The organism is Candidatus Poriferisodalis sp., assembly GCF_965221945.1.
In the GTDB taxonomy this organism is placed as follows: domain Bacteria; phylum Actinomycetota; class Acidimicrobiia; order Acidimicrobiales; family Poriferisodalaceae; genus Poriferisodalis.
Genome location: NZ_OZ244925.1, coordinates 1,028,241 through 1,084,176, shown reverse-complemented (window position 1 = coordinate 1,084,176; position 55,936 = coordinate 1,028,241). Strand labels below are relative to the sequence as shown.

The following is a 55,936-nucleotide window of genomic DNA, read 5'->3' as shown; positions in this document are numbered from 1 at the left end:
TACCTCGTTGGCGGTGAGGTTGATGATCTCCGCCAGGCGGTCGGTGGCAAGCGGGAACAGCGCCACCGAGTCGGCACCTCCCGCCCACAGCGCCTGGATCTTGGCGGCGCACTCGGCCGGTGTGCCGGCCACGGTCAAGTCGGCAACCCACTGATCGGGCATGCCATCTCGCACTGCTCTGTAGCCGCCCTTCTCGATCAGGATCTGAAGCTCGTCGGAGATCCCGTACACGTCGGTGAGGGCATTGGGTCCGTGCTGGCGGTAGAAGGCGAGCGAGGCCCGGGCGGAATCTCGTGCTGCTTGGCCGTCTTCGTCCACGGCATACAGCGCGAACACCGTGATCGGGTGGGAGTCGGTACGGCCTGCGAACTCGCGACCCTCGTCGATGCGTTCGGTTGCCCATTCCACGTACCGCAGGCTCGAGCAGACCGACAGCACAGTGCCATCGGCGATCTCGCCGCTCAAGCGAAGCATGTTCGGGCCGGATACGCCGAGTCGCACGGGCATCGGCGGGCCCGTTTCGGGATAGGTGAGCTTGATGTTGTTGAACTCGAAGACTTCGCCCCGATGATCGAGCGTCTCGCCAGCAAGCAGGGTCTTGACCGCCGTCACGCATTCCCGCACTGCTGTCAACGGCGACCGGGGATGCAGGCCCATCTGGCGAACCCACACCGGAACACCCAGTCCCACGCCTGCCACCAGCCGCTGCGGGGATGAGCGGCTCAGCGTTGCCAGCTCCATTGCCAGCACTGATGGGTGGCGCGCCACCGCCGACACGACACCGAGGCCCACCTTGATCTCATTCGTGGCACCGAGCACTACCGAAGCACCTGAGATGCCGCCGGTGAAGAAGTAGTCCTCAGCGAGCCAGATCTCGTCGAAGCCGCTCGACTCGGCCTGCGCTGCTGCAGCTGCGATGGCCTCGGGTGCTATCGCGCTGCCCAGGATGAGCCCGATCGATCCCTGGTTGCTCACGTGCCCGCTCCTCCGTCCGATGAGCAGGGGACCACCGCCAAGTCCCCCACAGCCTTCACCCGGATCCGAATCGCGTGCGACGGCAGGTACGTGAGCGGGATCTCGTCCACGTCGGTGATCTCGACCGTGGCCGCGTCGGCACCTGTGTCGACCGCACGCTGTGCGGTGACCGACCGGGCTTCGGCCATCGCCTCGTCGCGGGTCATGGCCGCCATCGAATAGACCCGGTCGGTCTCTGCGCCGACTTGGGCGATGGCTGCGCCGATCGCGCTGGCGACCGAGAAGTGGTCCGGCCGGATCGTGTCCGATGCACCGGCCAAACCGTCGCGCACCAACACTCCCCCACCACCGACCACCACAACGGGCACCGGGTCGGCCGAGGTCTTCATCTGCTCGACCGCAGTGGCCAGCATGTCCTGCATGCGTTCGACCGCACCGCTCACGACCTCAGCATCGAGGGCCCCCACCGAGGAAGGATCGCCGATATCAGCCATGCCGGCAGCAGTTGCGATGTCAGTGGCAGTCAACTCGTCGCCGCCGAACACCAACGCCCGCTCAGTGAGCTCATAGCCGACGCTGTCGGGACCCACTGTCACACTGTCGTCTCGGCCGTTGCCTGGCCGCACGAGGCTCCCCCCGCCCAGTCCCATCGACAGCACATCGGGCATCCGGAAGTTCGTGCGTACTCCTGCCACCGAGACTGCCGTCGAAGCTTCACGCGGGAAGCCGTGTACCAGCACGCCGATGTCGGAGGTGGTGCCGCCTACGTCCACGACGACACCGTCGCGGATGCCGCTCAGGAAGGCTGCACCGCGCATTGAGTTCGTGGGACCCGAGGCAAACGTGGCCACGGGGTATCGCCGGGCAAAGTCGGCGCTCATCAGCGTGCCGTCGTTCTGGCTGACGTGCAGCGGGCAATCGAGGCCGAGCTGGACCAGCGCCGCGGTCAGCCCCGCCACGGTGCGTTCGGCCAGCGGGCGCAGGCACGCATTCACAATCGCCGCGTTCTCGCGTTCGAGCAGTCCGAGCCGTCCGATCTCGCTCGACAGGCTGATGTCGAGCCCCGGCACTTCGTCGAGCAGGACCTCTTGCGCTTCGGCTTCGAAACTGGCGTCAACCGGCGAGAACACCGACGCCACGGCCACCGATCCCACGCCCTTCGAGGCGATGTCTCGCGCCGCGGTGCGCAGCTCTTCGTGGTCGATCGGGCTGATCAAACGGCCGTCAAATTCGTGGCCGCCATGGCAGAGATAGACGTGGTCGCCCAGCACGGCACGCAGCCGATGTGGCCAGTCGATGAAGGGCGGCAATCCCTTGGTGGCGGGCAGCCCAAGGCGCACCACCGCCGTTGGCACGAGCCGGCGTCCCTCCACCAGTGCGTTCGTGAAGTGCGTCGTGCCGATCATCACGGCGCCGATGGCGTCCGGAGACAGGCCATGGGAACCGAGCAGCGTCCGGACAGCCGTCACGATGCCGTCGGTGACCTCGGGAGTCGTCGTTGCCTTGGCCCAGCCCACCACGTCATTGCCCGACATGGCGACGGCATCAGTGTTGGTGCCGCCGACGTCGACGCCGATCCGCAGCGTCCCTGACGGCGAGGCCTGTTGCGCGCTCACCGTGCTCGCTCCAAGGCATCGAGCACGGCCTCCGGGGTGATGGGCAACGTGTCGATCGGTGCGCCGATGGCGTCCGCGACGGCATTGGCAACAGCAGCCGCCACCGGAACCACGGGCGGCTCGGCTGCGCCCTTCGCGCCGTAGGGACCTGCAGGGTCTGCGTGTTCCATCACGATCATCTCCACCTTCGGGACATCTGCGGCCAGCGGCAGGCCATGTTCCTTGAACGTACGCTGGACGTAACGGCCGTGATCGAGATCGACGCGCTCGCTCAGTGCAAAGCCCAAGCCCTGTGCGACGCCGCCTTGGATCTGACCCGCAATGGCGTCAGGGTGAATCGCTCGCCCGACCTCCTGGCACACCACGTAGCGCTCCACCGTGACTCGCCCGGTGACTGGGTCAACGCTGATCTCAGCTTGGTGCAGGTGATAGGTGGGCGTCGGCCACCCCTTGATCAACATGCCGGTGGCGCACATGGGATCGTGCGGTGGCGTCGGCGTGACATACGAAGCGCCTGCCGCTATCGGTCCCTGCGTCCATGTGGCTGCTTGGGCGACCTGGCCGAGTGTGAGGCTCGCGGCAGGAACACCGGCAACCGTCACGACACCATCTGTGATCACCAGGTCCTCGGGAGCCGCCTCGAGCATCTGCGACGCCCGGTCGAGCACCTGGCGCCGGACTTCCGCAGAGGCGTCGGCGATAGCGCGGCCGACCACGTGGGTGGTGCGACTGCCCTGCGATCCGGAGTCGTAGCCCGTGGCGTCGGTGTCGGGCATCGTGACCAGCACCTGATCGGCTGCTAGTCCCAATGACTCGGCCGCAATTTGCCGCAGCGCAGTCGCGACTGCCCCCGAGCCGTTCTCGGTCGCCGAGGTGATGACCGTGGCGGTGCCGTCCTCATTCAGTTTCACCGTGGCGTGGCCTGGCATCGGATTGGTCAGCCAGATCGCTGCCGCCATGCCGACACCGCGCAGCAAGCCGTCACCCCCACCGCGCTGTTCTGCATTGCGCGACACGATGTCGCGCTGTTCTGCATTGCGCGACACGATGTCGCGCTGTTCTGCATTGCGCGACACGATGTCGCGCCAGGGCGCCAGTTCGTCGACTCGTTCGAAGGCCTCGTGCAGTATCGACACCTGTTCGAGCGGCTGCCCATTGCGCATCAAGTGGCCGTCCTGCGCCAGCGACGAGAGCCGGAACTCCCGGCGGTCAAGGCCGAGTGCATCCGCAATGGCCTCCATGTGGCGTTCGTTTGCGAACACCAGCCAAGGTCCGTTTACTCCCCGGTAGGCGCCGGTGGGCGCCGTGTTCGTGTACACGTTTCGGGTCTGGATTCGGGCAGTACCCACTCGGTAAATCGAGCCGAAGACGAACATCGGGATGGCCGACAGCGACGGGCCGTTGTTGGCGTACGCGCCGCTGTCGGACACGATCTCGACCTCTGTGGCCAGGATCGTGCCGTCTCGCCGCACCGCGGAGCGAACCGACACCAGCGCATTGGCGCGGCAGGGAGCCACCAGCCGCTCTTCGAGTGCGCTGTGCTGCATGCGGATGGGGCGGCGGTAGCGCTGGGCCAGCAGTGCTGCGAACGCTTCCAGGCTGACATCGAGCTTGGCGCCGAAACCGCCCCCGATGTGATGGCCGATTACCCGGACCGCTGAGGGCGTCACGCCGAGCATCTGAGCGACTCGGTCTCGCAGCCGGAACGGATACTGGTGGGAGACCTCGATGGTGTAGCGACCCGATTCGAACGTGGCCAGCGCCATCTTGGGCTCCAGATGCGCCTGGTATTGCCGGGGCGTGCGATAGGTGCCCTCCACCACCAGGTCTGCCACCACGAACGCCGCATCGAGATCGCCAGGGTCGTGGATCACTTCGGCCACCACGTTGCCGTCGCGTCCGATGTCGACGCCGCCGGCCACGGCGTAGCGATTCCACGCGGAGTGGACCAAGCGAGCACCTGGCGCGAGGGCCTGTTCGGGCGTGGAAATCGGCTCGATCGGCTTGATGTCAGGGACCACGGCGCTTGCGCCGGCCTCGGCTGCGGTTCGGTTGTCCGCGACCACTATGGCAATCGGCTCGCCTTCGTACGCCACGTAGTCGGCAGCCAGGAAGGGACAATCGGACACGATCACGCCAGTGCGCCAATCCGGCACGTCCACCGCGGTCAGCACTTCCAGCACACCGTCGATCTCCAACGCCGGGCCTGCGTCGATGGCACGGATCTGGCCGGCGGCCACGGGCGATCGGGCGAGCGCAGCCCACAGCATCCCCGGCCGCACGAGGTCGGCGCCGAAGACAGCTTCGCCGCGCAGCTTTGCGTCGGCGTCGCTGCGGGGCGGGCTGACGCCGAGCGCGCTCACGATGACACCGCCGTCGCAGCATCGAGCGCTGCATCCACGATCTGCTGGTAGCCCGTGCAGCGGCAGATATTGCCCGCCAGGGCCCGGCGAACCTCATCCTCGGTGGGCTGGGGCACCTCGGCGAGCAGGGCCGTGAGGACGATCAGCACGCCGGGCGTGCAGTAGCCGCACTGCACTGCCGCGTGGTTCACGAATGCTTGCTGCAGCGACGTCAGTTCGCCCGCCCCGGCAAGTCCTTCAACTGTGTGAACGGTGCGTCCGTGGGTCGAGCCAGCGGCCAATATGCACGACGCTGCCGGACCGCCGTCCACGAGCACCGTGCAGGCGCCGCACTCGCCCTCGACACAGGCTTCCTTCGAACCGGTGAGCCCGAAACGATCTCGAAGCATGCCGAGCAATGTCTCGCCCGCACCGACTTCAAGCAGGTGCGCTCGGCCGTTCACCGTGAGCCGGATGGCGACGGGCTGCTCAGACGGACCGGCGGCCGTCATTCCCCCGCTCCGAGGATCTCGTCGACGCAGTGCTGTGCGAGACGGTTCAGCAGACCGGGGAGCACACGTCGCCGGTACTGGGCAATCTCGGTTCGCTCCGGTGCAGCCGCGTGGGCCAGCTCTTCGCCAGCCTCGTCGAAAGCGACCGGGCCACCGTCGATCTGTGTGCCCAGCATGGCCGTCTCCGCCGCCCGCGCCCGATGCGGAGACTGACTGCCCCCGCACACCGCGACCCTGGCATCGCTCACCGTGCCGTTCGGCGCTGCCGACAGCCGCAGCGCCAAGCCCACGACAGCGCGATCCATGGCACTGCGACGACCCACCTTCAAGTAACCCTCAGCGCAGCGCTCGCCGAGCGGTTCAATCTCGACGGAACGCAACAACTCGGTGGGCCGCAGAACCGTTCCGCCAGTTCCATCGAGAAACTCTTCAAGCCCAAGGCGTCGGCGCCTCGACTTGGACACCAACGCCAGCTGGGCATCGGAGATCAATAGCGCAGGCAGCGTGTCGGCGGTCGGTGCGGCGCCGCACACATTGCCGCCCAGCGTGGCCACCGTCTGGGTCTGCCAAGCGCCCACGGCAGCGGCGGCCTGGGCCAGCGCCGGATGCTCCAGCGCAATGAGCGAAGAGGTGGCGAGCCTGCGCAATGTGACCAGTGACCCGATGCTCGTCACACCGCCGACCTCGGACATGCAGCGCAACCCATCGATGCCACCGATGTCGATCAAGGTCGCCGGTGCCCGTTCGCCGCGCAGGTATTGCGGCATCACGTCGGTCCCGCCCGCCAGGACACAGCCCTCGTTGCCCCACCGGCTCAGCTCGTCAACCGCCTCTGCGACGCTGCTGACCCTGCAGAACCGCACAGCAGAACCTCCTCAGCGCCCTCAGACAGGGTGCCCCTCAATCGGGGCGATGGTAACCCCGGTCCCGAGTCACGGTTCGCCGAATGCCTCAGCGTCCTCCCAAGCGTCTTCGCTGTCGAGGTAGTCGCTGGCTGCGCCGAACAGGTGAGTGATCACGGTCTTGTGGCCGGGATTGGCCACCACGAAATGCATGTGGCCTGGACGCCAGTTGTGCCGGCCGTTCTCGAACAGCAGATCCCCGCCGGGTCGTCGCCGGGGATCTGAGACGGCACCGGGCGGATGCCCCTGATCTCGTAGCGGCCGTCGCTGCCCGTGGTGAAGATGCCGCGCATGTTCATGGCCGTCTGATCACCGTCCTGTACGTCGTAGAACCCGTTCGACGCCGTCTCCCACACGTCGAGCGTTGCGCCTTCGATCGGATTGCCGTCGAGCCCGAGCACGTGGCCGACAAACGTGATCTCGTGGTCGTTCTCCATGGAATCCACGATGATCGAGTCGCCCATCTCGCGGTGCGGCGCCCCTCGACGTGGAACGGGCCGAACACCGTCGGCTCGGTCGAGCCCTCGGCCGCCACGTGATCGATCATCTCGACGAGCATCGACATGCGGGGCTGCTTTCTGTCATGACGCCTCCTGCGCTCTTGGCACTTTCTCGACGTCCACTTCACAGGATCGCCGTTGGCCGAGTTGGCCAGCGCGGGGATGCTCAGCAACCAAGAGCGAACGCGAGCGCATTGCACACTGAACGCATCGTGTCCTCGCTGAGCTCGCCCGCAAGCGTGGTGAGCGATGAGCGTCGAATGGTGTGCAGACCGTCGCAGTTGACCACGGAGTCGTCCGTGAGATTGGACGCTGTCTCGCCGACAGGCACCTCAACGGCAAGACCACGAATTGTCGAAGTGATCTCGGCGACGGTGACCAGTTCACGCACATCTATGACCTCGGAACGGGTGAGGACCAACACTGGGCGCCGCTTGTTGCCGACTTCGGCCCACCACAGCTCGCCTCGGTTCACTCGTTGCCCCAGGTCTCGGCCTCATCCCAGAAGGCGTCGGGTTCTTCGGGCATCCGTTGATAGGCAGCGCGGTCGGATTCAGCCAGCGCTCGTTTCACCGCGGCAGCAACTCCTTGGCGTGCAGCGGCGGAAACGTTGACCTGCAAGCGCTGAGCCTGTTCGGCGAGATCCTGCCCGAGAGTGAACGTCGCGCGTGTTGTCGCCATCACATTACGCTAGCAAGTTATGCCAGCATGTATGTGCAGCACCCGGCTGGTCTGCTCAGCGCCCCACACGCTCCCGTGCGGCCGATGCTGAGGACCCGCGTGTTCGCCCCTGGCTCAGTCGGCAGCAACCGGTGGCGTCGTCTCGCTCATCCTGTCCCACACCACCTGGTCCGGAAGGCTCATCACCATGTCGTAGTGATCGGTGGGCATCAACCGGGGCATGCCCGTAGCCGAAGAGGGCTGTGGGACGGGTCCGGCCGGTTGGGTGTATTCGGCGGGGTACTTCAGCGCCTCGAGCTCAGCGTTAGAGATCTCGCACAGCCCCAGAACCTCAGGGTCCACCCACTGCTCGACCGGAATGGCGGACCCGCAGGCCACTTCGAGCGCCAGCCCTTCGGGGCCGGCGAAGTAGATCGACTGGATGAAGCCGTGGTCGATCGGGCCAAGAACTTGGACACCGCGGTCACGGATGCGATCCCGCAGCGCCATGAGGTCCTCGAACGTGTCGACGTTGAAAGCCACATGCTGCATGGTGCCGGCAGTGACGGGCTCGCCGGGGCCTCCCGGATGGGTGACGCCCAACTCGATGTCCTTGGCGTTGTCCGGATGCTGGACGAACGCCACATAGCTGTCGGGCGCCAGTTCCACGAAGCCGTGATAGGTGCCGTCCACGCCGTGCATCCAGTACAGGGCCTTGAGCGGCAGCCCGAGCACGTCGCACCAAAACTCGAGCTGGCCCTTCATGTCGCGGGTGGACAGGGCTAGGTGGTTCACACCGTTGGGATGCAATGCAGTCATTCGAGCCGCCCCTCCTGCTGTCAGTCCAGCGGTACCGCCGACGCGGGGCACCGCGGCAGGCACAACACGTCGGCACGCGGCGCAGCCCGCGCCTGCACTGCCGACTATATGGCCCGGCGCACCTCGCCGACCGCCCTGAGTGAGCTCAGGAAGTCGCCAGTGGGGCAATCACGTGCTCGGCGAACAGGTCGAAGGAGCGGTCCACTTCGTAAGCGCAAAGATCGCCCCAGGCGAACACGCCCACGAAGTAGTCGGTGCCAGCCTCCTCGGCGAATCGTTCGCAATGCTCACGGATGGTCTGGGGTGAACCGACGACGACGGCCTCGAAGTGCTTGGCCTTGTCGTAGTCGCCGCCGAGCGTGGGGTCATTCGGCGGGATCATCTCGTAGCGGCGGAACAGCCGGGTGAGGTGCTCGGTGAACGCGACCCACGTCCTGCGCCCGATCTCGTCGGCTTGGGCATCGGTAGGAGCCACAACCAGTCGGCGGAGCCCCCCGATCATCGGCGGGTGGTGCCTGCCGACGCCGTCATCGCCCAGGAGCTCGTGGTAACGGGCCGTGCTCGCGGCCACGGCAGCGAGCGGCCCAGCAGCCATCGTGCGCACGCGCATTTCGGCGGCTGTCTCAAGCTGGCCCGGGCGCCACAGCGGCGGGTAGGGCTTCTGGTATGGCTCGAAGGTGATCGGCATATCGGCGAACGAATGGAACTGCCCTTCGAAGCTGAAGTTCCCTGTCGTCTGCATGGCAGCCAGGATCAGATCCAGCGACTCGTCGGTCTTGGCGATGGCATCGTCAGGGTCGAGGCCCCACAACAGGTGCTCGGGCACGCTGATGCCTTTGCCGAAGCCGATCTCAAGGCGGCCTTCAGAGAGCTGGTCGAGCATGCACAGCTCTTCGGCGAGCCGGATCGGGTGATAGAAGGGCAACAGGTGCACCAGCGAGCAGATGCGGATGCGGCTGGTGCGCTCAATCGCGGCGGCCAAGAAGACATTGATGCTGGGCGCGGCGTCGAGCGGGATGAGGTGGTGCTCGGACTTGTGCCACCCCCACACCCCGGCCTCCTCGGCCCTCACCAGCAGGTCAAGTCGGTGCCGGTAGAGCTCGTGCGCGGGCACGTCGCCAGGTTGCTCCAGCTGGTCGAAGATGCCGAACCGCATGAGCGGCGAGAGTACTTGTGCGCCGGCCCGTCGACCGCAGCGGACGCGAGATTCAGCGAGGTCACAGAGCTCATGGCCGCACGCCGCACCGTCGGCCGGGGTGGCCCGGAGCTAGGTCAGATGATGGCGCTCTCGACGAACGGACGGTTCTCGACGATGCGCTGATACCCGAGCGGCGTGAGGTCCAGCGTCCGGTACTCGCCATAGGCGATCCATTCAGAGACGGCACGGCCGATCGCCGGGGATTGCTGCATGCCGTGACCGGAGAAGCCGTTGGCGAAGATGAAGTTGCCGATCTCGTGGTGGGGTCCGACCACGACGTTGTGATCGAGCGTGTTGTAGGCGTAGTGGCCAGCCCACTGGCTGGTGATCTTGAGGCGTTCGAACGCCGGGACCCGGTGGACCAGCACCGGCCATACCTTGTCTTCGAAGATGTCGTGGTCCATGGAGAAGTCGTCGTAGTCGACTACTGGATCGACATCGGGTGTGCAACCGCACATGTACGCGTCGCCGTCGCTGCGCATGTGAATGCCGGTTGGGTCGATGGTGAGCGGCAGGGAGCCGTCGAGCGGCTCAGCAGCCTCGAAGACGAACGTGTAGCGCTTGCGCGGCTCGACCGGCAGAGTTGCGCCGGCCATCGCGGCCACCTCGACCGCACGCGGGCCCGCTGCGTTGACCAGCGTCCCGCACTTGACGGTCTCACCTGAACTCAGCACCGCGGCGTTGACCCGGCCCTGCCCGATGACCACGTCAGCGACCTCGCCCGTCAAGTACTCGACGCCGTTCTGGCGGGCCTTGCGTCTCCACCAGTCGAACATCGTGCCCGAGTCGAAGTAGCCCTCGTCGATCAGGTTGTGGCTGCCGCAGACGATGTCGTCGACGTTGTAGAAGGGGTAGTCGGCCCTAATCTCGGCGGGACTCATGATCCGGGTGCCGGCGCCGAGTCCGGACTGGATGGCCTGGTTGCGCCGCAGGGTGGCCGCGAACTCTTCGTCACTCGCGAGGTACATGTAGCCGAAGTGATGCACGAACAGGTCGGGGACTTCGGGGTCGCCGCCGAGATGTTCCCGGAAGTGCCGCACGAAGTCGGCGCCGAAGCGCGAGATCTGCACGTTCAGCGGGTTGGAGAACTGCTGGCGCATGCAGCTGTTGGTGAGCGATGTCGAGGCCTGCGAGTAGGTCGGGTCACGCTCGACCACCAGCACGCTGCCGTCAAAGTCGTCGTTGGCCGACAGCGCCCAGGCAATGGACGAGCCAATGACGGCACCGCCGACGATCACGACGTCGTAGGCGTCCCGCAAGGGCGCATCGTGGGCAGTTGGCATTCGTTACGGTCCTGTGGTGAGCGGGGACGAATCGGCGCTGTCAGATGATGGCAGCACGGGACACCCGCGCGACATCACCGGACACTGCTGCGGGGCATTTGGGGACGATCGGGGGCTGGCACATGAGATTGCAAGGCAGGGTGGCGCTGATCACCGGAACCGGCAGCGGGATCGGGCGTGCCACGGCCCTGCGCTTCGCCGCTGAGGGAGCGCGCATCGTTGGCGTCGACATTGCCCCTTCGAACGAAGAGACGGTGGACGCGGTCCGCGCGGCGGGCGGTGAGGCAATCGCGGTACGTGCTGATGTCGCTGTCGAATCGGACGTGGCAGCTGCGTTCGGACGCGCCGAAGCCGAATACGGCGGGATCGACGTGGCATTCAACAACGCCGGGATCATGCTGGATGCCGACACCGACGCCATCGCGACCGCCGACGAGACCATCGACCGAACGTTCGGCGTCAACGTGAAGGGCGTGCTGTACGGCTGCAGGTACGCCGTCGAGGCGATGCGGCGACGCGGTGGCGGCTCCATCATCAACACCGCTTCGTTTGTTGCGTCGGTCGGCGCAGCGACCCCACAGATCGCCTACACGGCATCCAAAGGCGCCGTGCTGTCGTTGACCCGGGAGCTCGCCGTGGTGCATGCCCGGGAGAACATCCGCGTCAATGCGCTGTCGCCGGGACCGCTGCGCACCGAGATGCTCATGTCGTTCCTCGACACACCCGAGAAACGTCACCGGCGGCTGGTCCATGTGCCGATGGGCCGCTTCGGCGAGGCCGACGAGATGGCGTCCGCGGCGCTGTTCCTGGCGTCCGACGACTCTTCCTACATGACCGGCGCGAACCTGCAGGTCGACGGTGGCCTGACCGCCGCCTACGTCACCCCCGAATAGTGCCCCTGACGGTTGAGGCGCCATTCGCCTCTTTCGGACAGTTCAGCTAGCAGCACTAGTGTCCGGGCGCAGGAGCGGCGGGAGCCGACGACTGCCGCACGATCGAGGCCTTGGGGGGCGGGATGCTGGGTCCGTATCGCGTGCTGGATCTCACCGACGAGCGCTGCTGGTTCGCCGGCAATCTGCTGGCCCAGCTCGGCGCCGATGTGGTGCTGGTGGAGCCCCCGGGCGGATGGCCACGCGGCTACGCCCACGATGCGTACAACCGCGGCAAGCGCTCTGTTGTCGCGGCCACCGCCGACGAGGTGGCAGCGCTGACGGCCAGCGCCGATGTCGTGCTGCACAACGACGCCACGCCCTTCGAGCTTGACCTCGCTGCCCTGCGAGACGCCAACGACCAGCTCATCACCGTCCATATCACCCCATGGGGCGAAACCGGGCCGAAAGCCGACTGGAAAGCAACCGACCTCACCCTGTTCGCATCAAGCGGCCAGCTCGCGGTGACCGGCGACAGCGACCGTCCTCCTGTGCGCATCAGCATCCCCCAAGCGTGGCTCCACGCCGGCGCCCAAGCAGCGGTCGCTGCGCTGGTGGCGCTCGAGCATCGGGCCCGCACCGGACACGGTCAGCACGTCGACCTGTCCACGCAGCAAGCAGTCTGCGAGACGGCACTGTCCGCTATCTTCTACGCCCCCGCAGGCCTGGAGGAGGTGCGGCGGGAGGCGGGCGGGGTCCGCTTCGGCTCGCTCATGCTCCGCACGATCTATGCGTGCATAGACGGCTACGTGATCGTCACCGTCGCCTTCGGTCCGATGATCGGGCCGATGGTGAGGCGATTCCTGACGTGGATGAACGAAGAGGGCTTCTGCGACGACGAGACCCCCAACAAGGACTGGGTGAACTTCGCGCTGCACCTGCAGTCCGGCGAGGAAACGATCAACGTCATCGAGGGGGTGATGGACGACATTGCCCGCTTCTGCATGACCAAGACGAAAGCCGAGATGATCGAGCGGGGCCTGCGCGACTCGCTGCTCATCTGCCCGGTCAACACACTCCAGGACGTGCTCGACAGCCCGCAGCTCGCCGCTCGCAACTTCTGGGACGATGTCGACGGCACCAGGCTTCCGGGGCGTTTCGTTCTGGCAGAGGGCACCCCCCTGTCGCCCCTCGGTCCGGCGCCCGAGGCGGGCGCACACACCACCGAAGTGCTGACCGGCCCCAGTGCGGGTTTGCCGTCAGTGACGGAGCCGCTGCCCGCGGGTGCCCGCTCGGACAAGCCACTGGCCGGTCTGAAGGTCGCGGACCTGGCCTGGGTTGCCGCCGCTCCCCTGGCAACGAAAATCCTGGCGCATTGGGGCGCGACGGTGGTGCGGGTCGAAACGCAGAACCGGCCGTGCCTGCTGCGCGGCGCCCTCGGCCATCGAGACGACGTGCCGGATCAGGAGAACGCCATCGCCTGGCATTCCACGAACGCCAACAAGATGACGATCTCGCTCGACCTGTCCAAGCCAGAGGCCCGCGAGGTCGTGCGCGATCTCGTCGCATGGGCCGATGTTGTCGTCGAGTCATTCACACCCGGCACGATGGCCGCCTGGGGACTCAGCTACGACGACCTGCGCGAGGTCAACCCCGAGCTGGTCATGGTGTCGAGCTGCGTGATGGGCCAGAGCGGGCCGCATCGGGAATTCGCCGGCTTCGGCAACATGGCTGCTTCGGTAGCTGGCTTCTTCGACATCACCGGCTGGGCCGACCGCGGCCCCGCCGGGCCGTATCTGGCCTACACCGACTACTGCTCGCCCAGGTTCACCGTGTGTGCGCTGCTTGCCGCGCTGGACCACCGCCGGCGCACAGGTGAGGGCCAGCATCTGGACTTCTCCCAGATGGAGGCAGCGGTGCACCTGCTGGCGCCCGCCATCGCCGAGATGCAGGCCACCGGTGTGCGGCGCACCCGCCGGGGCAACGAGGACGACCGCATGGTCCCCCACGGCGTGTACCCCGCTGCTGGCGACGACGAGTGGATAGCCATCGCGACCGAAGACGACGAACAGTGGCGGTCTCTAGCGATCGAGATGCGACGGGAAGACCTCGCCGATCTCGACGAGCCTGCCCGCCGGGCCCGCCAGGACGAGCTCGAGGCGATCATCTCCGCCTTCACCGCACGGCAGAACGGACCCGGCCTCATGCATCGCCTGCAGGCGCACGGCGTCCCCGCTCACTACGTCCAAAATTCGGGAGCCTGCATCGACGACCCGCAGCTCGCCCACCGCGGCCATTTCCAATGGGCGCCACATCAGTACGCCCGCCGCACCATCGTCGACGCGGTGCCGTACACGCTGTCGGCAGCGCACAACGGATTCGACTGGGCCGGTCCCACCTACGGCGAGCACGCATTTGAGATCCTTAGCGACCTGCTCGGCTACGACACCGATCGCATCGCCGACCTGGCCGTCGCCGAGGCGCTGGAGTAGATCGTTGGGCCGGCGGTTTCGCTGGGCGCAACGCGCCACCCTCGCGACGTCGCGGCGAGCCGGCGCTTCAGCTTGTTGACGCTATGAAGTCGACCAGCACAGCGGCCAGCTCGGGGCCGCGGTCTTCCTGAAGGAAGTGCGAAGCGCCCTCGATGGTGGTGTGGGCTTGACCCTGTGCGCCGGGAATTCGCGCCCGGAACGGCCTGTCGGCGCCTTGGGTGACGGGGTCACTGTCACTGAAACAACACAGGAAGGGCTTCGTGAACTGCTCGAGCACGCCCCAGGCCTCGCGGTTGGCGGACGCTTCAGGATCGTCGGGCGAAGTGCAGACGAAGGACGGCCAGATGCGAGCGCCGGCCTTGTAGGAATCGTCGGGAAACGGCGCGTTGTAGGCGTCGACAACCTCGGGAGCAAGGTCGGTCAGGCACCCGCCGTTCACAATGTCGCCGATCGGGAACACGGGCGATTCCTGCGAGAACTTCTGCCAGGCCATGAAGGCATCACTGGGGCTGCGGTCCCCCGTCGGCAATCCGGTGTTGGAGATCGCCACACGCGCGAAGCGGTCGGGCTGGGCGGTCACCAAGCGCAAGCCGATCAGACCGCCCCAGTCCTGGCCGAAGAACGTGATATCGCCGAGGTCAAGAATGTCGAAGACCAGGCTCGACATCCAATCGACGTGGCGGGCGTAGCTGTAGTCGGTCATTTCGGCAGGCTTGTCGCTGCGGCCGAAGCCGACCTGGTCGGGAACGACGACCCGATGGCCGGCGTCGGCGAGCGGTCGGATCATGTGCCGGTAGAGGTACGCCCACGAGGGCTCTCCGTGCAGCAGCAGCACGGGCGCTGCATCTGGGGGTCCTTCGTCCAAGTAGTGCACTCGGAGCGTGCCGCCGTCGCCGTCTCCGATCTCCGCATAGCGGGGTTCGAAGTCGTAGTCAGCCAGCCCGTCGAATCGTTCGTCGGGTGTGCGCAGGATGTGCATCGGTTCAGTCTCCACTATCGATTTCGGTCGGGGTCTCGAAGCGTTCGGTGAGCAGCCGCATCATCTCGCGCGCCACCATCAGCGGTGCGAGGGACCTCGATCGCCGGAGCATCTTGACATCATCTCGTTCACTCGACACTCTTCGATCAGCTCAGTGCCCATTTCTGTGCCGACAATCGACAGCATCCCGATGGGGGAGACAAACTGATCCACATGGCCGCATCGATGCCGTTGCCTCCGACCGGTCAGGAACCAAGCCAGCTACGCCTCGAGGTGACGCTCGGCGACATCACAGCGGAACGGGTCGATGCGATCGTCAACGCCGCCAACGAGACGCTGTTGGGCGGAGGCGGTGTGGACGGCGCCATTCACCGGGCAGCGGGACCAGAGCTGCTCGCACACTGCCGCACGCTCGGAGGCTGCCCTACCGGTCAGGCCAAGATCACGCCCGGTTTCCGGCTGACGGCCCGCTGGGTGATTCACACCGTGGGGCCGATCTGGCGTGGCAGCGCTCACGGCGAGGCCGAACTGCTGACTTCGTGCTACCGGGAATCGCTCGTCCGGGCGGACGAGGTCGGTGCCCACACAATCGCCTTCCCCGCGATTTCCACCGGCGTGTATGGCTACCCCGTCGCGCCAGCCACGCAGATTGCCGTCGACACTGTCCGAGCCACACCGACCCAGGTCGAACTTGTCCGCTTCGTCTGCTTCAACGACGAGGCCCTCAACGCCTACCAAACCGTCCTCGGCCCGGTCCCATGAAGGCACAGCTGTCCCACGCAATAGCTGTCATGGTTCTCGCTGCGTCCCTCGTCGCCTCGGGATGCGGCACGACGGATGCAACGTCGGAGGCCGCCAACGGCACTCAGGCCGATTCGACCGCGAGCGCCGACGCTCCCGTCGACGGGGCGGCGGTGTACCAGCAGTACTGCGCAGAGTGCCACGGGGTCGACCTCCGAGGTACGGACAAAGGCCCGTCGCAGTTGTCCATCATCTACGAACCCGGCCACCACAGCGACTACGCCTTCCGCTCAGCCATCACCGAAGGCGCGCCCGAGCACCACTGGTGGTTCGGTGACATGCCGCCAGTCGAAGGCATTTCCGATGACGAGATCGAAGCGGTCATCTCGTTCGTCCGCGCTGAACAAGAACGCCTCGGCTTCGAGGAATAGCCCGTTGCGCCTACGCCGTGGCTGCGTCGATCTGCTCGCGGGTCAGCTCGATACCAAAGCCAGGCGCGTCGCTGGGCTTGAGCCAGCCATCGTCGGGCAGTGACATGCCGGGGGTGGAACGCCAAGCATTCATCAGCGACTCGCCCGGCTGGCAGCCGACATACATCTCTGCCCAACGATTCTGGGGCAGCGCGTGGCAGAGGTGCTGGCCGTAGCTGTCATTGCAGCCCCCGTGCAGGGCCAGCTCGATGCCCGACGAGGCAGCGATGGCCGCTATCCGAAGCACGGCCGTGGCACCACCCACCCATTGAATGTCCGGCTGCAGTACGTCCACGAGGCGCTCTTGGGCGGCATACGCGAAGGCCCGGTCGGTCAGCCAGCGCTCTCCCGCAGCCAGCATCTGGGTGGGCAATCGTCGGCGCACGTCTGCGTATCCGGGCCAGTCGTCGGGCTGTGCGAAGTCTTCGATCCAGGTCAGTCGGTACGGGGCCAGTGCCTCACCAAGACGCACGGTGTAGGACGCATCGAGCGACGACCAGCAGTCGAGCATGAGGTCGGCGTCAGGACCGAGTTGCGAGCGTGCGTTGGCGACCAGACGCTCCGTCTCGGTGATGCCAGCAGTGCCTGATCCGGGCCCGACCGATCCGGCCAGTTTGAACGCGTCGAATCCCCGCTTGCGCGAGTCGTCGAGGTCGTTGCCAGTCGCGTAGCAGCGTGTGCGATCCCTCGCCGGACCGCCGATGAGCTCGTAGACAGGCCGGCCGAGAACCTTGCCCTTGAGGTCCCACAGTGCGAGGTCGACCGCGCTGAGGGCGTATGCAGCCAGTCCTGCCGCCCCGAAGGCGCTGTTGGCACTCCGGCTCATCATGTTCCACAGACGCTCGACGGCCGGCACGCTCTCGCCGACGATCATCGGGCCGTAGAAATCGTTGATGATCGGCACCACCGGTCCCCCATGACAGGTCATGCCCACGCCGAAACTGCCGTCCGATGCCGTGACCACGCACAGAACCTCGTCCCAGCGCGGCTCGAATCGTTCGGCCTGGCCGACGAAGCTGCGGTCGCTCGACAGCGGGTGCATCATGCCCGTCGAATCCCACGACACAGTAGGCGGCGCCGTCCGTCCGAGCACCTCAGGCCGCCGCAGCGGCGCCGCCGTCACCTCGACGATCGTCGGCGTCATCATCGCAGCGTAGGGCCTTCAACAGGAGTGCCCTAGGAGGCTGAGCCGGCAGGCGGCGAAGCCGTGACCCGAGCGGCCCGTGAGCGCAGCGAACAAGAGCGGAAGACAACAGCTCCGACAATCAAGTGATTGCCTATCCGCGCGGCCTCTAACGTTTGCGTCGGTGTGCTGCGCGCCGCCCATCAGCATCGGCAACACTGCACTCGCTCTCGCCAGTTGAGGAACGACTTCGATGACATCTGCAACTGGACTGGTCCTGACCGGGCCGCGATCGTTCGAGCAGCGCAGCTTCGAGCTGCCAGACATCGGCGGCAACGACGGCCTGCTGCGCATCGAGGCATGCGGGCTGTGCGGCACCGACCACGAGCAGTACACCGGACACATCACCAACCCGCATGCGTTCATCCCTGGCCACGAGGTGATCGGCGTGGTGGAGGAACTGGGCGACCAGGCCGCCGAGCGCTGGGGTGTGAACGCGGGCCAGCGGATCGCCCTCGAGGTGTTCCTGTCCTGCCGGGAATGCAAGCAGTGCCGGTCCGGCCTTTACCGGCGCTGCGAACGCAACGGCCTGGCGACGATGATCGGATTCACCGACGCCGACACTCCCCCGGGCTTGGGCGGCGGCTACGCCTCGCACCTGTACCTCGGCCCCGACTCGATGCTCATGGCGGTGCCCGACGAGCTCGACCCGGTCACCGCCACGCTGTTCAACCCGCTCGGTGCCGGCATCCGCTGGGCAGTTGAGATCCCCGAAACTCAGCCCGGTGATGTTGTTGCAATCCTCGGCCCCGGAGTGCGCGGCCTGTGCGCTGCCGCCGCCGTGAAGGAAGCCGGCGCTGGGTTCGTCATGATCACTGGACTCGGAGCACGAGATGCGGAAAGGCTCGCCTTGGCCCCCGCCTTCGGCGCGGACCTTGCCATAGATGTCTCCGAGACTGACCCGAACCGCGCACTGCGCGAGGCGATCGGCCGCAAAGCCGATGTCGTCGTTGACGTGACGGCGAAGGCTCCGGCAGCATTCGCTCAAGCCATCCAGATCGCCCGCCCGGGCGGCACGATCGTGCTGGCTGGCACACGCGGCACTCCCGAGACGCCGGGCTTTGACGCGGACCACATCGTCTACAAGGAACTGCGGATCATCGGCGCGCTCGGCGTCGATGTCACGGCGTACCGCCAAGCGCTCGACCTGCTGGTCTCGGGGCGCTACCCCTTCGAGGATCTGCCCCGCCAAGTAGCCGGATTCGACGACCTCGAACCCCTGATCCAGCTGCTCGCCGGCGAGCAACCCGGCACGCCGCCCGTTCACGGCGTCTTCGCGCCGTGAACCATCAGATACGGCACGGCGTGTTTGCACCTGAACCTTCTGAGAGCATGAGCGGATAGGCACAGACGCCATAGCTGCGGAGGCGGCAGGGGACTCTGCGAGGTTGGAACCTGCCGGATTCCCGGAGCTGAGGGCCCTGCCGCCTTCGCAGCGGGCGCACCTATCCGCGCGACCCATTACCTAGGAGTCACACGATGAGCCGACCGGTCTTCGAGACATTCAACTCCGAGTGGGCCGACAAGGTCTTGGGCCGTGTCTCCCGCTCAGGTATCGACGGCTACCTGGGCATCAAGGCAGTGGAGTTCGAGGCCGGGCGGCTCGTGTGCGAGATGCCGATCACCGACGAACTGATCACCGCGATGGGCACCATGCACGGCGGTTGCCTCTCGGCCATGTGCGATCACGTGCTCGGCGTGGTCATGTACCCCGTCATGCCTCCGGGCTACTGGGCTGCGACGACCGAATTCAAGATCAACCTGCTCGCACCGGTCACTGGCGGCACCTGCGTGGCCACCGCCGAAATCATCTCGATGAGCAAGCGACTCGCTGTCGTGCGTGTCGAGATCACCAACGGTGCGCGGATGGTCGCCGTCGCTCAGGGCACCACCACGATCGTCGCGCCGAAGACTTCCGGCTGACCGCAATCGGCGGCGCTCCGCTGCGAACTACCGCCTACTGACGGGCCATCTCGGCTCGGGCCGTGGCCGCAACGTCGGCCTCGGTCCTTGCCGAAAGGTTTATCTCCACATCGTGCAGAGTCCCCGCAAACGGAAACGAGCCGTCGTAGTGCTCTGACACTGTTGACCCGTGGTCGTGGCCGATGCTGGAACCGACCGACGAGATCATCCACATGATGTACGGCAGCTCAGCGGTGCCAGCCGGCTGGCCGTCAACCGCCAGTTCGATGACTCCACCCGCCCTGTCTGTACGTCGGAGCCGCATCGACAGCTCGCAGTCGCCTTCGGGCACCTCGATGGTCGACTCCACGACGGTGCGATCAGCGAACGCGTTGTAGTCCACAACGAGGCGTTCGTTCTGGACGAAGACCGACACGCCGGCACCTGCGGTGCCCGTCGCCCAGATGACGCCCTCGTCGCCCGCACCCCGACTCACCCGGGCTGTGAGGTCGAACAAATTGCCACCGGCAGACGGGGACGCCCCCATGGGGATCCGGGACAGCGGCGGCCGGTACACATAGCGCCGGCTCGGCGGGTGCGGCGAGTTCTCCCGCAACCGTGCCCCGAACAGCAACATGCCGCTGCGGTCGTCAAGCGGCAGCACGCCGTTGCGCTCGGCCTCGGACCACCACAAGCCGATCAGCTCTTCGAGACGCTCGGGTTGGTCGGCCGCAAGGTCGTTGCATTCGGAGGGATCCGCCCCGAGATCGAACAGCTCCCACGGCTCGGTGTCGAAGTCATCGTCCGGGAGGTGACGCACCACGGCCTTCCACCAGATGCCGTTCCCGAACGCGACCAGGGCACGCGACCCGGAATTCTCGAAGTACTGCAACGTGTTCGTGGCCTGGGCATCAGGGTCCGCCAATACCGACGCGAACGAGTTGCCGGTGACCGGGAGCTGGACCAATCCTCGGTACGTCTCGGGCGGCGTGACACCGAGGAGCTCGTAGAGCGTGGGGGTCACGTCGGACACATTGACGAATTGGCTCCGCTTCGTCCCTCGCTGATCGGCGGCGATGCCGGCTGGCCAGTGCACCACCATCGGCACGTGCACCCCGCCCTCGTGGGTGTTCTGCTTGTACCAGCGGAACGGCGAGTTGCCGCATTGGGCCCAGCCCCACGGGTAGTTGGTGTGGCTGTTGGGCCCACCGATGTCGTCGAGCCGCTCGACGACCTCGTCGATCGACTCAGCCAGTCCGTTGAAGAACTTGAATTCGTGCATCACGCCGGTCGGTCCGCCCTCCTGGGACGCACCGTTGTCGGCCATCACGATGAAGATCGTGTTGTCGAACTGGCCGAGATGTTCGAGCCCGGCGACGAAGCGCCCGATCTGGTCGTCGGTGTGATCCAGAAACGCGGCGAAGGCCTCTTGCAGCCGGCAGGCCAGCTTCTGCTCGTTCGCTGACAGCGCGTCCCACGGCTTCACGCCCGGGTTCAGTGGCGCCAGCACGGTGTGCGGCGGGATGACGCCCATCTTGATCTGCCGGTCGTACCAGCGCTGGCGCACCACATCCCAACCCTCGTCGTAGCGGCCCCGGTACTTCGCGAGGTATTCCGGCGGTGCTTGGTGCGGAGCGTGCGTGGCACCGAAGGGCACGTAGGCGAAGAACGGCCGGTCGGGACGCACACCCTTGCTGTTGCTGATCATCTGCAGCATCTGATCGACGAGGTCTTCGCTGAGGTGGTACCCGTCCTCGGGTCTTGCGGGCGGGTCGATCGGGTGATTGTCAGTGACAAGTTCGGGGAAGAACTGATCGGTCTCGCCTTCGAGGAATCCGTAGAAGCGATCGAAGCCCCGGCCGAGGGGCCACTGGTCGAACGGGCCGGCGGCGGAGCTGTTCTCGGTCGGCGCGAGATGCCACTTGCCCGTGCAGAACGTGGCGTAACCCTCGTCCCTGAGCACTTCGGCGATGGTCGCCGCGTGGTTGGTGATATGGCCGAGCTGGTGGGGAAAGCCGGTCTGGAAGTTCGACACCGACCGCATGCCGACGGCGTGCTGGGCCCGTCCCGTCAGCAGCGATGCCCGGGTCGGCGAGCACAGCGGCGCGACGTGGAAGTTGGTGAACTGGAGCCTGTTCGCGGCGAGCGCATCGATGTGGGGTGTGTCGATGTCAGACCCAAAGCAGCCGAACTGGGCGAAACCGGTGTCGTCGAGCAGCACGAACACCACGTTCGGCGCGCCGGGAGGCGCATGAGGATGTTCCTCAAACCACGGCTCGGACTCGGCAACGGTTCGGCCGATTCGGCCCTGGAATGACGGGTGTGCACTTCCCACTGCCATGGTCAGCCTTTCGTGAGCGAAGTCACCGGGACGCTACGCCACTTCGTCGAGGCGGACGCCGACGATCTCCAACCGAGCCGCCGAGGCAGTCGAAGGCGAGGCACCACAACAATCGGGAGCGGAAACGCACATCGGTTGACGGTCTGGGCACGTCTGCGCCCGTCGCGATCGCTACACCGGCAAGATGTCGACGTCGAGTCGGGCGGCTTCTGCGAGCGCATCGATGTCGGCAGGATCCGAAGTCACGATCTGGTCGCCGGGGCGGCAAAGCGCGACGAGCGCCGCGTCGATGGCGTCGACCAGGCCAGTCCGTGCCAGTAGAACACCGGCCCGGCGGCCGAGGTCATTGTCGAGAGGAACGACAAGGGTGCCGAGCAAGGCCATTGCCAAACGGGCCTGCCGTCCCGATCCGCCTCGCCACACCTGCGCCACGATGCCGCCATGGGTCAGCGGGGCGCTGCCCTTCAGGTGTGCATCGTCCACCCGTCGCCAAAGGGTCCGATCGTTGCGCTCCAAGGCGACGAGTGCGCCCGCGTCAAGCACCAAGCTCACGCTGCGCCCTTCGACGAATGCCATCGGCGCGGACCTGCTCGGCAGCAATCTTGTCGAGACGGCGTTGTTCTTCGAGTTCCTCCGAATTGATCTTGCCGAATTCGGCCTCGTAGTCCGCAATCGCCTCATCGAGAGCCTTGTGGCGACGTCGATGCTCGTTCTTGTCCGCCATTGCCTCGTTCACCCAGGCGCTCACCGACGAGGCGTCGCCGTCGTTCACTGCACCGCTCGCAGCCTCGATGAGGTCCTCATCGACGGTGACCGCAATGCGACGCTTCGTCATACCTTTATCTTATTTCCGGTGCACGCTCCCTCGTACCACTGGGGCGCTCCGGCGCCGATCACGCAGCGCTCGGCTCCCGGCCCAGCAGGCGCCTGAGGCGTTTGACGGCTGGGGTCCAGATCCACTCTGGCTGTGTGACTTGGTGGTGATTCTCGCCGGGCAGTTCCATGGGGTCGTAGTAGTTCTTGTCGGAGTTCTTGCGCATGTCCGTCGTCCGCTTGAGCACTTGCATGTGTGCGTAGGCGGTTCCCTTGTGGGTCCAGCCCTGCCGGTTGTAGTTCCAGTTGTCCGGTGCCAAGCGTTGCGCTGCTTCAAAGTGCCGCAGTGCACGCTCACTGTCGCCTTCCGCTTCGAAGTGCAGCGCGAGCTTGAACGTCGGCTCCGCCAGCAACGTGTGGTCGTCAATCGGCTTGCGGCGAGCAGCGAGCTCCTCGCTTGACCAAACGAACTCGCTGTCCGCCCCCCGCTCGATCCAGTCGCGAGTCGCAGAGGCAAACGCGTCGCTGCCGATGCGGACCTTTCCGAGTCCGAACTTGATCGTGGCCTCGGCCGGGTACACCCCTTCGTTGCTGCGAACGATGCGCCCTTCCTCGTCGATCCATGCGGCCGACGGCACGTTGACCCATCCGAACAACGAGCTGATCCGGTGCGTCGAGTCGACAATGCACCGATACGTCGGCGAGGCCCGGTCGAGCCACTTGCCGGCTGCCTCCTCGCCTCGTGAGTCTTGGGCCACACCGATCAGCTCGAATCGGTCGGGGCCGATCGAGGTGTAGAGCGCCTGCCAGACCGGCAGGCTGATCCGACAACCTCACCAGGAGGCCCAGGTGAACAGCACCACCTTGCGACCTCGCAGGTCGGACAGTTGCAGTGTTTCGCCGTTGCGCTCGGTCATCTCGAAGTCGGGAGCGAACCCCGACTCCAGCCCCATCCGCCGGACTTCGGGCACTGCGCTGAAGCTCCACACGTCGCCGTCGCGTACATGCTTCTGGCCGATCTTGTCGGCAAAGGCCGAATAGCAGAACCACACCCAGTCGTCGGCGTCAGCGATCCAGGCTTCACGCTCGGGTTCGAACAGCGGCACGCACAGCTCGCCGAGGCAAACACCCTCAGGTTTCAGCTGCCAGCCGGTGGCTGCATTGAGCTGGTCGATCCGCACCCACAGCAGCGACGTGTCGTCGGTGCGCTGGGCAATATCGCTCATCTTGTCGTTGGCGAGGATGATCACGTTTGCCCTTGCTGCGGTCGAGGGGCTGAGCTGCCCGAGCCCACACCTACAGCATTGCAGCGCCGAGCCCGACAGGGTGCACGCCGGGCTGTGCTGCGACGGCGGGCCGGGCTGCAAGAACCAGCTACGGCAGCGCGCCACCTGGAGCTAACCCGAGCAGCGCCTGGCCGTACCGCTCATAGCTGACGGCCGACACCATGAGGTGGGACTGGATTGTGTACACGTCCCGAAGAACGCTCTGCATCTCATTGCCGTTCATCACCGCGCTGCCGCCCGTGAAGCGAAACAGCTCGCCCACCAGGTCCACGGCCTCATCGGTGCACCACACCGCTGCCACTTGAGCCTCGGTCACGAGTGCAGGGTCCGGAGGCCCGTCGACCGCAGAGTCGAACATGCGCTCGAGCACCTCCGCCATCCCGGCCGCGCACGCATTCATCCGGATCGTGCCCTGGCCGAGCGCTCGCTGGAACACAGCACGATCGGCAAGACTGACCCCGCCGACGTAGCCCCGCTTCTTCTCGATGGCGGCCTCGCTCATGGTCCGCAGCGCCAAGCGGCCAAGGGCGTACGCGAAGCTACCGTGCTCGTTCACGACGTACCCGGGCAGCCCGAGCCGGTGCAGCGCCCCTCCCCGCAGCAGCTCGGCCCCCAGCAGATCCATCGCAAAGCGATCGGGAACGAACACGTCGTCCAGCTCGTAGTCACAGCTGCCCGTGCCGCGCATGCCCAAGGTGTGCCAGTTGTCGTGCAGGATGACGTCGCTGGTCGGCACCAGCGCCCTGATCAGCGGCGGCCCGTCGCTGAACACCGGCACCATCACCCAGTCGGCGTGCTCGACCCCGCTGCCCCAGGCCCACCGGCCCGACACCCGGTAGCCGCCGTCGACCCTCTGCGCCATCCCGCCGGGCCGCAGCGCGCCTGCCATGAAGGGGAAGCCGTTGGCGAGCACCTCGTCGACGGCCTCGTCGGGTAGCTGGGCCAAGGAGGCACCCGACGCCGCGGCGGTGATGAACATGCACCACGCAGCCGCCGGGTCGATCATGACGACGGCTTCGATCACATCCATCTGGGTGACCGGGTGAGCCTCTGCGCCGCCCACTTCGCGGGGCGTCTTCAGCATGAACAGGCCGGATTCACGCAACGCTTCGACCGATGTCGTCGACAGCCGCCGAGCCTGCTCGGACTCGTCTCGGCCCGCGGCCAGCGCTCCGGCAACCCCCGAGACCGCTAACAGCAGGTACTCCCGGTTGGCCTCCCGGTCAGGCGGAAATCGGTTCTCGTAGGTACTCATCGCCTGCTCAGAGCGCATCGACGATGTGCTGCACCTTGCTCAAGTCCCGCGACAGCAGTGACGCGCGTATCTCTTCGGGCTGGTCTGCGAACTTGGGGTCGCACTGGGGACCGTTCAGGTTGTGGACGCCGGATTCCTCGACGGTTGGGCCCCACTGGTTGCCGCCGTTGTGGCCCATCTGCCCCGGATCGGTCATGTCGATCGTGTTGGGCCCGAAGCTGGCATCCACCCGGTCGCCGTCGCACATGTGCTCGTGGACATGCCCGTACGGGTCATGCCAGTAGTCGTAGATCTGCGAGCCGTACACATGACGGCCCACACCCCACGCGAGCGAGTAGGGCGCACCCTCGGCCGCACGCTCCCGAAAATGCATGTGCCCCCGGAAGACGTCATCCATGCTGAACACCTCGAACGCGGCGTGGCTGAACTGGGCTGCGGGGGTGCCATCCATCAACGGCAGCACGAGGATGCTGTGGTGATCGGTCTCGGCCGCACCCCGGTCCATGCGCATGAACTGGAACATCACGTCGGAGCCTGTCGCCTTGATCAGCTCCACCAGCGGCGGTGGGAAATGCTCCTCTGCGCCAGGCGGGATGATCATCCGGGCCGGATCGCTCACCAGCATTCCGAATGTGTCCGACAGGAACTTCATAAAGGCCTGGTGGGCTCCCGGAGGCACGGCAGCAACCACATGGCCGAGCCGGTACACCTCGGGCGAGCCGGGATCCTTCTGAATCGGGTAGCGATTGCCTCCCACATCCTGTTCGACACCCACTCGTTCATCCACGCCGGCGTGGTTGTAGGTATGCCGGCCGCGCCGGGACGCGAGCGGTTCGGCCTGCTGGCCGTGCACCGCCTCGAGCACGAACCCGGTGATCGGTTCGACGAAATGAACGCGCTTGCCGCCGCCGAGCTGGCCCTCGGCGCCGCCGATGTCGTGCACCGGTGAGCAGCCAGGCACTGCACCGGCCAGCGCATGCAGGTCATCCTCAGTGTCCACCCCGAATGCGAAGCCGATGAACTTCGCTGGGCCTCGATGGACGACGTGCAGAAATGGCATCGGCTCGAGGCCACGGGAGATCAGCGCGTCGTCGTCGCGGTGAGCCACGACGAGCCCGAAATCGGTCACAAACGTCTCCATGGCGTCGAGATCGGGAGCCGAGAATCGGATGTACGCGACATCGGCTGCCTTCACAATCGGTGCCGCTGTCTCGGGCAGTGTGGCGGTGTCAGCCATGTCGTCTCCTCGCGGGCGCAAGTACGGTAACCCAGCGGCCGAGCCCCGTCCCTTGCGATCGCGACATGGCATCGGGCCGCACAACTGGGGAAGGTGATCTCGATGGATCTGGGTTTGGCCGGTCGCTCAGCGATCCTGATGGCGTCTAGCCGGGGACTGGGTCGAGCATGTGCTCACAGCGTGGCCCGCGAAGGCGTGAACGTCGTCGTCAACGGCCGCACAGCGGACGATGTGCATGCGACTGCGGACGACATCGCCTCGACCCACGGCGTGCGTGCGCGGGCGGTTGTGGGCGACGCCACCGAGGCCGATGTCCAGGATCAACTGCTGGTCGCATGCGGGGATCCCGACATCGTGCTGCTCAACGGCGGCGGTCCCCCGCTCACCGGCTTCCGCGACATCGAGCCCGAACAATGGCAGGACGCGGCGCAGCGTCTGCTGATCTCGCCGCTGATCTTCGTGCGCCGGGTGGTGCCGGGCATGCAGGAGCGGGGCTTCGGCCGCATCGTCACCATCACGTCCGCAATGGTGAAAGCGCCCAACCCTGCGCTGAGCCTGTCAGCGGGCCCTCGGCTCGGCCTGACCGCGGTGCTCAAGGCGCTGTCCAAGGAAGTCGTCAGGGACAACGTGACGATCAATCAGCTGCTGCCCGAGCGCTTCGACACCGAGCGTCAGCTGTACATGGCAAACGTGCAGATGTCTCGCCGGGGCATCTCTTACGAAGAGGCACGCGCCGAGCAGGAAGCGACGATCAACGCCGGGCGGCTGGGGCGGCCCGAGGAATTCGGCGACGCCTTCGCCTTCATGTGCTCGGCCCAAGCCGGCTACATCAGCGGCCAGAGCCTGCAGCTCGACGGCGGGAGCTACGGCGGCGTCTTCTGAACCGGCGCCCACCGCAGACGACGGCGGCCGGCGATCAGATGAGCGGCGTGGCCGGGTCCAAGCCGAGCGGCGGGTGGCGATCAGACCCGAGTTTGACGGGTGTTTTGCGTTTTGGCAGGTCAGTGGGGGCGCGCGGGTTGGTGTTTCCACTACATCGGTTCTGGGGAGGGGGTACGCGTTAGTGGATGCGGGCTTTGTCCCAGGTGCGTGTGGGGGTGTGGGTGGCGGCGAGGATCTGGTTTTGGAGGGGGCTGCGGCGGGTGGTGAGGGTGATGTGCTTGTCGTGGGCGGTGAGGCGGACTTGGCGTATGCGGTCGAGTTCTCGCAGGGCTCGGGCGGCGGTGAGGTGCTGGTCGGGCTGGTCGGGGTCGGCGATGTGGGCTGTTTGGAGGTCGCGTGAGATGAGGGTCTCGGCCAAAGCGGCGTAGACGCACACGGCGATGTGGCCGCGGACGCGTTTTTCGGTCCAGTGCCGTATGGGGCGCAGCCGCAGGAAGTCCTTGAGGGTCCGGAACCGGTCTTCGACGTCGGCGAGCTGACGGTAGGCGGCGACGACGCGTGCGGTGGGGGCCTGTTGGGCGTCAAGGCTGGTGGTGAGCACGTAGCGGCCGGCGAGGAGTCTCTCGTAGGCGTGAGCGTGTTCGTCGTAGTGGTAGACGAACCGGCCGGGCGCGATCTCGAGGTCGAACAGGGCGGCGACGCCGCTGGGCCCCAGGACGCGCTGCGCGGCGCGTCCGATCAGGGCGGGGTCTGCGAGCCGTCCGGCCCGGACTCTGTGTTCGAGGGCGACCAGGCCGGCTTCGGCGCGGGCGACGAGCTCGGCTGTGCGCCGCGTGTCGCGTCGGGCGCGGGCGTCGGACTCCACGACTATGGCTCGGGTGCCGTCGGCGAGGACGGCCTCGGCGGCGCGGCACCGACAGGCGGCCACGTCGGTCCAGGCGGTGTCGGCGCCGATGGTCTCGAGGGCTTCGCGGCAGGCCTTGTCGCGGTGCAGGCGGGTGGCGAGCACGTGGTCGCAGCCGGCGTCGGCGACCGCGGCGACGTTGCCCGCCGAGACCAGGCCCCGGTCCGCGACCACGCAGATCCTCCCGACCGCGAACCGCTCGGTGAGGTCGGCGAGCACGCCGGGCAGCGTGGACGCGTCGTTGGTGTTCCCGGCGAACACGTGGTGCGCGATCGGGACGCCGTCGCCGGTGCACAGCAGCCCGATCACGACCTGGGGCCGGTCCGGGCGCCGGTCGCGCGAATAGCCGAACGCCTTGGACCCGAACCGCTCCGAGGGACCCGTGGAGCCCTCCAGATAGGTCGAGGTCAGGTCATAGCACACGAACCGCAGGTCCAGGCTGGTCAGGTCGCACAGCCGACCGAACAGGAACTCCTCGGTCGAGTCCTTGACGTCCGCGACGGCGTCCAGCGCCCGGTAGTACTGCGCCGGCGACGGAGCGGACCACCCCTCGGGCATGACCACGTCGGCTGCGGCCCACTCGGGCAGCCGCCGCTTCGAGCACGGCGCGACCAGCCGGTTCGCCGTCATCGCGAACACCGCGTCGCCCAGCCGGTCGGCGCCGCGCGCCGATCCCGCCTCGGCGAACCAGCCGCCCAGGCCCAGCCGCTCCCACACCGCCGCCGCGCACGCCACCCCGCCCGCCGCGGGCGCCCCCTCGGCCTCCACCGCCCCAGGATCGACGCGTTCGCGTTCCAGATGGGCCTCCAAGGCTGCGACGATGCGCTCGAGCTGGCCCGAGCGTCGCAGCGCTGAGGCCTCGCCCAGCCGCAGCAGCGTGCGGTGCCCGACCTTCGCGCCGTCGCGCACCGACTCCACCAAAGACAGATACTCATACGTCTTGTCGCCCCTGCGCCGCCTCGTCGTCTTCACGAACACCCCAGCAGCATAACACCCACCACTCCCGCCAAGCTGCAAATGTCGCCCCTACAAAACCATCACGGAACAACCTCGCCGCACCCAAACCCGCAGGTCACAAACCCGACACCCGCCCAACACGCACCCCAACCCGTCAAATTCGGGTCAGATGAGCGGCGTGGCCGGGTCCAAGCCGAGCGGCGGGTGGCGATCAGATGAGCGGCGTCGTCGGTTTCAAGCCGAGCAGTGACCGGCCCATCTGCTCGCGGCACATGTCCGACTCGAAGAAGGCATGCGTTGCCAGCATGTTGATGTCCCGGAAGAACCGCTGCACGGGCGAGTCGTCGGCGAAATTGGATGTGCCCGAGTGGTGGATGATGTCGTTCACCGCCCGGCGGCAGTGATCCACCACGAAGCCTGCTTGCGCCTTGAACCGGATGCGGTCGGAAAGGCTGAACGTGTGGCCCGACACAGCCAGCTCGATGGTCTCGCGCACCTGATCTGCCACCAGCCGTTCTGCCACATGTGCCGCCGCGGCGGCCTCGCCGAGCTGGATGTGCGCGAGCTTGTCGTCTGCCACGACGGCGCGTGTGTGCGTCCGCACCCGGTGCTTGACGATGTGCTCGAACGCAGTGGCCGCTCCCCGCAGCCCGCCAGAGAACACCGGCATGGCTTCGCAGTAGATGAACGGCATGAGCGGCAACAGGTACACGGGGTCGTCGTGGAGCCGTGCGCCCGGCGTGTCGCCGTTGACGAAGTCCATCAGCCGCAGCACCCGATGCTCAGGGACGAAGACATCGTGTATCTCGAAGTCGTTGCTGCCGGTGCCCGACATTGCGGCCATGTTCCAGTTGTCGACGAGCGTGGTCTCCTCGGCACGCATCGCCACGATGTAAATGTCGCCGTCGCTGCCCCGGCCGCCGGTGCATACCCAGTCCGCGTGCACGATGCCGGTGCCCCATGGCGAGCGTCCCGAGGCGATCAGCCCTCCGTCGGTCAGCTCGAAGCCAACTGTGGGAGCAGTGGTGACCGGAATGAGGGCGTAGTTCTTGCCGTCGAAGAACTCTGCTTGGGCCTCTTCGGAGAACTTCAGCGCCATCCAGTTGTGGCCGCTGTAGAAGGCCAGGATCCAGCCCGTGGACATGCACGCCGCGCTGATGATCTCCACGACCTCGCGATGGGTGTGCAGCGAGCCCTGCAGCCCGCCCCAGCGCCGCGGTACCAGGATCGAGAACAGCTCAGCGTCGATCAGCTCGCGGATCGTCTCGTCGGGCGGGCGGCGCATGGCTTCCGCATCTGCTGCCCGCTTCGCGATGACGGGTGCCAGCTCGCGTGCCCGGCCGACAAGTTCTGCGTGGTCTGCCATCTGCCGTGTCGCCGCCGGGTGCTCAGGTCGCCTCGGGCGGCGCTACAGCGGCGTCGGGCACCCAGTTGCCATGGAAGCCGTAGGGCACCCGCTGCGGAAGCGGCACCCGGGCCACCGGTGAACGGCTGAGATCGCTGGCGTCGAGGATGACCAGCTCGCTGCCGTCGGTCGTCTCGTCGTAGACGAATGAGATCAGCCAGCCGTCATCCTCGGCGATCCCGCCGGGATCGGGCACAAAGACCGCCTCGCCGCTCCCCCGGCCGGGGCCATGATCGTGGAACAGCGCTATGCCGGTGTCGTAGTCGATCTTGTAGTTGGCGCCCCCGATGAGGCCGTCGCCGACGCCCACCGTGTAGCCGAAGCGGTGCTTGCGGGTGGTTCGATCGCTGCGGACCTGGGGGAACTCGTGGAACCGGTCGTCGACTCGCTCTTCGGTGACCTGGCGAGACGTGGGGTCGATAGTCCAGCGGTCGAGCGTTGGGCTGGAGTCGCCTGCGGGGCCCAGCAGGTCCCGGTCGAACATCTTGTCGTAGCGGCACAGGTCGATCACCACCCGCCCGTCAGCGTCCTCGTAGGCGTTGAGCGGGTGGAACACGTAGCAGAGCCCGACGTCGCACCAGATGATCTCGTCTGCTGTGCCGTTGCGGGGCAGCAGTCCTACGCGGGCGCCGTAGCCGGGATCCCACCGGAATGGGAATGAGGATTTTCCGCTGAGCGCGATGTCCAGGTCGACCGTGACGGGCAGGTCGTACACCACCGCGTAATTCTCGGTGAGGGACATGTCGTGGATCATCGACATGCCCGGGAGCGGAATGTCAACCGTTGTGCGCACCTGGCCGTCGGTGCCGATCACGACGTACTCGATGTGGTCCAGCAGGTCCTGCCACGCATAGCAGACGGCGTGCATCTCGCCCGTGCTGGGATCCACCTTGGGATGGGCGGTGAATCCGGTCTGCAGGGATCCGAAGAAGTCGTTGCGGCACACCGTGTCCAGCTCGTAGCCGATCTCGACCGGCAGGGCACCGGCCTCGACCAGCGCCCAGGTCGTGCCGGCGTAGCCGCCCACGCTGGTGTTCGGCGAGAAATCGAGGCCGCGGGTGGGTCCTGGGACTGCGGGCTCGCCGAACAGCTCGGTGACGTCGTGCCCGCGTACCCAGCGGTTGCGGTACCACTCGGCGCGGCCGTCTCGCAGCCGCACACCGTGAACCATGCCGGTGCCGGTGAACCAGTGGCTCGTGGCGGGATCGGTCGGCACCACCGGGTTCGGGCCGTTGCGCAGGTAGCGGCCCTCGAAGGCTGCGGGGATCTCTCCGATCACTTCGAGATCGAACGCGGTGACCTCTTCGGTGACTCTGGCGAAGTTGCCCTCGGTGTAATTGCTCGGCGGCTGTGCCCCGGCGGTTTCCGCAGTCTCGACTGTCTCGACTGTCTCGGTCATCAGGGACTCCCCAGTTTGCCGCCAGCCAGATCGACGTACCGGCCTATGACGTTGCGAGTCACGGTAGCCACGTCGTGGTGCTCGAGGCCATAGGCCCAGTCGGTGCAGCCTGTTGTGAAGACCTCGCCGTGGCCCCGTCGGAACCATCCCATCACGGCTGCCCCGTATGCGAAGCGTTCCCGATTCTCAGGAGTGTCGCCGCCGCCGAGGCGCTCGGTGACCCAGTTGAGTTCTCCGACGTAGCTTTCGGGCATTTCGGGCGGTGCTTCCGAGGTCTCCCACAGGTGCGCCGGCGCCGTGCCCAGCACCTCGAAGTTCGCCGGGGTGCCACCGGTTCCGGCGCTGACCGGCAGCCCGTTGACCAAGGCCAGCTCGCAGCCGTCGCACTCGTAGCCGACGACCACCGGCTCTGCGCCCACTACGTCGCCCGCTATCAGCCTCAGTCCGTCGAACGCCCAGTGCTCCGGTCGCCAGATCGTGTACCCGCCTGAGCCTTTCGGTGCCCGTCGGCAGTGGGCGTAGCCGCCTCGGGTGAACGAGACGCCGGTCATCTCGGATTCGGGCCGGCCGGTGAGCGGGTCGCTCCACATGGTGGACACCGTGTGCTCGGCGTCGGTTCCCATCACCGGGTCGAGGTGGAAGTCGAGCTTGTAGCCGATCACCCGGTCGTCGTCGCCGAAGCGGACCTGCCAGAACGAGGTGTTGCCCGAGAAGAAGGCGACGGCACCGCCGGTCTCGACCCAGTTCTCGACGTGGTTGCGCATTTCGGCAGACCAGTACGAGTAGTTGTCAAAGTAGTCGGCGACTTCGGCACGGGGCAGCTGCCCGAACCAGGCGACGCGGTAGCGATGCGGATCGGGCTTGTCGAGGAAGCCGCGTGGCAGCGGCCGCTGCTGGGAGGACACATGTCCGCCGGTGTAGAAGCTGGGCCCGCCCCAGTCGTTGTAGGCCGCCCAGGTCGAGGTGGACAGCACCAGCAGCGTTTCGCCCGGCTCGGCGGCCCGAACGACGAAGAACGCCTCTGCTATCTCGCCGTCGGGGCCGTGCAGGCGAACGAGATGGAAGCCCGGCTGCCATGCCGGGTCGATCTCGAGCTGCAGCGTCGGGATCCAGCCGCAGCCCTCGGCGGCGCAGTCGTCGGGGACCGGCTGCTCTGCGGTCGCCACCTCCCATGCGGCCACGAGCTGCTCGGCGGCGCCAACCCGCAGCACCTCCACACGGCATGAGCCGCCCGTGGAGCTGATCATCAGGTCGACGGTGTCCCCCGCCACGCCGCTGTGCGGCCAGCAATAGCCCGCAATCATGCGGCGACCGTAGTTGCCCCGTTGCGGTAGCGGCGTGGCCGGTCGTGCACTCTGGAGTGCTCGGATCCGCCAAACGTGTCGCGCTCAGATCTGTCAAACGCATCGCGCCTGGTCCCGCCATATCGACATCGCCGCAGAAAGTCCACAAATAGGCACATGACATGCCCGCTTATGGGCATATGGATTGCTCATGAACAGGCATGTCAATGCTCGACAAGTGAGACGCTTCTCGACGCAGCTACGGTGACGCCCGGCAGCCCCAACGGCCTGGACTTTGCGCAAGAATGCCGCCACAGACGGCAGATTTGCACACAGAATGCTTCAGTCTCAACTGTGTGCAGAAATGCCGCCGCAAACGGCACATTTGCACACAGAAGGCATGACAGCGACTTTCCGAGACGTCACCTATCCGCTCGGCCCTTAGGCCGTGTCGATTTCGGCGAAGACGTCTGCTGGGTCGGCGTCGGGCGGCGCGAGGCAGCACAGGCGGGCGGTGAAGCCGACGTAGTCCCACATGAGGTGCTCGCCGTCTCGCCAGCGGCGTATCTCGATCGGCCCGGTGCCGACGTCGAGACCCTGGGGGCGCAGCACATGGACACCGTCCTCGAAGCTGGCGATGACATGGATCTCGATCGACTTGTCGAACTCGGCCACATCGTGCACGCCGTTCTCCAGCGTCCCGTCGCAGCGCATGTCGTGGATGATGCTGGCGCCGGTCACCACCACCCGGTTGCCTGCTTGTTCGATGCGCTGAACGCGACCGAGGGCGGGATGGTCGGGCTGGGCGGCGCCGCCTTCAGTCACCTCGATGATCTGCCAGAAGCCCCGCATGTCCGGTGCGCCGTCGCACAGCGGCTCGGTGCAGCGAGCCAGGACCGGCGGCGGCCACTGCGTCCAACCGCCTGCGGGCGTGTAGGCGACGGGGATGGAATCGGCCGTCAGCGTCATGGGGGCTCCTGTCACTGGCGGGTCGGCGAGTGTATGGGGTCGGTCTTGGGCGGCTCAGAGTGAGACGGTGGTGAGATCGTCGCCGATGATCACTTCGCCGTCGAAGTGCGCCGCGGCCAGCTCGATCCACTCGGGATACTGCTCGGGGGTGGGCGCGGGAACCATGTGCGTCAACACGAGCCGCTTGGCGCCCGCCCGGGCGGCGGTCTGGGCCGCCTGCTGCACGTCGGAGTGGTAGTCGAGGATGTCCAGAAACATCTCGTTGGGGCTCAGCTTGACGAGGTCGCTCCGGATGACGGTCTGGACGTAGGCATCGGCGCCCGCTGCCAGCTCGTCCACGCCATCGCACGGCACAGTGTCGCCGACCACGGCTGCAGCTGCGCCTTCGTGGGTGATGCGGTAGCCGAGCGTGGGCCGCACGGGCGCATGGTCGGTGGCCGCGGTGCTGATCCGAACGTCGTTGACGTCGAACGAGTCGCCTGGCGCCAGCTCGGTCACGTCGACCTGCGGGGCGTTGACGAGCACGTCGTGGTGCTCGATGCGATAGCCGATGTCGGCTTCAAGCGCTCTCAGCTGACGTTCGACGAATTGTGCTGTGCCGTGCGGGCCGTACACCTGCAGCGTCGCGTTGCCCTGGCACATGATCCAGTGGGTCGTGATCACGTCGTTGAGCGCGCACACATGGTCGCTGTGCAAGTGGGTAATCAGCACAGCACTCAGGAAGATCGGAAGCGAGCCGCCGCCCGCCATGCGCATGACCGTGCCGCGGCCGGCGTCGACGAGGATGTGCGTGTCGCCCGCCTTGACGAACGTCGACGGCCCGGCACGGTCGGCGTCGGGCAACGGTGAGCCCGTCCCGGTCAGCACGATGTCCATGACGTTCTCCTTCTTGCACTTCAGCGTCGCTGTTCAGGCCGCCGTCAGCTGGAACGCTGCACGGTAGGCATCGCACACCGCACGCTCGTCGTCGTCGGCGAACCGGCCGAGCAAGACGCTGTTCTCCAGCATGGCGACGTACGTCCTGCCGCCGAAGAGCGCTGTGCGCTGGCGTTTGTCACCAATGACGAGCGCCGTCCCCGTGGTCTGAGTGTGCGGGGCATCGACGGCGGCGTACAGGTCGGGGCGGACCCCCTCGGGCAGCGAGTCGAGACCGTCGAAGGCCGCTGCCGCGAGGGGTCCGTCCGCGATGATCTTGGCCCGTTCGGGGTGCAGCAGCGTGAGGAACGTCACAGGGCCGCCGTCCGGCTCGACACGCACCCGCGGGAGCAGCTTGCGCAGGCGTGGCGGCACGTCGTCGGCCAAGTCGAGGGCGCGTGCGGTGGGAGCGATCTGAGCGGTGATGTCGATCGGTTTGCCGCGTCGCAGTCGGCTGATCGTCGCTCGCAGGGCGTTGGCCGGCGGCGAGGTGTTGAACAGCAGCTTGCCCATCTTGAGCGCTTCTTTGATCGTTCCCTTCGTGTCCTCGAAACACTCGGCTTGGTAACGGTCGAGCAACGAACTCGGGGCGGCGCCAGCGGCCACCAGCTCGATCTTCTGGCACAGATTGCGGGTGTTGCGGATGCCCATGTTGAGGCCCTGGCCCAGGAACGGCGAGGTCTGGTGGGCGGCGTCGCCGCAGAGGAAGACATTGCCGAATCGCCAGCGGTTGGCGATGAGCGAGTTGAATTTGTAGACGGTGTGGCGGAGCAGCTCGGTGTGGTCGGGATCTGAGAACGGGGCTATGAGCTCCCGGATCCGCTCAGGAGACTGGATCTCCAAGATGTCGTCGCCGGGGTTGATCCGGAACTCCCAACGCACGTAGTTCTCGACGCCCATCGGTAGGTAGGTGGTGGGCCGCTCCTGGTCAACGATCTGGTAGGCGCACCCGTTGTCGCCTCGGCGGTGCTCGGGGGCCGAGATGGCGTCGACCACCAGGAACGAGACGTTGTCGCCGAGCTGGGAGAGGCTGCCGCCGGCCTGCTTGCGGACGAAGCTGTTGGCGCCGTCGCATCCGAGCAGGTAGGTCGAACTCAGCTCGCGCATCGCGCCGGTGGCGAGCTGCTCCATGGTGAGCTGCGATTCGCCCTCGGTGTACAGCTTGCGGGCGCTCCAGCCATAGAACGTGTCGATGTTGTCCGCCCGGCTGATCACGTCGCGGAGGATGTCCTCGACCTGCGGTTGGACGAACCAGTTGCGGGTGTCGCCGACCTCGAGCGCGGTCTGAGCGAACGGCTCGTCGAGCTTGTCCTGATCGAGGTAGTAGCCCGCGCCAGGCGTCCGCTTGAGCGAGATGCGGTCGAAATCGCCCCCCAGGATCTCGGCGAGGATGGCGCACGAATAGGCGTCGAACATGACTGCCCGCGGGTAGGGGTACGGGTTCCCGTACTCCTCGATCAGCGCCACCGCCATCCCGGCCCGAGCCAGATGCAGGCTCGCAACGCTGGCGACCGGTCCCCCGCCGACGATGATCGCGTCGTAGTGCTGGCGACAAGCGAGCGTCGTGGACACCGCCGAAACCCTAAGCCGCCGCGCCGATAGGCGTCATCTCCGAACGCTGCTGTTGCGCTTTCTGTGTGCAGAATTGCCGTCTGTGGCGGCATTTTTGCGCAAATTCGGGGCGGCCAGAGCTGAACGGCATCATGCGGCCGTCAGCCCAGCGGCGGGGTGTGCTCGAAGGGCAGGTCTTGGTACAGGAACTGGTTGACGGTGATCCGCAGCACGACGCTGTCGTCGCCTCGCGATGGGAACGGCTTGCCCGTGTACTTGTGGCTGAGCGCATCCAGGGTTGCCATGTCGGAGTCGGGCTCTACCACGCAGGTGCCGCGCAGCTGGAGCTCTTTGTAGGGGTTGTCGACGTCGACGATCGAGATGGCGACACGCGGGTCTCGCAGCACATTGCGAGTCTTCAGCGAGTCCTGTCCCGTGGCGATGGTCACGGTGGACTCGTCGGCAAGGTCGATCCAGACCGGGTCGAGCTTGGGCGACCCGTCCGCACGCAAGGTTGCTAGGTGCGCGAAGTTCGGCCTGCGCACCAAGTTCTGAGCCTCGGCGCTCATGATCTTCGGTGATGGCGTGGTCATGGGTTCTCTCGCTTCGTGGATCAACCGGTCGGGTTCACCGTAAGCGAGGACGCCTTGCCGACGCCACGGCGCGGTCGTACGAGTCTGTGGCGGTCGGGTGCGCTACGGGACGGTGATGGCTGCGGCTGCCGGGTGGGCTACTGGACGGTAATGGCTGCGGCTGCCGGGTGGGCTACTGGACGGTGATCGCCGCAGCGATGTGCGCCTCGCCGAGCTGGCGACGGCCGCCGAGGAATTCGAGTTCAAGAACGAACGAGAAGCCGACCAGGTCGCCGCCGCCAAGCGTGACCAGTCGAGCAGAAGCAGCAGCAGTGCCGCCGGTGGCCAGCACGTCATCGACGATCAGCACCCTCGCCTGGTTGGCGACGGCGTCGGTGTGCATTTCGAGCCGCTCTGCGCCGTACTCAAGTTCGTAGTCGGCGTGCAGGGTCTCGCGAGGAAGCTTGCCCGACTTGCGTAACGGCACGAAGCCGGCGTCGAGCCGATCCGCCACCATCGCACCGATCACGAAGCCCCGAGCCTCAGGCGCCGCCACGAGGTCAATGCTGCGATCCTCGAATGGCGCCGCCAATTCGTCGACGCACAATCTCAACCCCGCCGAGTCCGCCAGCAACGGTGTGATGTCCTTGAAGACGATCCCCGGCCGCGGAAAATCCGGCACATCCCGAATCAACAACTGCCACACGACATGTTCCTCTCCCACGCTCCGTTCATTGGCTTTCTCGCGTCGTTGGCCAGCGCGAGACCATTGGCCCGTCCTCCCACCAAAGCCACTAGTTGTAATGCCCATGGACGTTGTTGACGGGCCTGGTCGTGGGATGAGTTGAGCCTCCGTGGCAGTGTGGGGTTTGTTGGAATCCCAGACTGCGAACGGAGGCTCAGTGATCAACGGTAGTTCAGGGACGGTTCGGCGGGTTGCGCCGCGGCCGAGGTTGTCGCCGCATTCGCGGCTGGTGATGGTCGAGCGGGTGCTGGGGGGTCAGTCCCCGACTGCGGTGGCGGCGCAGATGGGCTGCTCGCGTCAGACGGTGCACAAGTGGGTCAAGCGTTTCGCTGCTGAGGGAGCAGCGGGCCTGGAGGACCGCGCGTGCCGGCCTCGCAGCTCGCCGGCACGCACGCCTGCGGGGGTCGAGAAGCGGATCTGCGCTCTGCGGCGCCGCCGCCGGTGGGGCCCGGCGCGGATCGGGGCGGCACTGGGGGTCGAGGGCTCGACGGTGCACCGGGTTCTGTGCCGTCACGGCCTGAACCGGCTGAGCTGGATCGATCGGCCCACCGGGCAGCTGGTGCGCCGCTATAAGAAGGCCCATGCGGGCGAGCTGGTCCACATCGACGTGAAGAAGGTCGCCAAGGTGCCCCCAGGAGGCGGATGGCGGGTCCATGGACGCGGGTCGCCCAAGGCCAAGCGCCGCCGGCGCCTCGGCTACACCTATCTGCACGTCGCGGTGGACGACCGCAGCCGGATCGCCTATATCGAGGCGCACGACGACGAGAAGGCCGACACCGCAGCGGCGTTCTGGCGTCGCTGTCGGGACTGGTTCGACAAGCTCAACGTCGGCATCGACGCCGTGATGACCGACAACGGCAAGAACTTCACGTCGAAGACCTTCGCCGAGGCCCTCGGCGAGAACCGCACCAAACACCGGCTCACCCGCCCCTACCGTCCCCAGACAAACGGAAAGGTCTGTGAGTATCGGGTTGCGGGCGCCATTGAGGCCGGTCTGACCCAGGCAAAAGTCTGACTTCGTGTCTTTCGTTCGATCTGTCGGCCGGCTGAGGTGGCGTCCGCGCGCAGCCGGCCGAGCGGCCGTGACCTCATAGGAGCTTGGCCAATAGCCCCGTCACAGGCTTGTCCGTCCGCCCAGCCGGCTCGTGCCCATCAGCACACGACGAGCAGGAGCAGAGCATGACAGATCGATCAGTCATCGCTGGCGTCGACACCCACAAGCACACCCATCATGCAGCGGTCGTTGGAACCGACGGCCGTTTCATAGCAGGAAGCGGCTTCGCGGCGACCTCAGCGGGCCACGAGCAGCTGGCGGCCTGGTTGACCCAGCACGGGCGCGTCGTCGCTGTCGGTGTCGAAGGAACCGGCAGCTACGGGGCTTCGCTTACGCGCACCCTCGAAGCACGCGGCATCGCTGTGGTCGAGGTGAACGCGGCGGATCGGTCACAGCGCCGCCGTCGCGGCAAGTCGGACACTCTCGATGCCGAGCAGGCCGCGCGCTCGGTGCTCGCTCGCACCTCCACCGCAACGCCGAAGTCAAAGAACGGCGACGTCGAGGCGATCCGGGTGCTGCGAATCGCCCGCAGCACCGCGGTAAAGAGCCGCACCAAGGCAATGAACGCCATTCACGCGATAGCCGTGACTGCGCCTGATGGCCTGCGCGACGAGCTCATCAACCTCAAGAAGCGCTCCCTGATCCGCCGATGCCGAGAGCTCCCCCCGCCGGCCGTCCAGACCGACATCGTGCTCGCCAGCACCGTCACCTCACTGAGAACGCTCGCCGAAAGATGGACAGCGCTCGACAACGAAATCGACGACCTCGACACCCAGCTCGACGCGCTCGTGAGCCGAGCAGCCCCCGATCTGTGCGCGCTGCACGGCGTCGGAACCGAGATCGCCGCCCAGATGCTCATCACCGCCGGAGACAACCACGACCGACTCAGCGGCGAAGCCGCTTTCGCCCGGCTCTGCGGCGTCGCACCCCAACCAGCATCGAGCGGCAAGACCACAGGACGACACCGACTCAGCCGAAGCGGCGACCGAGCCGCCAACTCAGCCATCTACCTCATCGTCATCACACGCCTGCGCCGACACGAACCCACCCGCGCATACCTCGCCCGCCGCACCGCCGAAGGCCTCTCCAAACGCGAGATCATCAGATGCCTCAAGCGCTACGTCGCCAGAGAGATCTACCACGCACTCCCAAAACGCCCTTGACAAACATAGGAGCATCGAGCGGTTCAACCGAACCATGAGCGAAGAGTTCCTCTACAACTACAAATTCCGCTCAGAACCCGACCGGCGCCGCAGACTCCAAGCCTGGGTGCACACCTACAATCTCCACAGGCACCACACCGCCATAGGCGGCACACCCGCCAGCCGCGTCAACAACCTCTGTGGGTATTACAACTAGTGGAGTAGCCACCCCTCAATTGTGTTTGATTCTCGGCCCCAGAACTACGCTCAGCGTTCGTGGCGCTCCGGGTCGGCGATGACTGCTAGCGCAGACTTCGACGAACGAGTTCGCGCGTCGGCACTCGCTTTCTTGCGTGTCGTCCAGGATCGCACTGGCGGTCCCGTGCGGCGAGAAGACGTCGCCGGATTCGAGATCGATGGCCAGCGAATCGCCCTCATGGACCCACAACGCGGTATTCGCAAGCCAAAACAACTAGATGCGGCGATCAGCATTCGGACAGTCTTCTCCGTCGACCTTGATCGGCGGCCGTATGACGACGAGAGGGGTCCCGACGGGTACCTGCGTTACAAGTGGCGGGGAACCGATCCCAACCATCCAGAAAACGTTGCGCTACGACGTGCGATGCAAGCCAATCTTCCGCTGATTTGGTTTCAAGGAATTGCTACGGGGTTGTACCTACCGATTGCTCCCATCTGGTTCGTCGACGAAGAGCCTGTCGATCTCCAGTTCGTGGTCGCATTCGACGAGCAGCAGCGAGATACCTGGGCTCGAACTGACGATGCACGCGTGATCGACCTCCGGCGGGCATACGCAGATCGCATTGTCCGGGAGCGCCTGCATCAGCCCGTATTCCGTGAACAAGTTCTCACGGCCTACGAGAATCGCTGCGCGCTTTGCCGCCTTCGCCATCGCGCGCTTCTCGACGCCGCCCATATTCGCGGCGACGCACAAGGGGGCGAGCCCGTCGTCACAAATGGCATCGCCATGTGCAAGATCCATCATGCTGCTTTTGACAACCGGTTCATGGCTGTGCGCCCTGACTACGGAATCGAGGTTCGCGCTGACGTGCTCATCGAAGAAGACGGCCCGACGCTCAAGCACGCTCTTCAGGGACTCCACGGCCGCAGCATCGAGGTTCCTCGACGAAGGTCCTTGCGGCCCAGTTCTGCACTTCTAGAAGAGCGGTACGAAGAGTTTCTCAGCGCCAGCTGAGGCAGGGTGGGCTACCGACGAGGCTCCACTGTCTCTGTCGTTCCTGCGACAACCCTTGGCCCGTACTTCCGTTGCGCTGCTTGCTTCGACACCCCGAGCATGGCCCCGATCATGGACCAACTTCGACCCTCGACTCGTGCTGACCGCACAGCCTCTACAAGCTCTTCGTCGATGGTGTCACGTCGAGTCGCGAGTTCGCTGATGAGCCGAAGCGATGCGGTGTCGGCTTCGACGAGATCTGCTGGGTCAACTCGATCCGCCCACTCTTCCAGCGCCTCGGCGCGCTGCGCTCTCGTCAGGCTCATCGTTTCAACGAACCTCTCAAGGGCTCTTGGTGAACAGCCATGGCATGAATGATCGCAGCTGCGTCAGAGTTTGGCGGCGATTTTTTGCAGCGTGTTCCAGTTGCGGGCGGTGGCGACGATGCCGAGCCTCTTCTCCAGGTACGCGTAGGAGAGGGTCATTGCCTTGACGCCGTCTGGCGTCCAGACGAATGCCTCGGTGCCTTCGATCGCGATGGCCTCGGGATTGTGGTCCTCCGCCAAGAGCGTGGCCACGGCCTCAGGATCGGGCTTCTCGGAGAGGAAGTTCACCAGGTAGCGCGAACCGTCGGTGACGGTCCCACGAAACGGATTGCGGTCGAGCACCGCACGAATCTGGCCTGCTGTTCGAGCGACGCAAGGAACGTTGACGTCGAACTCTTCGGAGAGCAACTGCTGCCCTGCGGCAACGACCTCCTCGGGCACCGCCGATGCAGCCGTGAGAATCACGTTCCCGCTTTGCAAGACGGTGGCCACGTCGAAATAGCCCTCGTCGGCCAGAACCGACCTCAGCTCCGCCATCGGCACCCGGTTGTGAGTTCCGACGTTGATGCCGCGGGGCATGACGAGATAGCGCTCAGTCATTGGCGGTTGGGGATGTCGATGAGGCGACCTCGTGGGATGAGGCGGTCGGGGTCGTGCGCCTGCTCCTGGTACATGAGCGGGTGCGGCGCCATGGGCAACGAGAGCTCGCTCGGCGACACGCCGTCGGTCGGCAGCGCCTTCACCACGAATCTCTGCGGCGACGTCACCGGCACAGCATGCCTGAGCCCGGCGTTTCCCGATTCCCGTCTCGGCCGGTCTTCACAGCGCAACAGGCTGTCAGCGGCAGGCCCGGCGGCGATGTTCGGCTTGTAAAGAGCGGCGAAGTCCTTGACGTTCTCGGTGACGATTGCACGGCCGTCTGAGATCGCAGTGATGAACAATTCGGCATCGGGTAACCCCACCAGTTCGCTGCGCTCCTTGACGGCGACAACATCGTGTCCGAGCAGTCGCAGCTCAGCGGCGACCGCTGGCGCGTGCATCTCGTCCAGAAGCGGCCTCACCCTGGGAGCAGTCGATGCTCGTTTTCCCAGACAACCAACTCGGGTTCTGCCGCTTCGTCGTTCCGGGCGATCTCAGATTCGATCTCGTCCGTGTACTCAGCGTAGTAGCGACTGGCTGTTCGGACCTGAGACTCTGCGAGACCCATGTGGGCAGCCGCACTGACAGCTCGTTCATCGAGGCTGCCTCGCAGGTCTCTCAACAGTCCGACGATCTCCCACACGTCGGGCCCCGCTGCCAGACCAGCTCGGCGACCAGTCGGCCCGTCGCGGAAGACGACCCCCGGGTGAGCCTCCATCCGCAGGCCCTCGTCGATCCCCCCCCCCCCCCCCGATCGATGCTCAGTTGCGGACGAGGCGGAAGACGGGGATCTCGCGGCCGTGCTCGCCGGCGCTCTTCTCGTACTCGGCGAATTGCGGCATCATCGCAGCCTGGGCATCGAAGAGCCGCTTGCGCTCGTCGCCTTCGGTGAGATGCGCTGTGGCTTCCCAGGTCTCAGTACCGACCTCAACCGTGACCGTCGGGTTGGCAACGAAGTTGTAGTACCACAGCGGATTCTCAGCAGCGCCACCCTTGGAGGCGATGACCACGATGTCGTCGCCGTCGGTCGAGTACACGAGCGGCGAGCACAGCTCACGGCCGGTCTTTGCGCCCGTCATCGTGACCAGGATCATCGGAGCGCCCTTGAGCCAGCCGCTGCAGTTGCCGTCGTTCTCGCGAAACTCCTTGATCACGCCTTTGTTCACCTTGAGAAAGTCCATCGGGTGCTCCTGCCAGACGAGCTTCTGCCTCGTCACGTCGTGGATGCCGCGCCACAGCGACGACGGCGAACGTTAGCGGTACGCCTCGGGGTTGCTCAGGCCGAGTCGTCGCCGTCAAGGCTCGGTTCGTTGTGCCGTGGCAGGGCCGTCAAATTCCACCGCTGCGCCGCGCGGCAGCTCAACTACCACCGCAGCACCGCCCAGAGCAGCCGATTCGCCGATCTCGACCGTTCCGGAATGCCGATCGACGATTGCCTTGACCAAGGACAGACCGATGCCGGCGCCGCCGGAGTCACGCTGCCGGGATTCGTCGAGACGTACGAACCGGTCAAACACCCGCTCCCGGTCGGCAGCGGCGATGCCAGCCCCGTCATCCTCGACCACTGCCCGCACGGCGTCCGCGGAGCTCATCGTGATGATCTGCACCCGACTCGCGGCGTGGCAAACGGCGTTCTCCACGACGTTGAACACCGCACGTTCGATCTGTGTGCTGTTGCCAAGTGCCAGAGCGGACCCATTGGAGGAGACAGCGATGTCGACATCGGCATCGTCCAGCCGGCTCGCGACCTCCCTGCACACCGTTGAGAGATCGACCGTCGAGAAATCCCGGTCATCGCGCTGTGCGTCGAGTTGAGCCAAGTCCAGCAGGTCTGCTGCCAGACCCTGCATTCGCAGGGCCTCGGCCTCGATCTTCGGGGCCAACGCAGCAAGCCGCCGGGGATCGCTGCTGATCTGGGCAATCTCCGACACGGCGACGATGGTCGCCAGTGGTGACCTGAGTTCGTGACTGGCGTCTGCCACGAACGCTCGCTGGCGATCGGCGGCGGATTCGAGCCGGTCCAGCATCTCGTTCATCAATCCAGCCAGCTCTGCTATCTCGTCGTCGCCGCTGGGTTCCGGTACTCGTTCATCAAGTGTCGACCCGCTGATCGCTGCGACGCGGCGGGAGATGTCGCGCACGGGTCGCAACGTCCGCCCGACCGTGATCCAGGTCGCGACGCCGAGGAGCAGCACGACAACCGGCACGATGATCTTCAGCGCATCTGCCACGGCGTCGACGCCGTCCTGAACCTCTTGTATCGATGCCTCAGCGAGTTGCTCGTTTCGCAGATCACTGCTGGAGGCTTGCTCTGGGTCGCCAGCAGAGCCATCGGCATCCCGCTCGGCCATGGGTGCACCGTCGTCGTGGGCTGCACCGCCTGCGGCACCCTCTGCGTCGTCGCTCTCGCTGGACCCTTCGCCACTGGCCGCATGCGAAGCCGACTCCAATGCATCGCCCAGTGCAGCCCGCGCATTGTTGGCAAGGTTCCGCTCCACGAGCTGCACGATCACTATCGAGGCCGTCACCAGCACGAGCGCGGTCGCCATCGTTGCCGCCAACGTGGTCCGAACCTGGACAGAGCCGAGCCTCGGGAGCCTCATATCGCCGGCTCGACTATCCGATATCCGACGCCGCGCTGGTTGGTGATCGTCCTGACTCCGAAGGGCTCATCGAGTTTGCGACGCAGGTACCCGATGTACACCTCGACGATCTTGGGGTCGACGTCAGTGTCGAATCCCCACACCCTGGCGAAGATCTCCCGTTTCGAAACGGGTGCCCCGCCGGCGCGCATCAACACTTCCAGCACTCCGAGCTCGGTCCGGCTCAGGCCAATCTCGTGACCCTGACGCCGAACTGAGACAGTCGCCGGATCGAACACCAGGTCCCCCACCTCCAGCACCGCTGGCCGCGGAGTCGCCGGCCGGCGGGCGAGAGCCCGCAGACGGGCCAGCAGCACGACGAACGAGAACGGTTTCGCCAGGAAATCGTCTGCACCGGTGTCGAGCGCCTCGGCTTCGTCCCACTCGCCGTCTTTCGCGGTCAGCATCAGGATCGGTGTCCAGTCGCCTTCTTCCCGCAGTGTCCGACAGATCAGATAGCCGTTGAGGCCCGGCAGCATGATGTCCAGAACAATCACGTCGTAGCTGCCCTCGCGAGCCCGCCACAGGCCCGCAGCGCCATCATGCTCGACGTCTGCATTCATTCCGTGCTCTGCCAGACCGTCGCGGATCACTTCCGCCAAGTTGACTTCGTCCTCAACCAGCAGAACACGCACGTGCCCATCTTGGCCGAGATATGCCTAAAGGAAGCTGAGAGAAAACTGAGAAGACAGGTGGTAGTTCTTACCGGTCTCTCAGGGTTCGGGAGCGACTATGCGTCTCGATGAGGTCGCTACCGCGATCGAAACCAAGGAGCCCTTCACTCATGACCAATCGCAAATGTTCTGTTGTCGCCGCACTGGCCCTGTGCTTGGGCCTGCTGCTCGCCGCCTGCGGAGGCGACAACGAATCCGAAGGCGAACACGCCGGCGGCGAATCCTCCGGCGAACACGGCGGCGGTGAGTCCTCCGGTGAACACGGTGGCGAAGAGTCCTCGGGCGAACACTCCGGTGGCACCGAGAGCGCTGAGGGCGACGAGGAATCCGGCACGCAATACACCAAGAACGAGTCGTTCGACGAAAGCCGCAGGGGCGCCCGTCTCGTCCTTCGCTACGACCCCGACCAAGATGCCTTTGTCGGCACCGTCACCAACACATCCGACGCCGTGCTCGACCAAGTCCGCGTCGAAGTCCACCTGTCCAACGGTGTCGAACTCGGACCTACCACCCCAGGCGACCTGCATCCCGGCGAGTCAGCCCAGATCGCCCTCCCCGCGGACGGTGAGCAATTCGACACCTGGAGCGCCCATCCCGAGTCAGGCAGGGACGAGCACGGGACCGGACACGAGGGCGAGGGAGATGCCGAGTAAGTCGGGCCGTCGAACGAGAGCTACTCCGACGCAGCTGGAGGACGGTCGTCTCAGGCCGGGTTGCCGTCCTGGGTCACCACGTCCTGCATCTCGCGGACGTGACGCAGCCACAGACCGCCGCCGTTGTACGGGCGAGGGTCGTAGGAGCGGTGCCCGAGCAGCCGCTGGACGCGCTCGCTGCACCCTGAGAGTTCGCCGAGTGCGAAATCGAGCGGACTGGCTTCCTCGGGGGTCAGCCAGCCAGCTACGAAGCTGACGTGCATCGCCCGGCGCCACTGATCGGCTGTGAGATTGGCGCCGCCCCCGTGCAGTACATAGCCCGAGTAGACCAGCGCGTCCCCCGGCCCAAGCTCAGCCGGCACCGAGGGGCGCTCCTCATAGCGAGCAAGCTCGGCCTGCCGATGGCTGCCCGGCACCACCCGGGTCGCGCCGAGTTCCTCGGTGATCTCATCGAGACCGATCATGGCGCTGACGGTGACCTCGGGGGAATCGGGCCACGTCGCCTTGACGAACGCCCACCAGTTGTTTGCGTCGCGGTGCAGCATCTGCTCCGGCTCCCCCGGCCCGATGTACATCACCTGGGCGGTGTTCAGCCAGTACGAGCCGCAGACCGGCAGCAGCATCGCATCGGCGATGGCTGCATACAGCTCGTTGTCGAGAATGTCGAAGAACGCCGGCGACAGCCGAGCCAGGCTCGAGAAACGGATCGTGCTCGCGCCGACGAACCGCTTGCCGTCCTCGCCAAGCCCTTGGGTCGCTCCTCCCGGCTCGACACCTTGGGCGAAGTCGTCGGCGGCAGCACGCATCTGGGCGATGGTCTCAAGGGGAAACATGCCCTCGACGATCACGCCGCCGTCGTCACGCAGCGCCTCGAGGACGGGTTCTGGCCCCGCTGCAGCGGGAGTCCTCTGGAGCGAACGGATGGCGGTCATGCTCACGGCGACACCTCTCGAAGTCTCTGGCCTGCACACCGAGCGATCGACGATGACGCTACTCGTCATCCGCTGCCTCTCATCCGTCGGAACTCCCCTTGCCCACGCCTCTTGGCGTGCGAGAGCAATTAGTTGTCGACGAGTGCTTGCAGGTCGGTGCACGCTTTGTAGAGGACACGCGCAATCTGAAGGCTCGGCGGCACGTCCAGTCGTTTGCGATAGGTCGTGAACTGGTCCTCTGCGACCGGTTCAAAGCAGAACATGCCGACGGCGTCCACGACCTGTTCGGCAGTCGAGGCCCACCTGAGCGCGCGGTCAAAGTCCGATTGGCCAACCACGCGTACACCTACGAAGAAATAGATCTTCGGCTCGATGCCCCGGAGCCATGTTGTGATGTCGCCACCGCCGGCTCCCCCAGTGCGCTGGCCCTCGCCCTCAGCCGTGCGCCTTCGGCTGTACTCGCCCTTGAGATCAATGCTCTTGAAGGCCAGCTCCTTGACGCGCTTGTCGATGTCTGCCGAGCCAGGCCGCCCAATCGGATTTTGCCTCGGGTTGTTGGAGTGCTTTGGCGTCCCGAACATCTTCGCCTCGAGCAGGAACCGGATTGGGCCCTCATCCGGGTAAGCACCGTCAAGGTTGTGGACAGGAACGATCAGCCCGGGAACCCGAGACCTCGTCGCCAAGGCTTCGATCCCGGCGCAGCTCTGGAGCAAGACGGCGAGCAAATCGTTGAAGAAGTCTCCCTTGCCATTTTGCAGATCAGCAGTGAGTTCGGATTTCGCCTCGTCGTTCAGGTCAGCTCCGGCAGTGGCGGCAACGGAAGTGTCGAATGCCTCCATTGCTTTCAGGAAGGCGTCCTCGACCTGTTCCCAGCTTCCATACCCTCGCTGAACTGCCTCCTGGAAGACGGGGACGAACGGGCTGCAATGAGGGCTGGTCATCCACCGAGGCGTCGACGTCGCGCTCATTGACTCCTCTGTCCTAAACCCGTGCTGAAGACCTTCGAGCCGCAAGTGCGGCGAGCGTGCCTTCGTCGAGTCCATAGATGCTCGCGGCCGTCTTGGTTGCTGCCCTGGCGTCTCGGCGGCGAAACGCTGTGCGTAGCTCGTCTGCGTCCCCGGTTGAGACATCAGCCGGAAACGGCAAGCGGATCTTGCGCAGGTATTGCGCTTGGAAGCGATACGTCCCACCTCGCATCTTGACGCAGTAGGCCCCAACGAAGAGGTTCGCGATATCAGACAGCAGGAGGCCGCCAAGCACTTCGAGGTCCCAGACATCCGAGACGACGAAGTAGAGGTTGTGGTGGGGGTAGTAGTGCCCCTCGTCGAGCACCGGATGAGCAGCCGACTTGATGTCCGGGATCAGCAGCTTGGGTCGTTCCCGCAGTCCAGGGGTCACACGGTCGATTGTTCTGTACCAGGTGCTCGGCCGTCGCCTCGCAACGTGCCGGCGGCGTACCCGTGACTCGTGGACTCGAAAGTACGCAGCAAGACGGGGGAACTCGACGAGGTCCACGAGCCGCCCGTCCTCCCATGGGTTGATCAAGTAGCGGCCGCCCCACTTCGGTTGCCCGCTGACGATGTCGCCAGCAGTCACGAGAGGCAGCAGCCGATCGTCCTCGATGCCCTGCGGGGCATCAGAGATGTAGACGTCATCGCAGCCGGTCGCGACGCCGATTCCGACTCGCGTCCCGGTCCGCGGATCTTCCAGCGGAGGGAATCGGGATTCGAGGTCTGCCAACAGTTCGAGGACGTGGGGCGAACCTGTCGGCCAGTGGTCGCCGCCTGTGAACCATCCCCTCAGCTCCGCGACCTCGAAGGAAGCGTCGGCCGGCTCCTCGTCTGCTTCTGAGCGAAGCCAGGGTGCAAGACGGCGGCTTGCCGCTTCGTCGAATGAAGGACGGGCCTCGACGAGCTTTACCCGTCCTTGCGGCGCATTGCGCAGAACGGTGATGGCTGGGTAGGAAGACACCGAGGCTTCGAATGCGTCGGCGTCGTGCATCTCGATGAGCGCTTCAAGTGCGTACCGGTCGCCGACAAGCTGGCGCAATCGGGCGCCGTACTGGTTGCGCATCCAACGATCAGCACAGATGAACCCGAGACGGCCGCTTGGCGCCAGCAGCGCCAAGCCCTTCTCGAAGAACCCGACGAACAAGTCTGCTCGGCCCCGCATCGTCGAGCATTCGGACCGGTAGGCGTCGCTGACTTCGTCCGGTATCTGCTCCAGCCGGACATACGGCGGATTGCCAACCACGAAGTCGGCGACGTCGTCCCCATGATCGGTGAGCAGGAAGTCGCCCGTCGTGACCCAGCTTTGGGTCAGGTGCTCGGCAGTGCTTAACGACTCGCCGAGTTCCAACAGCTTCGCGGTGACGGCCTTGCGCGTGTGGTCGGCGTTGTGCGCCAGTAGGTCAAAGCCCCGGACTGCGTCGTCGAGATCAGCGAGTACTCGCCCATGCATTGCGCTGGATTCGGACAGCCGCTCGACGATGGGAAGCAGGAAGGCCCCGCAGCCACACGCCGGTTCCACGATGGTGGATCCACCGAGGTCAGCCTCCGGCCGGTACCCGACCAGGTCCAGGATGAGGTCCACCACCCACCGGCGAGTGAACACCTCGCCGTGCTCGCCCTCAGGGTTCGGCGTCCACGCCGGAGGCGGCAGTGCCTCGCTCGTCAACGTCAACTGGGTACCCCTCATCGCCGAGCCCCGACTCCTATCGCCAAACTACATCCGTGTAGCTCCACAAGCCGCGACGCTAAGACCGCCCTGTGACAAGCCCGTCACACCCAGGCCCGAACCACTGGCCCAAACAGCATGACCGTCACACCCCCTCTCTAATCTCGCTATGGACATCGAGCGAAAATCGAGCGAGCGCTGCCGTTGGTGTTCCTTAGCTCTCTATGCCTCCCTTGCCCTATACGTTGCACTCGGTTGATCGACAGAGGGCGCCGCTACCCAAACGGCGTCAGCTGAGGGCGAAACTGATCCGAGTAGCGTCGCTGAGCGAGGGCAATCGAGGATTCAGGGGGTACCGATGGACATCGTCAACGTTGACCACGACCGGGCTGCGCAGTTCACCGACGAGGTCGTGGAGCTGGTCTACGCCACCGGACCGTCGACCTATGACTACCAATTTGGCTCCCGCACGGCGTTGGACCGCCTGCTGGGCGACTCGTGGCTCGCCAGAGGCACGCTCTATGGCTTCGACGAGACCATGCTCGCCCTCGACGGCGACGATCTGCTGGGCATCGAGATCGGGTTCTCCGGTCCGGAGTTCGACCGTCGCAAGAAGACCCTGCGGCCGCTGTGGCAACCGATGCTCGACGACGGCGTGGTCACGCACGACGAGCTTGCCGAGATCGGCCGACGCTCCTACCTCGCCAGCTACCTCAACGTCGTCATCCCCTCAAGTGCCTACTACATCCATGCGCTGGCGGTCCGGCCCGATCGGCACGGCCAAGGAATCGGCGCTGCGCTGATGAAGGACGCCATCGAACGGGCCACCGACGAGGGATACCGGGTGGTCCACCTCGATGTGCTGTCCGACAACCCTGCCGTCAAGTTCTACGAGGCATTCGGCTTCGAGGCGCTGGCACAGACCATCGCGCCCGTCCCCCACAGCCACGGCATCCCGATGGAACAGCGAATGGCGCTCGACCTGCGCTGACCCGCAGCCGAAGCTGGCATTGTTCGCCGGTTCCGACAAATCCCAGGGGGATGACCGTGACTGACTTCGTTCGCACCGACGACGCGCACTTCGACGCACTCAGCGACTGGAACTACGAGCCCCGGTACCACCAGTGGAAGGACCTGCGCGTCCACTACATCGACGAGGGGCCGAGCGACGCACCCGTCATGCTCCTCCTGCACGGCATGCCGACGTGGGCGTACCTCTACCGGACAATGATCCCGGGCCTCGTCGACGCGGGATATCGCTGCATCGCTCCCGATCACCTCGGCTTCGGCCGCAGCGACAAGCCGACCGATCCGAACTGGTACTCGATCGCCCGACACACCGAGGTCCTGACCTCGCTCGTCTGCGGCCTCGATCTCTCGGACATCACCGTGGTCTGCCAGGACTGGGGCGGCCCGATCGGGCTCGCCCAGGCGGCGATGATGCCGGAGCGATTCAGCCGGCTCGTCATCATGAACACCTGGCTCCACCACCCAGAGTTCGAATACGACGAGAGCTTTCTCAGGTGGATCGACGCCTGGCGTCCCGGCGGCCGCTATGCGCATCCGCGCCCGAGCATCGGGCTCGTGCCCCTGCTGGCCGGCCGCGTCGTCCGCTCACGCGACGTGGTTCCCGCGATCAAAGCCGGCGTCGAACCGGACCTAGAAGGCGAAGCTGCCGTGAGGTATGCGGGGTTCTCCGCCCCCTTCCGCGGCCTTCCTGAGGAGGGATTCAACGGCGCCCGCTGGTTCCCGCTGTCCATCCCCGTCGGCGACTACGACAGCGGCAACGGCGCCGGGCAGGCCCTCCACTACCGGGTGCTGCTGGGCTGGCATAAGGCCACCCACTTTGTGTGGGGCGCCCAAGACGAAGGCTTCAACGAGGAGTGGGGTCGCACCTGGGCCCGGCAGATGAATGCACCGATCGACGTGCTGCCCGACGCCGGCCACTTCCTGCAATTCACTCACGGCCCCGAGATCGTCGAGCACATCCTGCGACGCGCCGACGCGTAGCCGGCCGAGCGCAGCCGGTCGCCTCGGGGCTGGCGACAACTACTCCTTGTAGGCGACCACTTCGATCTCGATGAGCGCCCCGGGAATGATGATCCCGGCGATCACGGTCGTGCTTGCGGGCGGGTCCGTCGGGAAGTACTTCTTCCGAGCTGCGCTGTACTCGCCGTACTGCTCGGCGCCGGTGATGAACGCTTGCAGCTTGACGACATCGGACATCGAGAAGCCTTCCTCGCTCAGCGCGAGGCTCATGTAGTCGAAGATCTCCTCGGTCTGCCCGCCCATTCCCTTGCTCAAGTCGTTCGCGATGGAACCCGAGATGTAGATGGACGGTCCGGCTCGCACCGCTACGGAGAAAGCCCCCGATCGGATGAGCTCAGGAACCGGATGGGCCTCGATGAGTGCTTCTGAAACTATGACCTTGCCAGCCATCAATCATTCCCCCTTGTGATCGGATGCGATTCTTGGTCTCGTCATGTTCCCACGACCATCAGGTCAAGAACCGAGGCTTCTCCACGCCGTAGTCGCCCCACATCGATTGTCGTCTGATCGCGTTGGGTCCGCGGAACTCCGGTATCACGTACTTGCCGATGAGCTCGATCGCCTTCAGGTGCTGTGAGACGCCGAGATCGTCGATACGCAAGACGATCTCGTCGACACCCATCGCCTCGAGACGCTTGATTCGCTCGACAAGGTCGTCGGGCGTGCCGATCATGATCGTCGGGGTGAACTCTCCAAGGGCCAGGGGATCGTTCTCGTGTTCCTTCATCTTGCGGATCTCGTTGATGCCCTCGAAGCCCGACCGCTGATCCAGCTGGTCGTACATGTCATACGTGCTTCGGAAGAACCTGATCACGTCGTGGCGGGATTCCTCGACGGCCGCTTCCCGGGTTGCAGCGCAATGACTCGTGAGAGGGCAGAAGCAGAGCGACGTGTTGACCGGGTACTTCGCAATCGGCTCCGGTGTCTTGCAAGCGTCGCGGTACAGCCCAATGAGCCCTTCGAGGTAATCCCAGCCCAAGTACGAGTCGTTGGTAATGGCCCCAAGGCCCATGTTTCCCGCAATCGTGTGTGTCTCGGGACTGATGGTGACCACCCAGATCGGAAAGAGCTCGTCCCGGTAGAGCCGCGGGGTCACCTCGATCGGCGGGATCTTGTAGAACTCGCCGTGGTGCTCCATCGGGAACTCCGTGAGCGCCTTCACTGTCACTTCGAGGCCTTCGCGCCACTGAGCCCGGGTGTCGGAAGGGTCGACCTCGAACGGATCCAGCGTCTTTACGTTGTTTGATCGAGCCGTGCACAGCTCGACTCGACCGTGAGACAGGATGTCGACTGTCGCCAAGTGATTCGCCACCTTGATCGGGTGGTTGAACTTCAGCATCAGGATCGACATGAATCGGAGCTTGATCCGGCTCGTGCGCATCGCGACTGCGCCGTAGAGCGTCTCGGGCGCAGCGATCGTGGCACCAGGGGCAAAGTGCTGCTCAGAGGTTCCCCAGAAGTCCCACCCCATCTCCTCGCAGAGCTCCGCCTCGCGGATGACCTCGTGCAGCCGGTGATGATGGGTCATCCCCCGCGGTGTCGTTCCCTCGCTCAAGAACCCGAACCGCATGAGTCAACTCCCCCTGCGTGCGCGCTTTGATGCCCCGGCGCAGCGCAATCATCCTCGCACAGGCCTCTTGCGGAGGTCCCGGGCGCGCATGGTTGATCAGAACGGCCGGTTGACGTACAGGCTCTTGCGCCCAGTGACAGGGTGCGTCCGCACGATCGGGTGCTTCTGGTCCGGAAACTGCTCGGCAGTTTCAGCACGTTTGCGGTCGCTCATGCCGCGCCCGAACGCTTTGATGTAGGAGTGAATCGCAAAACGGCCGTCGATCTGCTCCTTGACGTCGTCGGGAAGCCGTTCGTAGGCCATTTCCATGTTCGCAAAGCAGGTGTCGCCGCCGTAGGGCGGCACGATGCGGCCCATCAGGACCGAGCCGAGCGGAGGGCACTCACGGAACGTCACATCGGAGTGCCAGGTCTCAGCCGCATAGAAGCTCTCAGCCGTCGACTCCAGCACTAGGACCTCCGGGTGATCGTCCACGTGCGGCGCGAAGGGGTGAATCTCCAGTTCGCCCAGTGCCCGCCCATACGCCACATGCTCAGCCTGAGTGAGCTGCTGATCCCGGAAGAACAGGACCTTGTGGGCCAACCAGGCGTCCCGCAGCTCGGCGATCAGCTCGTCGTCAAGCTCCCGCAGGTCGACGTTGGCGATCTCGGCACCGATCGAGCCGGTGAGCGGCGCTACTCGTATGCGGTTGTACTCGTTCGGCTCCACCGCATCGACACGCACGTCACTCCCCTTCCGAGGCTCGCGACACATACTGTCAGCAATGGTCGATTCATCGCGCAAGTGAGTGCACATGAGCAGAACGACACCTCCGGCCGGCCCCGTGTCGCTGTGCCGGCCGGACTGGCTGTACAAGATCGTCGTCGACTATGCGGGTTTCGGCGCGCATCTGACAGGCACAGATGCAGATCGCTCCACAGCCGATTGGCTCACGAATCTGATCTCTGAGATCGGCGGAACGGCGACTTTCGAGCCCTTCGCCTTTGACCGTTTCGACGTGCGCGCCAAGCTGGTTGCCAACGGCCGAGCGGTGCCGTCGGTTCCGCTCTACTACAGCGCGACTGGCAGCTTCGACACCGACGACGCGCAGGTGGTCAGGTTTGGCGCCGGCGTTGCAGGCTCGGCCCCGGCATTCGAGGAGCGGCTGCGCAGCCTGGACTCACGAGCCGTTGTCATCGCCGTCGACGGGCCCGACGAACTGCCGGTGCAGTGCAATCGCTTCCCGACCAAGATGCTCGGTCTGCCAGGTATGATCGTGCCCGGCAACTGGTTCGATCGGCTCGGCAAGGCCCAGCTGAGACTCCGGTTTGACGCCTCGATCGAGCCGGCGACCAGCGCAAACGTTCTGGCGACGTTCGGTTCGGCGGATTCGCCGGCGATCGCCGTCACTACCCCGCTGACTGGATGGACGCCCGCCGCCGGCGAGCGGGGCACCGGGCTCGCAGCCGCCCTCGCTGTCGCGGTGGAGCTGTCAAGCGAGTACTCCGTGTACTTCTCGGCGTGCAGCGGGCATGAGATTGACCACATCGGTCTTCGCCATCACCTCGCTCAGCGTGACGTGCGGAGCGTGCCAGTCGTCCACTTCGGCGCATCGATCGGCGCTGGAGCGGTTGAGCCCGGCGTCTCGGGAGCGCTCGAGCTTGCTTCGACGCGGATGGCGCTGACGACCGCTACCGGACCATGCAGGGCAGATATCGCCGAATTGACGACAGGTGCCAACTGGACCCTGCGCGATGTCGAGCCTCCCTGGCCGGGCGAAGGCGGCACGTGGCAGGAAGCCGGAACTTCGGTGTTGTCGTTCCTGGGACCGTTCACGCTCTTTCACACCGCCCACGACACACCTGAGCGGGCCACGACGCCAGAGGCGCTCCAGCTGGCGACAACAGTCGCCCTCGCAGCCGCTCGCCGATTTCTTGAGGATGCAAGTCAGTGACGTCACGGCAAGCCAAAGCCAAGATCTGCGAGCCAGGACCGACGACCTGGGCGGCCCCCTGAATTCTCTTGGGCATGAGCACACCTCCTACGCTGAACCCTTCAGTCCGACGCACACGCTCTGGCGACCTCTTCACGAACTGACACGCCCAAACCGCAAAGGAACGCTCGATGACCGACACGGCACCTGTAGACGATTGGGATACCGACTACGACATCTTCGACCCGGGATACGTGACCGATCCAGCGCCCGTGTGGGAGGAGTTGCGTAGCCAATGCCCCATCGCCCACAGCGAAAGGTGGGGCGGCTCCTACTTGCCCACCAAGTACGACGATGTCCAAGCCCTCGCCAAGATGGTGCCTGAGCTGTCCAGCAGAGACATCTTGGTGACATCGTCGCCGCCGGAAGTCATCGAGGAGCTTCGAGCAGACCCGGACTTCGAGAAATACGGCACCAACGCCGCTCCCATCTCCGAAGATCCGCCCATCCACGGCTGG

Annotated in this window: 56 protein-coding genes and 1 pseudogene (2 of these 57 only partly in view); 16 read left to right on the top strand and 41 right to left on the bottom strand. The window is 65.7% G+C overall.

What is annotated here, in order from left to right:
- The 11 genes and pseudogenes from ACOQPH_RS05125 to ACOQPH_RS05075 all read right to left on the bottom strand — a co-directional run.
- Positions 1–975, bottom strand: partial view of an LLM class flavin-dependent oxidoreductase gene (locus ACOQPH_RS05125; protein WP_420623647.1) — the 5' portion only. 15 nt of this gene lie to the left of the window's left edge; the window shows 975 of its 990 coding nt (coding positions 1–975); it begins with the start codon at positions 973–975; its stop codon lies beyond the left edge, outside the window.
- Complete coding sequence (locus ACOQPH_RS05120; RefSeq protein WP_420624311.1) at positions 972–2,558, bottom strand: hydantoinase/oxoprolinase N-terminal domain-containing protein; 1,587 nt, start codon at positions 2,556–2,558, stop codon at positions 972–974. The genes ACOQPH_RS05125 and ACOQPH_RS05120 overlap by 4 nt, the downstream gene beginning before the upstream one ends.
- A 29-nt stretch (positions 2,559–2,587) precedes the next feature.
- On the bottom strand, positions 2,588–4,954 hold the full coding sequence (locus ACOQPH_RS05115) for a xanthine dehydrogenase family protein molybdopterin-binding subunit (RefSeq protein WP_420623646.1): 2,367 nt from the start codon (positions 4,952–4,954) through the stop codon (positions 2,588–2,590).
- Positions 4,951–5,445, bottom strand: a complete 495-nt coding sequence (locus ACOQPH_RS05110; protein ID WP_420623645.1) for a (2Fe-2S)-binding protein — start codon at positions 5,443–5,445, stop codon at positions 4,951–4,953. Before ACOQPH_RS05110 ends, ACOQPH_RS05115 begins: the two co-directional genes overlap by 4 nt.
- On the bottom strand, positions 5,442–6,308 hold the full coding sequence (locus ACOQPH_RS05105) for an FAD binding domain-containing protein (RefSeq protein WP_420623644.1): 867 nt from the start codon (positions 6,306–6,308) through the stop codon (positions 5,442–5,444). The genes ACOQPH_RS05110 and ACOQPH_RS05105 overlap by 4 nt, the downstream gene beginning before the upstream one ends.
- Before the next feature lie 69 nt (positions 6,309–6,377).
- Positions 6,378–6,784: pseudogene (locus ACOQPH_RS05100) on the bottom strand (hypothetical protein).
- A 229-nt stretch (positions 6,785–7,013) separates the two neighbouring features.
- The gene (locus tag ACOQPH_RS05095) at positions 7,014–7,322 is read right to left on the bottom strand and encodes a type II toxin-antitoxin system PemK/MazF family toxin (protein ID WP_420623643.1); all 309 of its coding nucleotides are present in this window, start codon (positions 7,320–7,322) and stop codon (positions 7,014–7,016) included.
- Positions 7,319–7,528, bottom strand: coding sequence for a type II toxin-antitoxin system CcdA family antitoxin (locus ACOQPH_RS05090; protein ID WP_420623642.1), 210 nt, complete (start codon positions 7,526–7,528; stop codon positions 7,319–7,321). Before ACOQPH_RS05090 ends, ACOQPH_RS05095 begins: the two co-directional genes overlap by 4 nt.
- Positions 7,529–7,642: 114 nt before the next feature.
- Positions 7,643–8,326 carry a VOC family protein gene (locus ACOQPH_RS05085; RefSeq protein WP_420623641.1) on the bottom strand — a complete coding sequence of 228 codons (684 nt, stop codon included), beginning with the start codon at positions 8,324–8,326 and terminating at the stop codon, positions 7,643–7,645.
- A 145-nt stretch (positions 8,327–8,471) separates the two neighbouring features.
- Positions 8,472–9,482, bottom strand: coding sequence for an LLM class flavin-dependent oxidoreductase (locus ACOQPH_RS05080; RefSeq protein ID WP_420623640.1), 1,011 nt, complete (start codon positions 9,480–9,482; stop codon positions 8,472–8,474).
- A 116-nt stretch (positions 9,483–9,598) separates the two neighbouring features.
- A complete protein-coding gene (locus tag ACOQPH_RS05075) occupies positions 9,599–10,807 on the bottom strand; it encodes an NAD(P)/FAD-dependent oxidoreductase (protein ID WP_420623639.1) in 1,209 nt (402 codons plus the stop codon).
- 122 nt (positions 10,808–10,929) lie between these two features.
- On the opposite strand from ACOQPH_RS05075, the gene ACOQPH_RS05070 reads away from it, so the two are divergent.
- Both ACOQPH_RS05070 and ACOQPH_RS05065 read left to right on the top strand, forming a co-directional pair.
- Entirely contained in the window at positions 10,930–11,700 is a 771-nt protein-coding gene (locus ACOQPH_RS05070; protein ID WP_420623638.1) for a glucose 1-dehydrogenase, read from the top strand.
- 122 nt (positions 11,701–11,822) lie between these two features.
- Positions 11,823–14,168, top strand: coding sequence for a CoA transferase (locus ACOQPH_RS05065; protein ID WP_420623637.1), 2,346 nt, complete (start codon positions 11,823–11,825; stop codon positions 14,166–14,168).
- Positions 14,169–14,235: 67 nt separating this feature from the next.
- Here the strand turns inward: ACOQPH_RS05065 and ACOQPH_RS05060 are convergent, their stop codons facing one another.
- Complete coding sequence (locus ACOQPH_RS05060; protein WP_420623636.1) at positions 14,236–15,147, bottom strand: haloalkane dehalogenase; 912 nt, start codon at positions 15,145–15,147, stop codon at positions 14,236–14,238.
- Positions 15,148–15,360: 213 nt separating this feature from the next.
- On the opposite strand from ACOQPH_RS05060, the gene ACOQPH_RS05055 reads away from it, so the two are divergent.
- Positions 15,361–15,909 (top strand): O-acetyl-ADP-ribose deacetylase, encoded by a 549-nt coding sequence (locus ACOQPH_RS05055; protein WP_420623635.1) that lies wholly within the window; start codon positions 15,361–15,363, stop codon positions 15,907–15,909.
- A complete protein-coding gene (locus tag ACOQPH_RS05050; protein ID WP_420623634.1) occupies positions 15,906–16,319 on the top strand; it encodes a c-type cytochrome in 414 nt (137 codons plus the stop codon). Before ACOQPH_RS05055 ends, ACOQPH_RS05050 begins: the two co-directional genes overlap by 4 nt.
- A gap of 10 nt (positions 16,320–16,329) precedes the next feature.
- Here ACOQPH_RS05050 and ACOQPH_RS05045 read toward each other — a convergent pair whose 3' ends face one another.
- Entirely contained in the window at positions 16,330–17,502 is a 1,173-nt protein-coding gene (locus tag ACOQPH_RS05045) for a mandelate racemase/muconate lactonizing enzyme family protein (protein WP_420623633.1), read from the bottom strand.
- Positions 17,503–17,734: 232 nt separating this feature from the next.
- Between ACOQPH_RS05045 and ACOQPH_RS05040 the strand changes: the two genes are divergently transcribed.
- Complete coding sequence (locus ACOQPH_RS05040; RefSeq protein WP_420623632.1) at positions 17,735–18,826, top strand: zinc-dependent alcohol dehydrogenase; 1,092 nt, start codon at positions 17,735–17,737, stop codon at positions 18,824–18,826.
- 194 nt (positions 18,827–19,020) lie between these two features.
- Positions 19,021–19,464, top strand: a complete 444-nt coding sequence (locus ACOQPH_RS05035; protein WP_420623631.1) for a PaaI family thioesterase — start codon at positions 19,021–19,023, stop codon at positions 19,462–19,464.
- Positions 19,465–19,498: 34 nt separating this feature from the next.
- Here ACOQPH_RS05035 and ACOQPH_RS05030 read toward each other — a convergent pair whose 3' ends face one another.
- From ACOQPH_RS05030 to ACOQPH_RS05005, 6 genes are all read right to left on the bottom strand, one after another.
- A complete protein-coding gene (locus ACOQPH_RS05030; RefSeq protein WP_420623630.1) occupies positions 19,499–21,784 on the bottom strand; it encodes an arylsulfatase in 2,286 nt (761 codons plus the stop codon).
- Positions 21,785–21,955: 171 nt separating this feature from the next.
- On the bottom strand, positions 21,956–22,360 hold the full coding sequence (locus tag ACOQPH_RS05025; RefSeq protein WP_420623629.1) for a twitching motility protein PilT: 405 nt from the start codon (positions 22,358–22,360) through the stop codon (positions 21,956–21,958).
- Complete coding sequence (locus ACOQPH_RS05020; RefSeq protein ID WP_420623628.1) at positions 22,320–22,619, bottom strand: hypothetical protein; 300 nt, start codon at positions 22,617–22,619, stop codon at positions 22,320–22,322. The genes ACOQPH_RS05025 and ACOQPH_RS05020 overlap by 41 nt, the downstream gene beginning before the upstream one ends.
- A gap of 58 nt (positions 22,620–22,677) precedes the next feature.
- On the bottom strand, positions 22,678–23,847 hold the full coding sequence (locus ACOQPH_RS05015; protein ID WP_420623627.1) for a redoxin domain-containing protein: 1,170 nt from the start codon (positions 23,845–23,847) through the stop codon (positions 22,678–22,680).
- A 124-nt stretch (positions 23,848–23,971) separates the two neighbouring features.
- Positions 23,972–25,138 (bottom strand): hypothetical protein, encoded by a 1,167-nt coding sequence (locus ACOQPH_RS05010; protein ID WP_420623626.1) that lies wholly within the window; start codon positions 25,136–25,138, stop codon positions 23,972–23,974.
- Positions 25,139–25,145: 7 nt separating this feature from the next.
- Positions 25,146–26,375, bottom strand: a complete 1,230-nt coding sequence (locus ACOQPH_RS05005; protein WP_420623625.1) for a hypothetical protein — start codon at positions 26,373–26,375, stop codon at positions 25,146–25,148.
- Positions 26,376–26,477: 102 nt separating this feature from the next.
- Here ACOQPH_RS05005 and ACOQPH_RS05000 point away from each other — a divergent pair, with 102 nt between their 5' ends.
- Positions 26,478–27,257: an SDR family oxidoreductase gene (locus ACOQPH_RS05000; protein WP_420623624.1), complete on the top strand. Its 780-nt coding sequence runs from the start codon at positions 26,478–26,480 to the stop codon at positions 27,255–27,257.
- 178 nt (positions 27,258–27,435) lie between these two features.
- Here the strand turns inward: ACOQPH_RS05000 and ACOQPH_RS04995 are convergent, their stop codons facing one another.
- The 9 genes from ACOQPH_RS04995 to ACOQPH_RS04955 all read right to left on the bottom strand — a co-directional run bounded on the left by ACOQPH_RS04995 (position 27,436) and on the right by ACOQPH_RS04955 (position 37,936).
- The gene (locus ACOQPH_RS04995) at positions 27,436–29,139 is read right to left on the bottom strand and encodes an IS1634 family transposase (protein WP_420621888.1); all 1,704 of its coding nucleotides are present in this window, start codon (positions 29,137–29,139) and stop codon (positions 27,436–27,438) included.
- A 190-nt stretch (positions 29,140–29,329) separates the two neighbouring features.
- Complete coding sequence (locus tag ACOQPH_RS04990) at positions 29,330–30,484, bottom strand: acyl-CoA dehydrogenase family protein (protein ID WP_420623623.1); 1,155 nt, start codon at positions 30,482–30,484, stop codon at positions 29,330–29,332.
- A 22-nt stretch (positions 30,485–30,506) separates the two neighbouring features.
- Positions 30,507–31,922, bottom strand: a complete 1,416-nt coding sequence (locus ACOQPH_RS04985; RefSeq protein WP_420623622.1) for a carotenoid oxygenase family protein — start codon at positions 31,920–31,922, stop codon at positions 30,507–30,509.
- Entirely contained in the window at positions 31,922–33,226 is a 1,305-nt protein-coding gene (locus tag ACOQPH_RS04980; RefSeq protein ID WP_420623621.1) for a N,N-dimethylformamidase beta subunit family domain-containing protein, read from the bottom strand. The genes ACOQPH_RS04985 and ACOQPH_RS04980 overlap by 1 nt, the downstream gene beginning before the upstream one ends.
- A gap of 420 nt (positions 33,227–33,646) precedes the next feature.
- The gene (locus ACOQPH_RS04975; RefSeq protein ID WP_420623620.1) at positions 33,647–34,174 is read right to left on the bottom strand and encodes a hypothetical protein; all 528 of its coding nucleotides are present in this window, start codon (positions 34,172–34,174) and stop codon (positions 33,647–33,649) included.
- A gap of 54 nt (positions 34,175–34,228) precedes the next feature.
- Complete coding sequence (locus tag ACOQPH_RS04970) at positions 34,229–35,050, bottom strand: MBL fold metallo-hydrolase (protein WP_420623619.1); 822 nt, start codon at positions 35,048–35,050, stop codon at positions 34,229–34,231.
- A gap of 33 nt (positions 35,051–35,083) precedes the next feature.
- Positions 35,084–36,661 carry an FAD-dependent monooxygenase gene (locus ACOQPH_RS04965; RefSeq protein WP_420623618.1) on the bottom strand — a complete coding sequence of 526 codons (1,578 nt, stop codon included), beginning with the start codon at positions 36,659–36,661 and terminating at the stop codon, positions 35,084–35,086.
- 140 nt (positions 36,662–36,801) lie between these two features.
- Positions 36,802–37,233, bottom strand: coding sequence for a PPOX class F420-dependent oxidoreductase (locus ACOQPH_RS04960; protein ID WP_420623617.1), 432 nt, complete (start codon positions 37,231–37,233; stop codon positions 36,802–36,804).
- A gap of 172 nt (positions 37,234–37,405) precedes the next feature.
- On the bottom strand, positions 37,406–37,936 hold the full coding sequence (locus ACOQPH_RS04955) for an adenine phosphoribosyltransferase (protein WP_420623616.1): 531 nt from the start codon (positions 37,934–37,936) through the stop codon (positions 37,406–37,408).
- A gap of 253 nt (positions 37,937–38,189) precedes the next feature.
- Between ACOQPH_RS04955 and ACOQPH_RS04950 the strand changes: the two genes are divergently transcribed.
- From ACOQPH_RS04950 to ACOQPH_RS04935, 4 genes are all read left to right on the top strand, one after another.
- On the top strand, positions 38,190–38,972 hold the full coding sequence (locus ACOQPH_RS04950) for an IS481 family transposase (RefSeq protein ID WP_420624310.1): 783 nt from the start codon (positions 38,190–38,192) through the stop codon (positions 38,970–38,972).
- 164 nt (positions 38,973–39,136) lie between these two features.
- The gene (locus ACOQPH_RS04945) at positions 39,137–40,174 is read left to right on the top strand and encodes an IS110 family transposase (RefSeq protein WP_420623615.1); all 1,038 of its coding nucleotides are present in this window, start codon (positions 39,137–39,139) and stop codon (positions 40,172–40,174) included.
- Positions 40,175–40,208: 34 nt separating this feature from the next.
- Entirely contained in the window at positions 40,209–40,370 is a 162-nt protein-coding gene (locus ACOQPH_RS04940) for an integrase core domain-containing protein (protein WP_420623614.1), read from the top strand.
- A gap of 219 nt (positions 40,371–40,589) precedes the next feature.
- A complete protein-coding gene (locus ACOQPH_RS04935; protein ID WP_420623613.1) occupies positions 40,590–41,366 on the top strand; it encodes an HNH endonuclease in 777 nt (258 codons plus the stop codon).
- 11 nt (positions 41,367–41,377) lie between these two features.
- On the opposite strand, the gene ACOQPH_RS04930 is transcribed toward ACOQPH_RS04935, so the two are convergent.
- From ACOQPH_RS04930 to ACOQPH_RS04900, 7 genes are all read right to left on the bottom strand, one after another.
- Positions 41,378–41,671 carry a hypothetical protein gene (locus tag ACOQPH_RS04930; RefSeq protein ID WP_420623612.1) on the bottom strand — a complete coding sequence of 98 codons (294 nt, stop codon included), beginning with the start codon at positions 41,669–41,671 and terminating at the stop codon, positions 41,378–41,380.
- Positions 41,672–41,734: 63 nt separating this feature from the next.
- Positions 41,735–42,271, bottom strand: coding sequence for a DUF1697 domain-containing protein (locus ACOQPH_RS04925; protein WP_420623611.1), 537 nt, complete (start codon positions 42,269–42,271; stop codon positions 41,735–41,737).
- Positions 42,268–42,732, bottom strand: coding sequence for a DUF5615 family PIN-like protein (locus ACOQPH_RS04920; RefSeq protein WP_420623610.1), 465 nt, complete (start codon positions 42,730–42,732; stop codon positions 42,268–42,270). Before ACOQPH_RS04920 ends, ACOQPH_RS04925 begins: the two co-directional genes overlap by 4 nt.
- The gene (locus ACOQPH_RS04915; protein WP_420623609.1) at positions 42,729–43,028 is read right to left on the bottom strand and encodes a hypothetical protein; all 300 of its coding nucleotides are present in this window, start codon (positions 43,026–43,028) and stop codon (positions 42,729–42,731) included. Before ACOQPH_RS04915 ends, ACOQPH_RS04920 begins: the two co-directional genes overlap by 4 nt.
- A 43-nt stretch (positions 43,029–43,071) precedes the next feature.
- Positions 43,072–43,491 (bottom strand): nitroreductase family deazaflavin-dependent oxidoreductase, encoded by a 420-nt coding sequence (locus ACOQPH_RS04910; protein ID WP_420623608.1) that lies wholly within the window; start codon positions 43,489–43,491, stop codon positions 43,072–43,074.
- A gap of 114 nt (positions 43,492–43,605) precedes the next feature.
- Positions 43,606–44,859 carry a sensor histidine kinase gene (locus ACOQPH_RS04905; RefSeq protein WP_420623607.1) on the bottom strand — a complete coding sequence of 418 codons (1,254 nt, stop codon included), beginning with the start codon at positions 44,857–44,859 and terminating at the stop codon, positions 43,606–43,608.
- A 50-nt stretch (positions 44,860–44,909) separates the two neighbouring features.
- Complete coding sequence (locus ACOQPH_RS04900; RefSeq protein ID WP_420623606.1) at positions 44,910–45,587, bottom strand: response regulator transcription factor; 678 nt, start codon at positions 45,585–45,587, stop codon at positions 44,910–44,912.
- 149 nt (positions 45,588–45,736) lie between these two features.
- Here ACOQPH_RS04900 and ACOQPH_RS04895 point away from each other — a divergent pair, with 149 nt between their 5' ends.
- Positions 45,737–46,279 carry a hypothetical protein gene (locus tag ACOQPH_RS04895; protein ID WP_420623605.1) on the top strand — a complete coding sequence of 181 codons (543 nt, stop codon included), beginning with the start codon at positions 45,737–45,739 and terminating at the stop codon, positions 46,277–46,279.
- A gap of 50 nt (positions 46,280–46,329) precedes the next feature.
- Here the strand turns inward: ACOQPH_RS04895 and ACOQPH_RS04890 are convergent, their stop codons facing one another.
- The 3 genes from ACOQPH_RS04890 to ACOQPH_RS04880 form a co-directional block, all read right to left on the bottom strand.
- Complete coding sequence (locus ACOQPH_RS04890; protein ID WP_420624309.1) at positions 46,330–47,211, bottom strand: phytanoyl-CoA dioxygenase family protein; 882 nt, start codon at positions 47,209–47,211, stop codon at positions 46,330–46,332.
- A 128-nt stretch (positions 47,212–47,339) separates the two neighbouring features.
- Entirely contained in the window at positions 47,340–48,179 is an 840-nt protein-coding gene (locus ACOQPH_RS04885; RefSeq protein ID WP_420623604.1) for a hypothetical protein, read from the bottom strand.
- A 13-nt stretch (positions 48,180–48,192) separates the two neighbouring features.
- Entirely contained in the window at positions 48,193–49,893 is a 1,701-nt protein-coding gene (locus ACOQPH_RS04880) for an Eco57I restriction-modification methylase domain-containing protein (protein WP_420623603.1), read from the bottom strand.
- Positions 49,894–50,245: 352 nt separating this feature from the next.
- Here ACOQPH_RS04880 and ACOQPH_RS04875 point away from each other — a divergent pair, with 352 nt between their 5' ends.
- The gene (locus tag ACOQPH_RS04875) at positions 50,246–50,878 is read left to right on the top strand and encodes a GNAT family N-acetyltransferase (protein ID WP_420623602.1); all 633 of its coding nucleotides are present in this window, start codon (positions 50,246–50,248) and stop codon (positions 50,876–50,878) included.
- 56 nt (positions 50,879–50,934) lie between these two features.
- Positions 50,935–51,897: an alpha/beta fold hydrolase gene (locus ACOQPH_RS04870; protein ID WP_420623601.1), complete on the top strand. Its 963-nt coding sequence runs from the start codon at positions 50,935–50,937 to the stop codon at positions 51,895–51,897.
- Positions 51,898–51,936: 39 nt separating this feature from the next.
- Here the strand turns inward: ACOQPH_RS04870 and ACOQPH_RS04865 are convergent, their stop codons facing one another.
- The 3 genes from ACOQPH_RS04865 to ACOQPH_RS04855 all read right to left on the bottom strand — a co-directional run bounded on the left by ACOQPH_RS04865 (position 51,937) and on the right by ACOQPH_RS04855 (position 54,229).
- Positions 51,937–52,326, bottom strand: a complete 390-nt coding sequence (locus ACOQPH_RS04865; protein WP_420623600.1) for a RidA family protein — start codon at positions 52,324–52,326, stop codon at positions 51,937–51,939.
- Between the two features lie 58 nt (positions 52,327–52,384).
- Positions 52,385–53,506, bottom strand: a complete 1,122-nt coding sequence (locus ACOQPH_RS04860) for an LLM class flavin-dependent oxidoreductase (protein WP_420623599.1) — start codon at positions 53,504–53,506, stop codon at positions 52,385–52,387.
- A 96-nt stretch (positions 53,507–53,602) separates the two neighbouring features.
- Positions 53,603–54,229 carry a TauD/TfdA dioxygenase family protein gene (locus ACOQPH_RS04855; protein ID WP_420623598.1) on the bottom strand — a complete coding sequence of 209 codons (627 nt, stop codon included), beginning with the start codon at positions 54,227–54,229 and terminating at the stop codon, positions 53,603–53,605.
- A 70-nt stretch (positions 54,230–54,299) separates the two neighbouring features.
- Here ACOQPH_RS04855 and ACOQPH_RS04850 point away from each other — a divergent pair, with 70 nt between their 5' ends.
- Positions 54,300–55,439, top strand: a complete 1,140-nt coding sequence (locus ACOQPH_RS04850) for a hypothetical protein (protein WP_420623597.1) — start codon at positions 54,300–54,302, stop codon at positions 55,437–55,439.
- Between the two features lie 170 nt (positions 55,440–55,609).
- Positions 55,610–55,936 carry the 5' end (the start) of a cytochrome P450 gene (locus tag ACOQPH_RS04845; protein WP_420623596.1) on the top strand. Its footprint extends 912 nt past the window's final position, so the window shows 327 of its 1,239 coding nt (coding positions 1–327); it begins with the start codon at positions 55,610–55,612; its stop codon lies beyond the right edge, outside the window.

Coding starts and splice junctions, on each gene's coding strand:
- ACOQPH_RS05000 (WP_420623624.1), top strand. CDS start 26,478: ATGGATCTGGGTTTGGCCGGTCGCTCAGCGATCCTGATGGCGTCTAGC.
- ACOQPH_RS04940 (WP_420623614.1), top strand. CDS start 40,209: ATGAGCGAAGAGTTCCTCTACAACTACAAATTCCGCTCAGAACCCGAC.
- ACOQPH_RS05080 (WP_420623640.1), bottom strand. CDS start 9,482: ATGCGGTTCGGCATCTTCGACCAGCTGGAGCAACCTGGCGACGTGCCC.
- ACOQPH_RS04910 (WP_420623608.1), bottom strand. CDS start 43,491: ATGGACTTTCTCAAGGTGAACAAAGGCGTGATCAAGGAGTTTCGCGAG.
- ACOQPH_RS04985 (WP_420623622.1), bottom strand. CDS start 31,922: ATGACCGAGACAGTCGAGACAGTCGAGACTGCGGAAACCGCCGGGGCA.
- ACOQPH_RS04925 (WP_420623611.1), bottom strand. CDS start 42,271: ATGACTGAGCGCTATCTCGTCATGCCCCGCGGCATCAACGTCGGAACT.
- ACOQPH_RS05065 (WP_420623637.1), top strand. CDS start 11,823: ATGCTGGGTCCGTATCGCGTGCTGGATCTCACCGACGAGCGCTGCTGG.
- ACOQPH_RS04970 (WP_420623619.1), bottom strand. CDS start 35,050: ATGGACATCGTGCTGACCGGGACGGGCTCACCGTTGCCCGACGCCGAC.
- ACOQPH_RS04890 (WP_420624309.1), bottom strand. CDS start 47,211: ATGACCGCCATCCGTTCGCTCCAGAGGACTCCCGCTGCAGCGGGGCCA.
- ACOQPH_RS04930 (WP_420623612.1), bottom strand. CDS start 41,671: ATGAGCCTGACGAGAGCGCAGCGCGCCGAGGCGCTGGAAGAGTGGGCG.
- ACOQPH_RS04975 (WP_420623620.1), bottom strand. CDS start 34,174: ATGACGCTGACGGCCGATTCCATCCCCGTCGCCTACACGCCCGCAGGC.
- ACOQPH_RS05025 (WP_420623629.1), bottom strand. CDS start 22,360: ATGGCATTCGTCGAAGGGCGCAGCGTGAGCTTGGTGCTTGACGCGGGC.
- ACOQPH_RS05085 (WP_420623641.1), bottom strand. CDS start 8,326: ATGACTGCATTGCATCCCAACGGTGTGAACCACCTAGCCCTGTCCACC.
- ACOQPH_RS05070 (WP_420623638.1), top strand. CDS start 10,930: ATGAGATTGCAAGGCAGGGTGGCGCTGATCACCGGAACCGGCAGCGGG.
- ACOQPH_RS04960 (WP_420623617.1), bottom strand. CDS start 37,233: ATGACCACGCCATCACCGAAGATCATGAGCGCCGAGGCTCAGAACTTG.
- ACOQPH_RS04850 (WP_420623597.1), top strand. CDS start 54,300: ATGAGCAGAACGACACCTCCGGCCGGCCCCGTGTCGCTGTGCCGGCCG.
- ACOQPH_RS04885 (WP_420623604.1), bottom strand. CDS start 48,179: ATGAGCGCGACGTCGACGCCTCGGTGGATGACCAGCCCTCATTGCAGC.
- ACOQPH_RS04875 (WP_420623602.1), top strand. CDS start 50,246: ATGGACATCGTCAACGTTGACCACGACCGGGCTGCGCAGTTCACCGAC.
- ACOQPH_RS04980 (WP_420623621.1), bottom strand. CDS start 33,226: ATGATTGCGGGCTATTGCTGGCCGCACAGCGGCGTGGCGGGGGACACC.
- ACOQPH_RS05010 (WP_420623626.1), bottom strand. CDS start 25,138: ATGAGTACCTACGAGAACCGATTTCCGCCTGACCGGGAGGCCAACCGG.
- ACOQPH_RS05060 (WP_420623636.1), bottom strand. CDS start 15,147: ATGCACATCCTGCGCACACCCGACGAACGATTCGACGGGCTGGCTGAC.
- ACOQPH_RS05045 (WP_420623633.1), bottom strand. CDS start 17,502: ATGACGCCGACGATCGTCGAGGTGACGGCGGCGCCGCTGCGGCGGCCT.
- ACOQPH_RS04860 (WP_420623599.1), bottom strand. CDS start 53,506: ATGCGGTTCGGGTTCTTGAGCGAGGGAACGACACCGCGGGGGATGACC.
- ACOQPH_RS04905 (WP_420623607.1), bottom strand. CDS start 44,859: ATGGCGACCGCGCTCGTGCTGGTGACGGCCTCGATAGTGATCGTGCAG.
- ACOQPH_RS05055 (WP_420623635.1), top strand. CDS start 15,361: ATGGCCGCATCGATGCCGTTGCCTCCGACCGGTCAGGAACCAAGCCAG.
- ACOQPH_RS04990 (WP_420623623.1), bottom strand. CDS start 30,484: ATGGCAGACCACGCAGAACTTGTCGGCCGGGCACGCGAGCTGGCACCC.
- ACOQPH_RS04915 (WP_420623609.1), bottom strand. CDS start 43,028: ATGGAGGCTCACCCGGGGGTCGTCTTCCGCGACGGGCCGACTGGTCGC.
- ACOQPH_RS04935 (WP_420623613.1), top strand. CDS start 40,590: ATGGACCCACAACGCGGTATTCGCAAGCCAAAACAACTAGATGCGGCG.
- ACOQPH_RS04865 (WP_420623600.1), bottom strand. CDS start 52,326: ATGGCTGGCAAGGTCATAGTTTCAGAAGCACTCATCGAGGCCCATCCG.
- ACOQPH_RS04945 (WP_420623615.1), top strand. CDS start 39,137: ATGACAGATCGATCAGTCATCGCTGGCGTCGACACCCACAAGCACACC.
- ACOQPH_RS05020 (WP_420623628.1), bottom strand. CDS start 22,619: ATGACGAAGCGTCGCATTGCGGTCACCGTCGATGAGGACCTCATCGAG.
- ACOQPH_RS05035 (WP_420623631.1), top strand. CDS start 19,021: ATGAGCCGACCGGTCTTCGAGACATTCAACTCCGAGTGGGCCGACAAG.
- ACOQPH_RS05050 (WP_420623634.1), top strand. CDS start 15,906: ATGAAGGCACAGCTGTCCCACGCAATAGCTGTCATGGTTCTCGCTGCG.
- ACOQPH_RS05040 (WP_420623632.1), top strand. CDS start 17,735: ATGACATCTGCAACTGGACTGGTCCTGACCGGGCCGCGATCGTTCGAG.
- ACOQPH_RS04895 (WP_420623605.1), top strand. CDS start 45,737: ATGACCAATCGCAAATGTTCTGTTGTCGCCGCACTGGCCCTGTGCTTG.
- ACOQPH_RS05110 (WP_420623645.1), bottom strand. CDS start 5,445: ATGACGGCCGCCGGTCCGTCTGAGCAGCCCGTCGCCATCCGGCTCACG.
- ACOQPH_RS05030 (WP_420623630.1), bottom strand. CDS start 21,784: ATGGCAGTGGGAAGTGCACACCCGTCATTCCAGGGCCGAATCGGCCGA.
- ACOQPH_RS04950 (WP_420624310.1), top strand. CDS start 38,190: ATGGTCGAGCGGGTGCTGGGGGGTCAGTCCCCGACTGCGGTGGCGGCG.
- ACOQPH_RS05090 (WP_420623642.1), bottom strand. CDS start 7,528: ATGGCGACAACACGCGCGACGTTCACTCTCGGGCAGGATCTCGCCGAA.
- ACOQPH_RS05075 (WP_420623639.1), bottom strand. CDS start 10,807: ATGCCAACTGCCCACGATGCGCCCTTGCGGGACGCCTACGACGTCGTG.
- ACOQPH_RS05005 (WP_420623625.1), bottom strand. CDS start 26,375: ATGGCTGACACCGCCACACTGCCCGAGACAGCGGCACCGATTGTGAAG.